Annotated in this window: 54 protein-coding genes (2 of these 54 running past the window's edge); 12 read left to right on the plus strand and 42 right to left on the minus strand. The window is 45.7% G+C overall.

The genetic code is table 11. The features are described 5' to 3' along the window. Window positions 1–502 carry the 3' portion of a phosphatase PAP2 family protein gene (locus AOB49_RS06620; protein WP_062309148.1) on the plus strand. The gene continues 296 nt to the left of window position 1, outside the view, so only the last 502 of its 798 coding nucleotides appear in the window; its start codon lies off the left edge, out of view; its stop codon occupies window positions 500–502. 2 nt (window positions 503–504) lie between these two features. Then, window positions 505–1,371, plus strand: coding sequence for a 23S rRNA (adenine(2030)-N(6))-methyltransferase RlmJ (locus AOB49_RS06625; protein WP_062309150.1), 867 nt, complete (start codon window positions 505–507; stop codon window positions 1,369–1,371). Between the two features lie 27 nt (window positions 1,372–1,398). On the opposite strand, the gene AOB49_RS06630 is transcribed toward AOB49_RS06625, so the two are convergent. The 11 genes from AOB49_RS06630 to AOB49_RS06675 all read right to left on the minus strand — a co-directional run bounded on the left by AOB49_RS06630 (window position 1,399) and on the right by AOB49_RS06675 (window position 9,385). Further along, a complete protein-coding gene (locus tag AOB49_RS06630) occupies window positions 1,399–1,986 on the minus strand; it encodes an SOUL family heme-binding protein (RefSeq protein WP_062309393.1) in 588 nt (195 codons plus the stop codon). Between the two features lie 73 nt (window positions 1,987–2,059). Further along, the gene (locus AOB49_RS06635) at window positions 2,060–3,001 is read right to left on the minus strand and encodes an LD-carboxypeptidase (RefSeq protein ID WP_062309151.1); all 942 of its coding nucleotides are present in this window, start codon (window positions 2,999–3,001) and stop codon (window positions 2,060–2,062) included. Next, complete coding sequence (gene tadA, locus AOB49_RS06640) at window positions 2,998–3,453, minus strand: tRNA adenosine(34) deaminase TadA (protein WP_062309153.1); 456 nt, start codon at window positions 3,451–3,453, stop codon at window positions 2,998–3,000. The genes AOB49_RS06635 and tadA overlap by 4 nt, the downstream gene beginning before the upstream one ends. An 18-nt stretch (window positions 3,454–3,471) precedes the next feature. Beyond that, window positions 3,472–3,936, minus strand: a complete 465-nt coding sequence (gene queD, locus AOB49_RS06645) for a 6-carboxytetrahydropterin synthase QueD (RefSeq protein ID WP_062309155.1) — start codon at window positions 3,934–3,936, stop codon at window positions 3,472–3,474. 41 nt (window positions 3,937–3,977) lie between these two features. Further along, the gene (queE, locus tag AOB49_RS06650; protein ID WP_062309156.1) at window positions 3,978–4,631 is read right to left on the minus strand and encodes a 7-carboxy-7-deazaguanine synthase; all 654 of its coding nucleotides are present in this window, start codon (window positions 4,629–4,631) and stop codon (window positions 3,978–3,980) included. Window positions 4,632–4,659: 28 nt separating this feature from the next. Continuing rightward, entirely contained in the window at window positions 4,660–5,388 is a 729-nt protein-coding gene (locus AOB49_RS06655) for a hypothetical protein (protein ID WP_245640631.1), read from the minus strand. Beyond that, the gene (locus AOB49_RS06660; protein WP_062309158.1) at window positions 5,364–6,062 is read right to left on the minus strand and encodes a hypothetical protein; all 699 of its coding nucleotides are present in this window, start codon (window positions 6,060–6,062) and stop codon (window positions 5,364–5,366) included. Before AOB49_RS06660 ends, AOB49_RS06655 begins: the two co-directional genes overlap by 25 nt. A 27-nt stretch (window positions 6,063–6,089) precedes the next feature. Then, window positions 6,090–7,985 (minus strand): B12-binding domain-containing radical SAM protein, encoded by a 1,896-nt coding sequence (locus AOB49_RS06665; protein WP_156471362.1) that lies wholly within the window; start codon window positions 7,983–7,985, stop codon window positions 6,090–6,092. Between the two features lie 367 nt (window positions 7,986–8,352). Continuing rightward, complete coding sequence (locus AOB49_RS06670; protein ID WP_062309160.1) at window positions 8,353–8,724, minus strand: DUF6876 family protein; 372 nt, start codon at window positions 8,722–8,724, stop codon at window positions 8,353–8,355. Beyond that, window positions 8,721–8,876 (minus strand): hypothetical protein, encoded by a 156-nt coding sequence (locus AOB49_RS12030; RefSeq protein WP_156471348.1) that lies wholly within the window; start codon window positions 8,874–8,876, stop codon window positions 8,721–8,723. The genes AOB49_RS06670 and AOB49_RS12030 overlap by 4 nt, the downstream gene beginning before the upstream one ends. Window positions 8,877–8,947: 71 nt before the next feature. Continuing rightward, window positions 8,948–9,385, minus strand: coding sequence for a DUF6641 family protein (locus tag AOB49_RS06675; RefSeq protein WP_062309162.1), 438 nt, complete (start codon window positions 9,383–9,385; stop codon window positions 8,948–8,950). Window positions 9,386–10,163: 778 nt separating this feature from the next. On the opposite strand from AOB49_RS06675, the gene AOB49_RS06680 reads away from it, so the two are divergent. Then, window positions 10,164–10,880, plus strand: coding sequence for a hypothetical protein (locus tag AOB49_RS06680; protein WP_062309163.1), 717 nt, complete (start codon window positions 10,164–10,166; stop codon window positions 10,878–10,880). On the opposite strand, the gene AOB49_RS06685 is transcribed toward AOB49_RS06680, so the two are convergent. From AOB49_RS06685 to AOB49_RS06705, 5 genes are read right to left on the minus strand one after another with little or no spacing between them, the layout of a single operon-like run. Beyond that, a complete protein-coding gene (locus AOB49_RS06685) occupies window positions 10,877–13,909 on the minus strand; it encodes a type III restriction-modification system endonuclease (protein ID WP_062309165.1) in 3,033 nt (1,010 codons plus the stop codon). The genes AOB49_RS06680 and AOB49_RS06685 overlap by 4 nt on opposite strands. A 9-nt stretch (window positions 13,910–13,918) precedes the next feature. After that, the gene (locus AOB49_RS06690; protein WP_245640632.1) at window positions 13,919–15,814 is read right to left on the minus strand and encodes a site-specific DNA-methyltransferase; all 1,896 of its coding nucleotides are present in this window, start codon (window positions 15,812–15,814) and stop codon (window positions 13,919–13,921) included. Window positions 15,815–15,831: 17 nt separating this feature from the next. Beyond that, window positions 15,832–16,497, minus strand: a complete 666-nt coding sequence (locus AOB49_RS06695; protein ID WP_062309167.1) for a DUF4391 domain-containing protein — start codon at window positions 16,495–16,497, stop codon at window positions 15,832–15,834. Next, the gene (locus AOB49_RS06700; RefSeq protein WP_062309169.1) at window positions 16,497–19,766 is read right to left on the minus strand and encodes a helicase-related protein; all 3,270 of its coding nucleotides are present in this window, start codon (window positions 19,764–19,766) and stop codon (window positions 16,497–16,499) included. Before AOB49_RS06700 ends, AOB49_RS06695 begins: the two co-directional genes overlap by 1 nt. Window positions 19,767–19,769: 3 nt before the next feature. Next, window positions 19,770–19,955 (minus strand): hypothetical protein, encoded by a 186-nt coding sequence (locus tag AOB49_RS06705; RefSeq protein WP_062309170.1) that lies wholly within the window; start codon window positions 19,953–19,955, stop codon window positions 19,770–19,772. Window positions 19,956–20,454: 499 nt separating this feature from the next. Between AOB49_RS06705 and AOB49_RS06710 the strand changes: the two genes are divergently transcribed. Beyond that, complete coding sequence (locus AOB49_RS06710) at window positions 20,455–21,024, plus strand: tyrosine-type recombinase/integrase (RefSeq protein WP_062309172.1); 570 nt, start codon at window positions 20,455–20,457, stop codon at window positions 21,022–21,024. Window positions 21,025–21,028: 4 nt separating this feature from the next. Here the strand turns inward: AOB49_RS06710 and AOB49_RS06715 are convergent, their stop codons facing one another. The 5 genes from AOB49_RS06715 to AOB49_RS06735 form a co-directional block, all read right to left on the minus strand. Next, complete coding sequence (locus tag AOB49_RS06715) at window positions 21,029–22,315, minus strand: tyrosine-type recombinase/integrase (RefSeq protein ID WP_062309174.1); 1,287 nt, start codon at window positions 22,313–22,315, stop codon at window positions 21,029–21,031. A 161-nt stretch (window positions 22,316–22,476) separates the two neighbouring features. Further along, on the minus strand, window positions 22,477–24,084 hold the full coding sequence (guaA, locus tag AOB49_RS06720; protein ID WP_062309175.1) for a glutamine-hydrolyzing GMP synthase: 1,608 nt from the start codon (window positions 24,082–24,084) through the stop codon (window positions 22,477–22,479). A gap of 49 nt (window positions 24,085–24,133) precedes the next feature. Beyond that, a complete protein-coding gene (guaB, locus tag AOB49_RS06725; RefSeq protein ID WP_062309177.1) occupies window positions 24,134–25,600 on the minus strand; it encodes an IMP dehydrogenase in 1,467 nt (488 codons plus the stop codon). 26 nt (window positions 25,601–25,626) lie between these two features. After that, complete coding sequence (locus tag AOB49_RS06730; protein ID WP_062309179.1) at window positions 25,627–25,977, minus strand: RnfH family protein; 351 nt, start codon at window positions 25,975–25,977, stop codon at window positions 25,627–25,629. Further along, a complete protein-coding gene (locus tag AOB49_RS06735) occupies window positions 25,967–26,401 on the minus strand; it encodes a type II toxin-antitoxin system RatA family toxin (RefSeq protein ID WP_062309181.1) in 435 nt (144 codons plus the stop codon). The genes AOB49_RS06730 and AOB49_RS06735 overlap by 11 nt, the downstream gene beginning before the upstream one ends. Window positions 26,402–26,427: 26 nt before the next feature. On the opposite strand from AOB49_RS06735, the gene smpB reads away from it, so the two are divergent. From smpB to AOB49_RS06760, 5 genes are all read left to right on the plus strand, one after another. Continuing rightward, window positions 26,428–26,880, plus strand: coding sequence for an SsrA-binding protein SmpB (gene smpB / locus AOB49_RS06740; protein ID WP_062309183.1), 453 nt, complete (start codon window positions 26,428–26,430; stop codon window positions 26,878–26,880). 109 nt (window positions 26,881–26,989) lie between these two features. Continuing rightward, a complete protein-coding gene (locus tag AOB49_RS06745) occupies window positions 26,990–28,402 on the plus strand; it encodes a circularly permuted type 2 ATP-grasp protein (protein WP_062309186.1) in 1,413 nt (470 codons plus the stop codon). 14 nt (window positions 28,403–28,416) lie between these two features. Continuing rightward, window positions 28,417–29,397 (plus strand): alpha-E domain-containing protein, encoded by a 981-nt coding sequence (locus tag AOB49_RS06750; RefSeq protein ID WP_062309188.1) that lies wholly within the window; start codon window positions 28,417–28,419, stop codon window positions 29,395–29,397. 8 nt (window positions 29,398–29,405) lie between these two features. Continuing rightward, the gene (locus AOB49_RS06755) at window positions 29,406–30,203 is read left to right on the plus strand and encodes a transglutaminase family protein (protein WP_062309190.1); all 798 of its coding nucleotides are present in this window, start codon (window positions 29,406–29,408) and stop codon (window positions 30,201–30,203) included. 62 nt (window positions 30,204–30,265) lie between these two features. Further along, complete coding sequence (locus AOB49_RS06760; protein ID WP_062309191.1) at window positions 30,266–31,117, plus strand: proteasome-type protease; 852 nt, start codon at window positions 30,266–30,268, stop codon at window positions 31,115–31,117. A 45-nt stretch (window positions 31,118–31,162) separates the two neighbouring features. Here the strand turns inward: AOB49_RS06760 and ppsA are convergent, their stop codons facing one another. Then, window positions 31,163–33,565, minus strand: a complete 2,403-nt coding sequence (gene ppsA / locus AOB49_RS06765) for a phosphoenolpyruvate synthase (protein WP_062309193.1) — start codon at window positions 33,563–33,565, stop codon at window positions 31,163–31,165. Between the two features lie 106 nt (window positions 33,566–33,671). Between ppsA and ppsR the strand changes: the two genes are divergently transcribed. Continuing rightward, window positions 33,672–34,499 carry a posphoenolpyruvate synthetase regulatory kinase/phosphorylase PpsR gene (gene ppsR, locus AOB49_RS06770; RefSeq protein WP_062309195.1) on the plus strand — a complete coding sequence of 276 codons (828 nt, stop codon included), beginning with the start codon at window positions 33,672–33,674 and terminating at the stop codon, window positions 34,497–34,499. 9 nt (window positions 34,500–34,508) lie between these two features. Here ppsR and AOB49_RS06775 read toward each other — a convergent pair whose 3' ends face one another. From AOB49_RS06775 to rpsB, 16 genes are all read right to left on the minus strand, one after another. Further along, window positions 34,509–35,336 (minus strand): TrmH family RNA methyltransferase, encoded by an 828-nt coding sequence (locus AOB49_RS06775; protein WP_062309197.1) that lies wholly within the window; start codon window positions 35,334–35,336, stop codon window positions 34,509–34,511. Window positions 35,337–35,344: 8 nt separating this feature from the next. After that, window positions 35,345–35,938 carry a ribonuclease HII gene (rnhB, locus tag AOB49_RS06780; RefSeq protein ID WP_156471349.1) on the minus strand — a complete coding sequence of 198 codons (594 nt, stop codon included), beginning with the start codon at window positions 35,936–35,938 and terminating at the stop codon, window positions 35,345–35,347. After that, window positions 35,935–37,137, minus strand: a complete 1,203-nt coding sequence (lpxB, locus tag AOB49_RS06785) for a lipid-A-disaccharide synthase (RefSeq protein ID WP_062309200.1) — start codon at window positions 37,135–37,137, stop codon at window positions 35,935–35,937. The genes rnhB and lpxB overlap by 4 nt, the downstream gene beginning before the upstream one ends. A 12-nt stretch (window positions 37,138–37,149) precedes the next feature. Beyond that, window positions 37,150–37,947, minus strand: a complete 798-nt coding sequence (lpxA, locus tag AOB49_RS06790; RefSeq protein ID WP_062309202.1) for an acyl-ACP--UDP-N-acetylglucosamine O-acyltransferase — start codon at window positions 37,945–37,947, stop codon at window positions 37,150–37,152. Then, a complete protein-coding gene (fabZ, locus tag AOB49_RS06795) occupies window positions 37,947–38,396 on the minus strand; it encodes a 3-hydroxyacyl-ACP dehydratase FabZ (RefSeq protein ID WP_015421422.1) in 450 nt (149 codons plus the stop codon). The genes lpxA and fabZ overlap by 1 nt, the downstream gene beginning before the upstream one ends. A 69-nt stretch (window positions 38,397–38,465) precedes the next feature. Next, entirely contained in the window at window positions 38,466–39,533 is a 1,068-nt protein-coding gene (lpxD, locus tag AOB49_RS06800; RefSeq protein ID WP_082784077.1) for a UDP-3-O-(3-hydroxymyristoyl)glucosamine N-acyltransferase, read from the minus strand. Window positions 39,534–39,538: 5 nt separating this feature from the next. After that, a complete protein-coding gene (locus AOB49_RS06805) occupies window positions 39,539–40,066 on the minus strand; it encodes an OmpH family outer membrane protein (RefSeq protein WP_062309205.1) in 528 nt (175 codons plus the stop codon). Window positions 40,067–40,084: 18 nt separating this feature from the next. Continuing rightward, on the minus strand, window positions 40,085–42,433 hold the full coding sequence (bamA, locus tag AOB49_RS06810) for an outer membrane protein assembly factor BamA (protein ID WP_062309207.1): 2,349 nt from the start codon (window positions 42,431–42,433) through the stop codon (window positions 40,085–40,087). Beyond that, a complete protein-coding gene (locus tag AOB49_RS06815; protein WP_245640633.1) occupies window positions 42,430–43,551 on the minus strand; it encodes a M50 family metallopeptidase in 1,122 nt (373 codons plus the stop codon). The genes bamA and AOB49_RS06815 overlap by 4 nt, the downstream gene beginning before the upstream one ends. Before the next feature lie 29 nt (window positions 43,552–43,580). After that, window positions 43,581–44,768 carry a 1-deoxy-D-xylulose-5-phosphate reductoisomerase gene (ispC, locus tag AOB49_RS06820; RefSeq protein WP_062309210.1) on the minus strand — a complete coding sequence of 396 codons (1,188 nt, stop codon included), beginning with the start codon at window positions 44,766–44,768 and terminating at the stop codon, window positions 43,581–43,583. Beyond that, complete coding sequence (locus AOB49_RS06825; protein WP_062309212.1) at window positions 44,768–45,595, minus strand: phosphatidate cytidylyltransferase; 828 nt, start codon at window positions 45,593–45,595, stop codon at window positions 44,768–44,770. The genes ispC and AOB49_RS06825 overlap by 1 nt, the downstream gene beginning before the upstream one ends. Window positions 45,596–45,616: 21 nt before the next feature. Continuing rightward, a complete protein-coding gene (gene uppS, locus AOB49_RS06830; protein WP_062309214.1) occupies window positions 45,617–46,390 on the minus strand; it encodes a polyprenyl diphosphate synthase in 774 nt (257 codons plus the stop codon). Between the two features lie 46 nt (window positions 46,391–46,436). Then, a complete protein-coding gene (gene frr, locus AOB49_RS06835) occupies window positions 46,437–46,997 on the minus strand; it encodes a ribosome recycling factor (RefSeq protein ID WP_062309216.1) in 561 nt (186 codons plus the stop codon). Between the two features lie 11 nt (window positions 46,998–47,008). Further along, on the minus strand, window positions 47,009–47,719 hold the full coding sequence (pyrH, locus tag AOB49_RS06840; RefSeq protein ID WP_062309217.1) for a UMP kinase: 711 nt from the start codon (window positions 47,717–47,719) through the stop codon (window positions 47,009–47,011). Between the two features lie 188 nt (window positions 47,720–47,907). Beyond that, window positions 47,908–48,789, minus strand: coding sequence for a translation elongation factor Ts (tsf, locus tag AOB49_RS06845; protein WP_062309219.1), 882 nt, complete (start codon window positions 48,787–48,789; stop codon window positions 47,908–47,910). Further along, the gene (gene rpsB / locus AOB49_RS06850; RefSeq protein WP_062309220.1) at window positions 48,789–49,538 is read right to left on the minus strand and encodes a 30S ribosomal protein S2; all 750 of its coding nucleotides are present in this window, start codon (window positions 49,536–49,538) and stop codon (window positions 48,789–48,791) included. The genes tsf and rpsB overlap by 1 nt, the downstream gene beginning before the upstream one ends. A 195-nt stretch (window positions 49,539–49,733) precedes the next feature. Between rpsB and map the strand changes: the two genes are divergently transcribed. Together map and AOB49_RS06860 are read left to right on the plus strand one after the other, a co-directional pair. Beyond that, a complete protein-coding gene (gene map / locus AOB49_RS06855) occupies window positions 49,734–50,630 on the plus strand; it encodes a type I methionyl aminopeptidase (RefSeq protein ID WP_281177817.1) in 897 nt (298 codons plus the stop codon). A gap of 4 nt (window positions 50,631–50,634) precedes the next feature. Beyond that, on the plus strand, window positions 50,635–53,238 hold the full coding sequence (locus tag AOB49_RS06860; RefSeq protein ID WP_062309227.1) for a [protein-PII] uridylyltransferase: 2,604 nt from the start codon (window positions 50,635–50,637) through the stop codon (window positions 53,236–53,238). A 7-nt stretch (window positions 53,239–53,245) separates the two neighbouring features. Here AOB49_RS06860 and AOB49_RS12440 read toward each other — a convergent pair whose 3' ends face one another. The 4 genes from AOB49_RS12440 to ligA all read right to left on the minus strand — a co-directional run. Continuing rightward, entirely contained in the window at window positions 53,246–53,497 is a 252-nt protein-coding gene (locus AOB49_RS12440) for an NUDIX hydrolase (protein ID WP_216634692.1), read from the minus strand. Between the two features lie 208 nt (window positions 53,498–53,705). Next, window positions 53,706–54,920 carry a multidrug effflux MFS transporter gene (locus AOB49_RS06870; protein WP_062309230.1) on the minus strand — a complete coding sequence of 405 codons (1,215 nt, stop codon included), beginning with the start codon at window positions 54,918–54,920 and terminating at the stop codon, window positions 53,706–53,708. Further along, entirely contained in the window at window positions 54,910–56,562 is a 1,653-nt protein-coding gene (locus AOB49_RS06875; RefSeq protein ID WP_062309232.1) for an FAD/NAD(P)-binding protein, read from the minus strand. Before AOB49_RS06875 ends, AOB49_RS06870 begins: the two co-directional genes overlap by 11 nt. 73 nt (window positions 56,563–56,635) lie before the next feature. After that, window positions 56,636–57,671, minus strand: partial view of an NAD-dependent DNA ligase LigA gene (gene ligA, locus AOB49_RS06880; protein WP_062309234.1) — the 3' portion only. The gene runs 980 nt beyond the window's last position; the window shows 1,036 of its 2,016 coding nt (coding positions 981–2,016); its start codon lies beyond the right edge, outside the window; it ends in the stop codon at window positions 56,636–56,638.

Consider the following 57,671-nt stretch of genomic DNA (forward strand, 5'->3'; position numbering starts at 1 on the left):
GAAGCCCTTCTTAGCCCTTCCGCGACCCGCCGCTGTTTTACCCTTAGAAGATTTTTATCGCATTGGCGAACCGCTACTAAATAGAGCTATGCCATCTGGTCACACCTTGACTGCTTTTGCGGTTGCGGCCGGCCTTTACTTTGCGAGCGATAAAGAAAAGCGCTCCTCCATGTGGTGGGTATTTATATTGGCATTGCTCGCAGGAATCTCGCGCAATGCTCTGGGTGCCCATTGGCTTACAGATGTGTTGGCTGGCTGCGCGATTGGTTTATGGTCAGGCATGCTTGGTGCTATTCTTGCAAGTTATATTCCAGAGACTCAGTTGGCAGCAAATAAAACGATTCCACGCGTATTGTCACTTGGTGGAATTGGAACAATCTACACGCTACTGACACAAACCCTAGATTCAGATTTAAATCAATCCTTGCAATATGCCTGTGTCGCCCTAGTGAGCATTACCCTCATCTTTTTTATTAAAGCGCAAAAGGTAAGGGCTGACTAAATATGTTTAGTTATCGCCATGCTTTCCATGCTGGTAGTCATGCAGACATCCTCAAGCATCTCACTCTCATCCATCTAGTAGAGTACCTTCAAGAAAAACCGGTGGCGCTCACTATGGTAGATACCCATGCTGGCGCAGGAATTTATAGCCTCACCGATGGTTTTGCAACAGTGAGTAAAGAAGCTGATAACGGCATCTATCGCCTTGCAAAGTATGCCGCTGAATATCCAGTTAGCGCCGGTATCGAGAATTACCTCAGTCACATCCAAGCAGAAAATATCGATGGAGAGATCCATGCCTACCCGGGCTCACCATTTATTTTGGCTCGCTTACTCAGGCCACAGGATCGTCTCAAGTTATTTGAGCTACACCCTAAAGAAATTGATATCTTGCGACACAATATCGGCGAACTAAAACAAGCTAAGCAAATCGATATTTACAAAGAAGATAGTTTTACTAGGCTCAAGGGTCTGCTACCCCCGCCGAGTAGACGTGGACTGGTGTTGATTGACCCCTCGTACGAGGATAAACAAGACTATCGCTATCTTGAAACCGCTATCGAAGAAGCCATGCAACGCTTCCCGACGGGATGCTATGCCATCTGGTATCCGGTTCTCTCCAGAAGAGAATCCGCCGCATTACCTGATCGCATGAAAAAGATTGCTGCTAGCCATAAGCGTTCTTGGCTGCATACAGAGTTACGCGTAGAAAACGCCCCCAAAGAGCGGCGCCTTCAAGCAAGTGGTATGTTCATCATCAACCCACCATGGACTTTAGAAAAACAATTGGCGGAAAGTTTACCGATTCTGATCAAGGCCTTGAGCCAAGGTCATGGTGCACAATTTTTACTCAAGAGCTTTGAGGCTTAAATCTTAAATGCTAAAACTCAGAAAGCCTTAATCACGCACCCGAATCATCACCTCGTTGCGGCGCATAAATGGGAGCGTCCAAGGCGGGTTATAACGAGCAAATTGCGCTGAGCCAATAGCCTGCCAATTCTTTGACTGAATCCAGGCCTCAAGCAAGCGCGTTTTTTCAAGAACCTTCTCCTCGTTATAAAAGCCAGAGAAAGTAATGACTGCCCTCTTCTCAGCAGGAACTTCCCTAATTTTCACTTGCGTGTTTAAAGGTTTAGGTAGGGTTTCGAGGGTAAATTCAGATGGCATGACAAACGATACAGTCCATTGACTTCCAGCGCCGCCCTCAAATGCATTCGCTTCAATGCTGACGGGGGCAGTCATTGCAATCTTGGCGCTTTTTCGCTCCGCGCCTGACTCGATAACCACTGGAGCAGTCATTGCTATTTTTTCACTAACCTGATTTTGACCAAAAATATATCCAGCAATAAGACGAAAACCTTGATTGGAGGCACTATCTAAATCGCCATTCACCGTAACCTCAGCCAAGATCTGCGGAGCATAGGCACGCAGCTCAAACGGCTCTGATTTTTCTAACAGAGAAAATCTAGGTTCTTCAGTAGCCATGACTCCACTCGCAAATAAAACAACCGCTAGAAAGAAAAATCTCTTTAAGAGGGATGCTTGGGCCGTGAATACCTTACCAGGAGGCATGAATATTAAAACCCGCAGCATCATACTGAATCTGGGCTTGCGCGCCTACCGGCAAAGTGAGCTTCTCAGCATGATGTCCAAAAGGCAAGCCAGTCAAGATGGGAATATGGCTTGGAAGACGCTTGCGTATTGCATCAATAGCGCTATCTAAGCTATAACCTCGATCGTTATCGTAGAGACGATAAGCTGAAAATCCACCCAAAAGAATTGCGCCTTGATTGGTTAGAACTCCCGCATCAAGCAACTGCATCAACATACGCTCAATGCGATAAGGATGCTCATTAACATCCTCTAAGAACAAAATACCGCCTCTGGTTTTTTCCTGACTTGGCAAATATGGCGTTCCCACCAAACCTGCCAACACAGTCAGGTTGCCTCCCCAAAGCATTCCCGTTACTTGGCCTTTTGCTTGCTTGAGATACTGCTGAGGGACCTCAATTGCACATTGCACTTGACGCTCAGTAATCGCCTTTTGGAAATGCTTCCACATGAAAGTATTTGGCTCAACGCCCTTATCCTGCTCGCCTTGGCAGGCGAAGTCATAATTGAGCATGGGGCCTGCAAGTGTAATAGCCCCTGTTTTAGCAAGGAGGCCTAGCTCAAATGCGGTGAAATCACTATGCCCACAAATTTGCAAACCATTTTGAATGGCCCTAGCAATTCCAGCCCAATCAATATCAGCCAGCAAACGATGCAAGCCATATCCGCCACGCATTGCCACTACGACCGCATCAGATGGGAGATTGGCAAGTTGATTGATTTCAGCGAGGCGCTGGGCATCTGTACCGGCAAAACGCTGATCTACTCGAGTAACGCAATCGGTATTGAACACTTCAACACCTTGCTGCTTTAGCCAATCAATGCCAGCCTTGGGGCTACTTAAGTCTAAGCTTGCCCCCGATGGAGCAATCAAATGAATTTTCTTCAACGCCGCTCCTTAAAAAATTGCTTGAGCACATGACCACACTCCTCACTCAGAATGCCACCCTCGACTTGAGTCTGGTGGTTAATCTGTTTTTCTGAGAATACATTAAGAACACTGCCAGCAGCGCCCGTTTTAGGATCACTCGCACCAAATACTACCCGGTCCACCCTGGCATGCAACATAGCGCCAGCGCACATCGTACAAGGCTCTAAGGTGACATAGAGAGTTGTGCCAGGCAGGCGATAATTGGATGCATCCTGCGCTGCGGCACGTAAGGCGAGCATCTCAGCATGAGCACTGGGATCGCTAGTGGTAATAGGTTTATTAAACCCTGTTGAAATCACCCGACCATCTCTAACTAGCACTGCCCCAACAGGAACCTCACCAGCAGCGGCGGCAAGCTTGGCCTGCTCTAAGGCTTGCTGCATAAACTGTTGATCAAGCTCAGCTTGCATAATTAGATTATTAAGTCACTATGAATGCGAAACATCTGCCCAACAATTGGGAGTTTCATAAAGTCGAATTGAGGACAACTTCAGTCGACCATCAAATGCCTTTTCAAATACGGGCTGCAGCAATCCAAATGCAGCACTGGCTAGATTTTCAACAGTAGGCACATGATCCATCACCACCGTCTTGTGGTCAGGAATGGATTTCAAATACTCAACCAAACCAACATCTTCTTTAGCCACTAAAAATGCATGATCCCAGGGCTGAACAACATACTGATTAGTGAGGCGCTTGATATCGCCAAAATCCAAGACCATGCCATCATCAGCCTTTCCGGGATGATCGGCCACCACACCAGTCAGCGTGACCTCAATAGCATAGCGATGACCATGCAAATGACGGCACTGGCCATCGTGATTCGGAATGCGATGACCAGAGTCAAATTCAAGTCTACGTGTGATGGATATCGCTTCTTGCTTAGTGGTCATTTTCTTTTTCTAAAATCTCTCAAAATCGCTAATCGCTAGCTCTAGCGGATACCAATTATCTTATGAGTCTGCACACTCAATCGCCATAAAGGCCTCTTTTGACACAAACGAACTGCTAATGCCATATTTTCCTGCAAGTTAGGGCCATCCATCGGCTGCAAGAAACGATTGCGGTAATCCATTTTCTCAAAGCGAGCCAATAACGTCTCTATAGAAGTGTGTCCCACCTGAGGAATCACCACCTTGATTTCATCGGCCTGTAACACCACTAATTCAGAGCCTGCTTTGGGACTGACACATACCCAGTCAACGCCTTTCGGCACCTTGATAGTTCCATTGGTTTCAATCGCGATCATAAAACCCTTGGCATGTAATGCATCAATTAAAGCGACATCCAATTGAAGCAAAGGTTCGCCGCCGGTAAAGACAACATAGCGCTGCTGCGGTCCGGCAGAGGTGCTACACCACGCCTCCTCAATGACATCCGCAAGTTCAGAGGCGGCCTCAAATTTTCCTCCACCAGCTCCATCGCTACCCACAAAGTCTGTATCGCAAAATTGACAAATGGCGGTCGATCGATCTTCCTCGCGTCCACTCCATAGGTTGCAGCCAGCAAAGCGACAAAATACTGCAGCGCGGCCAGCGTGGGCGCCCTCACCCTGAAGGGTTGGGAAGAGTTCTTTTACGGTATACATAGCTAAGTACTGATTTTAAGCTGTTTGCTTACTTCCAGGACGCAAGCTCCCACTCTAGATAATCTTCCCAATATGCAGCATTCCAATAGACTCCGCTGGTAATGTAGCGGCCAAAGCCCCTACGGATAGTCCAGCGCCCAATTTCCGGGGAAAACCACATGTCCTCCTGGCGATAACTGGCCATACGGAAGATATCGTTACTCTGAAAGTAAGGGGCCTCGTTTTGGTACTTGAGAACCACAAACTGACCTGCTGGAACGGAAATCATCTCCCATTGCTGCGCAGACATACTCAAGCCCCAGTAGTAATTAGCATCGGGATATCCAGGCACCTGGTAATTGGTACGGTAAAAGCTAGACCACCCCGGGATCAATTGTTCTGGCCACAAAGGAATTGCCTGTTGAAACTTCTGAGGAGGACTCCAATGTGGATCCAGAATCACATAACCCCATGGACCCTGAATTTCATCTGGAAGCGGGCCTGCTTTAAGGCCGCTGCGCGCAATCCTGATTTGGGGACCGATTGATACTACCGTTTCAGTAACAATATCTACCAACTCTTGATTAAAGACATTGCGAACGTTGTAAACCCATTGTTGACCAACTTGCGGCGCTCTCACTTTCGGAGGGTTCATGGGCTGTGCTACAGGAATACCAGTCGGATAGGGTTGCGAAGAGATGCACCCCGTTAAGAGCGCTAATAGAAAGGGTAAAACCCAGTTTCTCAATAAATTCATTTGTATGAGCTGAGTTGCCACTGATAACTACCTTCACGAATCACTGCACCAATTTGCCCTTGAATCTGATATGAGCCAGAAGTCTCCCTAGCAACCCACCGACCAATTTCAGGTGCGAACCAAACAGTCTCTTTGCGAATGCAATCGACTTTATTGGCATCTTCATTTTCATAGTTAATTAAATTCTGAAAACGCAGAGCAATAAATTCACCAGCGGGAACGATAATCTTTTCCCACCCTTGAGCACTCATATATTGCTGCCAGTTCATTTTTCCGTCAGAGTAACCGGCTACGCTGTACTTGACAATAAACTGCTTAGCCCAGGTACTGGATAACTGCTCCGGCCACAAGGGCAAAGATGGACTGAAATTGAGCAAGCGCGGCCACTGTGGATCGGTGCTGACCATGCCCCATGAGGTCTGTATCTCGCTTGGGAGTTGTCTGCCATCAGTTGTAGAGCGCTCAATAGTAATTGTCGATCCCACATTAGCTACGCACTCATTGATAACATCCAACGTTTTGCCATCAAAAATATCTTTCTTAATGTAAGTCCATTCTTGACCAATCTTGGGAGGACGAATCGCCGGCAAAGGCTTAGGCTGAGAAACGGGTATACCGTGCTCATAAGAAAGACTGCCGCAAGCTATGGGTGCTAGCGCAGCAGATGCAATAAATGTTCGACGAGATAAGTTCATATCAGAATCCCAATGAATATGATGAGTTTATACATAGCCTAAAATTTTGGCTATTTTGTTGCGTGATATTGAGGACTTAGGAATTCCAGGCATTTCAAACCAAGTATGCGTCTGTTGATCAAATCCAATACCATGCATAAAGTTATAAATCGCCTTTTTGAGACCCACTCCAAGAGCATCATGATCTACACCAGTAGGATCAAAAAATGCGATATCGTTCTTGGCAAAAGTAATTTCAGGCAAGTTCACTAAAGTAATGCCATATGCCTGTGGATCCTGACCTACTGGCGAATGCACTGTACAAGTGAAGCGATGAAAGAACCCACTTTGGATACAGCCGTTTTCAAACAACTGGCGAACATACTCCAAAGCGTCTACCGTCTCTTGCACTGTCTGCGTAGGAAAACCATACATCAAGTAAGCATGCACCAAGATTCCCGCATCCGAAAATCCTTTAGTGACTTGTGCAACCTGCTCTACTGAGACCCCTTTTTTCATAAGATCTAGCAAACGATCAGAGGCCACCTCCAACCCACCAGACATGGCAATGCATCCACTCTGGGCTAGCAATTCACAAAGCTCAGGAGTAAAGGTTTTTTCAAAGCGAATGTTCCCCCACCATGAAATCATCACCTTGCGACGAATCAATTCCTGTGCCAGCGCCTTCAATATCTTGGGTGGAGCTGCCTCGTCCACAAAATGAAAGCCGGTTTGACCAGTCTCAGAAACAATCGATTCAATTCGATCGACCAATAAACTCGCTGAGGCAGTCTCATATCGTGAGATGTAATCGAGACTGACATCGCAGAAGCTACACTTTTTCCAATAGCAACCATGGGCAACAGTCAGCTTATTCCAGCGCCCATCACTCCAAAGACGATGCATAGGATTGAGCATATCCAATAAGGATAGATAAGAATCCAATGGCAGACCATCCCAGGTCGCTGTGCCGACATCTTCAAATGGAATATCTAATTCTGGCCAATTGATGTATTGAACTTGATTAGCATCATTTCGAGTAAAGGTGCGCACCAGCCTGTCAAAGGAGCGTTTCCCGCTCAAATACTCAATCAGGCAGAGCAATGGGCGCTCTCCAGAGTCTAGGGTAATGTAATCAACAAAATCAAAGATGCGGGGATCTTTGAGCTCACGCAACTCTGTATTGACATAACCACCCCCTAAACCAATTTTGACGTCTGGGTACTTTTCCTTAATGGTTTGGGCAATACGAAGTGCGGCATACACCGCTCCAGGAAATGGCACAGATAACAGCACCAAACTTGGCTGATGTTTTTCCATTGCAGCATGAGTCAGCCGTTGCAAATGCAAGTCCATTAGTGTGGGTTCAACCACTAATGCTTGCGCTAAGGGTGTAAATGTAGGCTGACTACTCGCCAAAGATTCTGCATAGCGGACGAACTCAAAACGATCATCTATCGCATCGCGCAAGACGTCCGATAAATCGTTGAGATACAGCGTCGCTAAATGCCGTGCCCTATCCTGCGAACCCAGCGCTCCAAAGGCCCAGGATAATGAATCGCCCGCCTCCTCTTCATCATAGGCCTCCAAAGAAGCGAACCTCGGACCCTCGGGTAAGAATGTCCGACTGTTAATGCGGTGACTTAAGGTGCTATCACGACCCTGAAGAAATCGAATGACTAGATCAATCGTGCCTTGATAATCTGAAAAATAATCGAGAAAGAAATTAACGCTGGAACTGCGCCTTTCCTCTGGAAGCTTCAAAGCTTCTGTATGAATTTCTTGCAAGCCCTTGGCGGTGAAGAACCCCAACACTAATGCAAGCGCAAGATCCTCTTGAACTGCATCAATACTGCGTGATCGTAAAAATCCTGTAAGGTAGGCCGTAGACGGATACGGCGTATTGAGCTGGGTCATTGGCGGAATGAGGCTTAAAACTTTCATACTCATTCACCCAAAGTGAAGGATACAAGCAAGGCTATTGCCCTACTTATTCCCACTCAATAGTAACGTAAGTATTTTCTTGTTTATTTTCAAACACTTACGACTCCCTAAGTAGTGACGTGTAACTTTTGTGCAAGTTACTTCGGCTTATACGTTTTTTGAAAAAATAAAAACGCTGTTCAGAATCAACATTTTACACTTTGGGCAGTTACACGGTGTGTAGGCACTCAAAAGTTAATGTCGCATCATAGCTGCACTTCAACCATTTAAGCTACATCTCATCAACCTGTGCAACGATGACGCTCGATTAACTTCAACGAACCAAAACCATGCGATTTTGACTCGTTTGGTGGAGTTTCGACAAGCACTAGTATTCACTAGTCAGCATCACAATCCACATACTTCCATCCCATACGCCATAGAGCGTAATACTGGCAAGTGGAAAGTCCGTGTACTCAACTTGCTGAAGTGCCAACTGATTGCCGTTGCCATCTTCGATCACGACCCTTGCACCTACACCCACCCGAGTTAGCTTTAGTACGGTGAAGCTCTCCTGTTCACCATGAACGCCAATCAAGTGCGAAGCATAAAGATCAAGCAGCCAAAAGCATTTAGCTTCATCGGCAAGGAACTTAACGCCGTCCGTAACAACTAGATTGCCGTTCGTTCTGTAATAGTGTTCCGAGCCAGTGAACTGACGCAGTGCTGTTTCAAGCTCGGTAAATGCATCGTTTGTCATGGTTGTGCCATCACCTGAGCGAGACGTTGTTGATAGTTTCTAAGTTTGAGTCGCAAAGCCGCCTCTTTTGCACGTTTTTGTGCCGCCTTAGCTTGTTGCTTCATTGCTGCCACATTCTGTTGTGCAGTGTTCGTAAATTCGATAGCTCGCATAGCAAGTCCTCCTTGTTTATTTATGGACATGGCAAGCTGACAGTTTTGACAGTGCCAGCTTGCACAGCTTTTCACTTAACAAACAAACTACGGATTTGCCCTGACACAGCCTCAATCTGAGTGTCCAGCTCTCCTGCTAGAACGGCAGCATTCACAGTTTCCAGTGCTTCGATCAATCCTGACGGACTAGTTACTTCGATTGCTGTTTTGCCTTTACTCAATTCGATGACTTTTGCACCATATCGAATGGCAATGCAGACCTTGCCGTTTTCGCCAACAAACCACCAAGGCTTGATGCGTTTTGGCTGTGTCACAACAACACGTTCACCGTCGGCGTTCGTGACAGTCTTCGTTCGTGTCGGAGCGTATGTGCCGCCTTCGCTTTGTGCAGTAGCAAGCTGGATTTGCTCAAAAAGCTTGCTGCTGAGTTTGTTGCGGCGATGTACAACAGGCGGTTGATTTGTGGGTTTTTTAGCTGCTACAAGTTTGAGTGATGCAAGCGTTGCCATTGTGTTTCCTTTCGTTGTTTACAGGGCAACGCAACTTTATTTTCAGACTGCCAGCATGGACAACCGAAAAGATAGGCTTTGAATAGATCAGATTCAGAAATAAAGCGTATTCATATCAGCGAGACTAAATAAAAGTACAAGCAAGGTTAAGGTTGGCACGCCGATTGTCATAGTGCCGCGTAATCCGTTCTGATGTGTGACGGTAAGCAAACGAACTTCTTGCTGTTCGCCTCATCGCACTACCCAGCTGATGGCTGGTTGCCTTAAACGACGCTCCTCTGTAGCAGTCTCGTTTGCGATGTTGGAATGGTTGGTAATGCAGCAATGCATGAATGTAGGCTTATAAATTTAGGCTGAAAGTGAGTGGGAACGCCAATGAAATAAACCCATAAGCCATCTGCAATGGTTCCTGATATAGACCGCAGAATGGCTGTGTAAGACGGCACGTAATAGGAGATAGCAATACCTGCCTTCCTTGTAATCAAGGTTGTGTGTTATCAGTTGTTCGAAAGACCTCGGTGAAAGGTTGAACATGAGTCAAGCCCTGTAACAGGGCTTGGCTTGTACTTCCTAGTGAAAGAAGAAAAAAACGGGATGTATTTCGATGCGAACGCAAGTGAGTGTGAGAAATACAGATCGTTGATTGCACGAAGTGCGATCATTAAAGTGCCGTGACACATGACACGACGGACAAGTGAACAGTGACACGCTTAAGCGTATAAATTACGTGCATAATTGAAAAAATGCACGATTTTTTTACAGCTAGTGAAAGATCCCAATGAATGCCAAAAGCAAGCCAAAAACGCTTAGCGACATAAGAAAAGCCATAGCTAAAGCAGGCAAACAGGGAAAGCTTCGTAAGCTATCAGCAGCCGAAAGCAAAACAGCCGAAAAGCTCAAAACAATGATCGCCTCCCTAAAGACGGGAAAAAATGTTCAAAACAGGCAGTTAAAGACTTGGCTAACTGCCGCTCAGTATCAACATCTGATCGACAACTGGGAAGCTCAAATAGCTCTACGCCTAGATTCAAAGCAAAAACCCGAACCAATCAACAAATATCAAGATTTACTGCGTGTTGCCATCTTCACCTACAACAAAGCCGATTCATTTAGTAATCGCGGCAAACATGACACAGCATCAAAACTATTCAATCAAGCAGACGGTCACTTTGAACGTGCCTTAGAACATTTACAAGAAACAATCGAACATGACCCGTCCTTGCAAACTTGGTTCGACAGACCAATTAGCTTTGACCACAAAAGTGACCTAGGACTTGATTTTGACAGCATGCCTCGTGTCATCGTGTCACGAAGTCACTTCGGTCAGTCGACTAAATCGTCCGTGCTTTCATTTCAAAGCAAGCAAGATGTAAAGCTTCAATCTGTAGAAGCGGCCTTGCAGGAGCTGCTGTACGAAACGCCCGATATAGACGTTTCGAAAAGCTCAAAACTATCCAAGCTACTTAAGCAGCTCGACGAGCAAGATGATGATTAGCCAACAATCTCCATCAGCTTGCCGTAGCTATCAACCACGTCATATTTGACCTTGGAAACGTCGACTGTCTTGTTAATTTCTTCAAAAAACTTACGGGCACAGTTGATCTTGGATTTTTCAATCTCGCTAAGCTGCATGGTCGACATAGAGCCTTTAGTCTCGGCCACAAAGTAAATGTGCTTGACGCTACCCTGCTTGAACGAAATAGCCCAATCAGGGTTGTACGAACCTACAGGCGTAGGAATAAAAAATCCCCTCGGCAGCTTCGCATAGACCACAACTTCATCGCTTGTATCTAGTTCAGTTACAAAACGACGCTCAACATCAGAATCTGTGACAACGTAGTCATAGATGTGCCGCTTGAGCTGTGCCCCAGCTTTTGAAAAGTCCTGCTTACTCTGTGAACTAGTGAAAATATCAATGTCATGCGTCTCGGCAATCGGGTCGTATGTCAGATGCTCAATGATGCATGTTGCCTTTTGCTCATTGATTAGACGACTAGCTTCAGCAATAAAGTGCTCGGGATTAGTCTTGAACTGTGCGAAGACAGCTACAGAAATGCCCTTGAGAATATTGGCAATGGTAGATCGCGTAAGCTGCGTCGATTCTGCAATTTTCCCAACCAGATCGTACTTAACCGACGAATGCACTGAAACTCGTTCTGTAGCTGTTTCAGTCTCAGTCAGCTTAAATGCATCCCCTCGCTTCACATCGTCATAGGTTGCTACAGCTTCCTGTTCGCCACGATGAACGGTGTACTGCAATGGAGCGACTCGAAGCTCTGTATCAAGCGTAGCAACACTCTTGGAAACTAGTTCGGTACTGTCAAAGTGAACGCTGTAAGCAGCTTTACGATTGATCCTGTTCCAAAGCTCTTTAAATTCCTTCTTCTCAAAGTTTGCATTTAAAGGGTTTGTTTTAGCTCCCCTGTCGTTTTCAGGCAGAGGAATTTGAGCCTCGTTGAACACGCTGTCGATCAATGCAAATACCTGCTCGGCATACGGCTTTAGTTCATCAGGCAACGCAGCAACAGTCCCATTACGCTTGTCTGCATGGTACTTCTCAGCAACACGATCCACATCATCCGTATAGTCGTTCTTCAGAAGGTACTTATAGATTTGCTTGGCAATCTGTGGCGTTACTTCAACATCACCACTTTCAAGCTTAAGCACCTTGCCCGTGAAATACGTCTCACTAGCAACACGAGGACGCTCGGACAGAGAATCGCTAATGTCACGCTGTAAAGCAGTTACAAAGTCTTTGTAGCTTTCGCTGGCAACAACCGTAAGCACGTTTACTTGGTGAACGGTTGCAGGATTGTCCATACGGTCGCCGTGCTGGTTTACAGACAAACGCAGCCCTCGACCTACTTCCTGACGACGTGAGATTGTGTTGTCGCTGTGCTTCAAAGTACAGATAACAAAGACATTGGGATTGTCCCAACCTTCACGCAGTGCAGAATGAGAGAAGATAAAACGCACTGGCTCCGCAAACGACAAAAGACGCTCTTTGTCTTTAAGAATCAAGTCATACGCATCAACGTCGTCTGCTTCAGTCGATTTCTTGCTTGTCTCAGGATCAACAAGCCGCTTGGTCTTTTTATCAATCGAAAAATAGCCGCTGTGTGTCTGGTCTGTATGAATGCCCTTAAGGTATGCGTTGTAAGCAGTGTCCTCTAGCGTCAAAATCTCATTTAAAGCTAGGTTGTACTCTTCTTCAAAAATGCGGGCGTAGTCGCCCTTTTCATCGTCTTGGCTGTAGTCACGGTACTTCACAACCTCGTCGATAAAGAACAAGCTCAAAACTTTAATGCCTTGATGGAAGAGCACCTGCTCCTTCTCAAAGTGAGCTTTGATAGCCTCACGTATCTGAATGCGACGTAAAGAAGACTCGCTTACATCACCAACAGCCTCGCCTGCCAACAGCTCAACACCGTTCGTAAAGCTCACAGTGTCAGTGTTCGCATTTATGTCGGAAATTACATAGCCGTCACGGTATTGGTCCAGTCCGTTCGATTCATCGAAAAGATTTTGCCCCTTAGTCAGTTTTCGAACGACACGCTTAATGCCGTTGTTCTGCTTTACTTCAAATTCAATACGAGCTTCGGGCGGCTTGCTTGCACTTACCTGAATGCTTTCAAGGTATAGGTAGCTGTTTGTTCCCGACAAGCCTTTTACTGAAATGCCACGTACCGCAATTTTCTTAACTAGTTTTTGGTTGTACGCATCCAGTGCATCTAGACGATGAATCTTGTTATGCGTTGTTTTGTGTGTCGCAGAGTAGCGAAGCAGCATCAAGGGATTAAATTCTTTCAAAGAATCTAGAGTCTTAGCACCCTCCATCTTCTGCGGCTCATCCAATATCATGATCGGCCTATTACCTTTGATCACATCAATTGGTCTCCGTGACTGAAATTCATCTAGCTCTTCGTAAATCCTACGAGCATCCTTGCCTGTTGCATTGAAGGCTTGAACGTTGATGACCATTACGTTAATCCCTGCATCAGACGAATAGCTCTCAAGGTTGTGAAGCTGCTTAGAGTTGTAGATAAAGAAACGTGCCTTCTTGCCGTAGCTTTCTAAGAAATGGTCTGCTGTAATTTGAAGAGACTTGTACACACCTTCACGAATCGCAATGCTCGGCACAACAATGATGAACTTACTCCATCCGTAGAGCTTGTTTAGCTCAAAAATTGTCTTGATGTAGCAATAGGTCTTGCCAGTACCCGTCTCCATCTCAATATCCAAATTGATTGGACAGACCTTAGTTGTCGCAAGATTAGGAGAAATTGCAAGATTCTGACCACGCTGCACCTGCGTGATGTTTTCCAAGACCTTACTTTGGGGAATGGACAGTTCAGCATTCTTAAAGCCCATCTCAAAGAGCTTGGCCTGCTCTGTGCCAGCAACAGCTTGACCCGGATCGACACGGTACTGAACGCCGCTTCCATTGGATTGACCTGCAAAGCAATCTACAACGGACTGCACTGCTTGCGTTTGATACGCCTGTACTTTGAATTTAAGCTTCATCGTCAGGCCTTAGATGCACTTAACTTCTGTACTTGGAGAAAGCAGCTTAAAGATTTGCTCTACGTTAATCTTCACGCTATCGGACTTAAAGCCAGCATCACGGAATACAACACGTAAAGGTTGACGCTTAGCAAGCTCCTTAACAAAGTCCTCATCAACGCCGCCCTGCTTGTCGAAACAAGCCACAAGTGCATTTTGATCCACAAAAAAAACCGATTTTTCTTGAATCATTTCATTGGAAATTGGCAAAGAAAGATCGACGCCCCAGTCAAGCAGCACTTGGAAAAGCAAGTCTTCAGCCGTTCTATCGCTACGTACGTTGTCCTCTTGTTCACTTAACAAGTCCTGCGAAATAGCATCAGGGTTGTAGTACACCTCAGACATATTAGAGCTATCAACCTTCAAAACTCTAAAACCAGCATCAAAATATGCCAGTCCTCCAATCCTCTCTTTTATAGACGAAGAAACTCTTCTAATTCGCTCTCGACCAATTTGAGGAATAGTTTTATAACCAGCCTTGTATGCCTCACTTAATGAATCACAATCTTCTGTCACTTGAATCATGATGAACCGCCGATTACCACCGTCCTTGGCATTTAAATTCATGATGGCATGTGCAGTTGTAGCGGACCCCGAAAAGAAATCGAGGACTATATCGCCATCCCCTACAAGACACTGAGATGCAAGCGACTCAACCAATCTTGTTGATTTTGGGTGTGGAAATATCTTTGCATCAAAAATATCTTGCAACTCTCGTGTTCCCTGTGTGTTTGCAGGTGCAACTAAAGAATTTGAAATTCGATCTTCTTCTCTTTGCACCATCCATGTCGAGACAGGAACAGTTTCAAATTTAGCCTCATTCTTGAAGCGTTTTAGCATTGGACGACCGCTAACTTTAGCTGGGAAAATAATTCGACCGTCAGCTATTTTTTCGGCCATAGTCTTACGACTGTACGGCCAATAACGCCCCTCAGGAGGCAGAAAAGAATTACCTGTCAATGGGTCTTGAATTGGATAGTGAACGTCACCGCCAGATTTTCCGGCACTTAAATTATCCGCTTTCCATGGCCCTCTAGGATCGTTATCAGGATTGCTGTATCCCTCATAGGTTCTACCAATACCAGCCAATTTAGATTTTTGTTTACCGTAACACAGGACATACTCATGATCTGAGCTTGTGTTATCAACCGAATCCATCGCACCACTTCTGCGTTTCCATACAAAGGTGCAGTAAAAGTTATGCTCCCCAAAAAGCTCATCGCAAAGTTTTTTTAAATTTGCGTATTCGCAGTCATCAATTGATATAAAGATTACACCGTCATCGGACAACAAATTTCGTGCAAGCTTTAATCGAGGATAAATCATACTCAACCAACTTGAATGGAAACGACCATTTGATTCATTGTTTGCCACTAACTTATTTCCAGAAGCATCAACTTGATTAGACCGCATTAGATAATCTTGAGAGTCTTCCGAAAAATCATCTTCATATATAAAATCGCTGCCAGTGTTGTAAGGAGGATCGATATAAATCATCTTTACTTTATTAAGGTAAGTTTCCTGAAGCAACTTAAGTGCCTCTAGATTATCCCCTTCGATATATAAGTTTTTAGTTGAGTCAAAATCAACACTTTCTTCTCTTGAAGGCCGTAAAACTTTCGCAATAGGCGAATTAGCTGAAATTAAAGCCTCACGTTTGCCAGCCCAATTTAACTGGTAACGCTCTTGCCCAAGATCAACAGCATCCTTTGATAACTCTTGTTTCAAAAGATCGAAGTTTACAGTGCGGACTATAGATCCATCAGATGCAATTACCTCACTTGTACATTCAGGGAAAATTTCAAGTATTTTTTGCACATTAACATCTACTTGATCAAGCGAATGCATTTTCATTTTTTTCATCATCAAACTCTCAATATTGATTAAGCAGTTAACTGCTCAACGTCACTCTTAACATTACGCAGACGCGTATTCAATTCAACTTTTTTATTAAACTGTTTTTCGGTTTTTAATTTATTTTCTATTTTTTTTAATTCGCTCATTTTTTTCTTCACAAGATCATCTCTTTCGAAATATTCATGAAGACTCTCGGTTGGACGAGCTTTTAATTGAGTCAAAGATTTTAGTATCTGTTCATATATCGAGCCAAGATTTAAAGAGTAATGCAACTCAGCCCTTTCGGAATTAATATCCAACCAGTCAGTTTTTCCATACTCATTCAGTACCCATTGGTTCGAATTTGCTTCATTACGTCTTTTAAATGCAGCAATCATCTTCACTTTACTATAGGAAAACACCTCGAAGACTATTGGGAACATGACGGCCTGATCTATGCACCGAAGCACTTCTTCGCTAATCTCTTCGCCTTTTAGAATAATTTTGAATATTTGAAGCTCGGGGACACCACTTGTTGATGATAAATTTACTGTTTCCGGAGCAAGCTTGTACTCCCAGATAATTTCATCGACTTGTTTTATAAAAAGGTCTTTTTGCTTTGATGTAACCGACCCATGTTCATAGAATTTAGATTTTGGAATGGTTCTTCCAAAAAACGCAGACTTAGGGAAATTGAATAACATATTTGCCATCAACCCGCCTGCACAACGATGAACGAAATAAGTTCAAATTCATCAAGCCCTGCAATTGTGTTGACTAGGGCTGTTGTCTTTCCACTTGAAAACAAGCTATCCAAGTCCTTCTCTTCCTTCACATCAATCATCGACTTGATGGCTTTACTTAGAAGTTCAGAGTGCCCTTGCATCTTCCGACCATCGGCCGTCTCATCATTAAATCGTCTGCAAGCATCTAGAACGGGCTCAGCCTGCCCTTTGCAGCTACTCCTTACTAGGTCAAGTAACGGCTTTACTTCCGTATGGTTAGCGACAATGTTGCCGTCCTTGCCTACGTAAACAAGATAGTAAGGATGCAAACGATTGTGCTGATTGATATTGACGCTTTCGTTGCGATTGCGGAGCGTAAAAATCGCTCCAGCAGGCAGACCTTGCTCTGGCTTTGCGGCAATGACGGCGTGCATGCCGTTTGGTAAGCCCGCCAAGTCACCATTCGTTTTGACGTAGTTCAACAAGTCCATGCGAAAGTCATTCAACCCCAAATCGGTGATTGACACACCCGTCTTTAGGTCTTCAAGCTCAATCACTTCTTCTTGAAGCTTTCTCAGCTGCTCTTTTCTGTAGGCAACGTCGTTAGCTTGTGAACTGAGAACGTTGTCGTCACCTGTGGCTGTCACGTCAGCAATCATCATGCGACTCTCAACACGCTCCTTCAAGTTGATGTACTCATCAAGAGATATGTCAGGCCAGTAGTTAGCAAGTTGGATGCTGTCATTTTGCGATCCAATTCGATCAACTCGACCAAAGCGTTGGATGATTCGAACAGGATTCCAGTGAATGTCATAGTTCACTAAAAAATCGCAGTCCTGAAGGTTTTGACCTTCTGATATGCAGTCAGTACCTACAAGTATGTCAATGTCTGCTGGCTCGTTCGGCAGGACAGACATTTTCTCCTTGGATCGCGGGGAGAACAAGGTAAGCAGCTCTTGAAAGTCGTAGCTCTTTTTCAGCGTGGACTTTGGTGCATCCTTACCAGTAACGCGAGCACTGTTCAAGCCCTTTTCGCTAAGCAGCACAGGAGCAAGCTGCTCATAAAGATAGTTCGCCGTGTCCGCGAAAGCTGTGAAGATCAAAACTTTTTTGTTGCCAGCATTTATCGGGTTTTCAATTTTCTTAAAAATCAGGTCTTTGAGATGCTGCAACTTAGCGTCATCGGCAGGTGTTATTTTTCGCATTGAAGTTAACAGAGCGTCAATGATCTGCATGTCAACTTCAAGATCGTGCTTCCACGATGGCAAGTCCATGTCCGCAAGATTGATCTTCACCTTGCTGCCAATTTCATCATCACTTAAAAGAGGAACATCATCCTCGTCAACTTCAAGCGTTTCAACCTTATCAGTCCAATCACTTACTGAAGCAGTTGTGCTGCCTTGATCGAACGCAGCAATCTTTTGCAGAGTACTGCTGTGGTTGTTCTTAAGACTTTGAAGGGTTAATCTGAATGACTCGACGGAACTTTCTAAACGCTTGAGCAAGTTAACCGTCATCAAAGCTTGCAGACTCTTCTCACGGTCCAGCTGCCTTAACTTTCCTCGGTTGCCTTCAACCTGCGTGTCATACATGTCCTCGTACTTCTTAAGACGACTTGGCAGGATGTAGCTAACAGGTGCGTACACAGACAACTTCAAGAGGCTAAGCTGTTCAAAAATCTCATTGAAGCTCATCACATCTGTTCTGTGTGTGAGCTTGCAATTAAATGAAAGCGGCTTACGACGCTCAGGGAACTTGCCAATGTCCGTCGTATCGTAGAACGTCTGTATGTGCTTTCTAGAACGTGCAATGGTAACGCTATCTAGTAGTTCAAAAAAATCAAAGTCGAGTGAATCGAGGATCGCTCTGGCCGTACGCTCTTCAGGGGGAAGCTTTGCCCAACGATTGAATGCAAGTTGAGCATTGCGGAAAATATCTTCTACAGACTTTCCTGTTCGCAAGCGTTTGGTTAGATTTTCAGAGTCACCTTCATACGCTAATGCCAGCTGATTACGCAAATCAGTGAAACGATTGTTCACTGGCGTTGCTGACAGCATCAAAACCTTGGTCTTTACGCCTTGGCGAATGACTTGATTCATCAGCTTTTGATAGCGTGTCTCTTTGTCCTTGTAAGCGTCGTTGTTACGGAAGTTGTGTGACTCGTCGATCACCACAAGATCGTAGTTGCCCCAGTTAATTCGATTGAGCGGCGTACCAAAAGACTCACCCGAAGTTCTGCTCAAATCAGTGTGAGCAAGAACATCGTAGTTAAAGCGGTCTTGTGAAAAGATGTTTGTCTTAAGGTTGCGGTTATAGTTCAGCCAGTTGTCAGCCAACTTCTTAGGACATAAGACGAGTACAGACTTGTTCCGAAGCTCGTAATACTTAACGACAGCTAATGCCGTGAACGTTTTACCAAGACCAACGCTGTCCGCAAGAATGCAGCCGTTGTACGTCTCTAGCTTGTTAATAATGCCTGTTGCAGCATCCTTCTGAAAGTTGAACAACTTCTTCCATATCTGCGTCTCTTGGTAGCCTGTTCGATCATTAGGCAACACGTCTTCATCAAGGTCTTCAAGAAATTCGTTGAAAATGTTGTAGAGCATCAGAAAGTAGATACGTTCAGGGGAGTTTTCTTGATACACGGATGCAATGTGATCGCAAATCTGCGTTGTCACATCCTGAAGCTTGTCCGTGTCATTCCAAATCTGCTCAAACAACGTCAAGTAGGTGCTTGTAAAGGCCTTGTCGTCCATCTTGTTTACTAGATTTGAAACAGCATTGCCTTGCTGATAGCCAAGGTCAACAGCTGTAAAACCGTGCAGAGGCATATAGGCAGTGTCTAAACCTTCAGACTGCACACATGCGAACTGCTGCATGGGTGCTCTAGATTTGTTTGACTTAAATGTAGCCTTGCGACGCAACCATTCTGCACATTCCTTAGCTATTGCTCTCTGTGTCAGTTTGTTACGAAGCTGTATCTCAAACTCTGTACCGTAAAGACTCTTCTCGCGGTCAAGCTTGGGTATGTGAAATTCCCGACGCTCCTTGGTCACCTTGTCGGTAACTTCATCGGCTGTAAACGTTGGGGCAGTAAAGATGAATTGAAGTGAGTCGATCTTTTCAAGCTCAGTCTTCAAAGCTTCGTATGCATAGATCGAGAAGCACGAAGCTGCGACCTTGAGACGGGATGCGGGCTTGAGTGTGCCTTTAAGGTCGTCACCTAGCAGGTGATTGATGTTGTCTAGAAGCTCCATGGCTTAGCCCTGAGCTTTCGACTTTTTTTGGAGCTTCTTAGGGCTTTGTGCCGTGTCCACATGCTTCACAAAGTCCTTCATAAACTCTCGAAGCACTTGAGCAGCTGGAACGTCCTTCTGATGACATGCTGACATGAACGCATCCCGCAGCTCTGGCTCTAGACGAATACGCATTCCAGCATCTTTCATGACATTCTCTCGGTTACACAATGTGTATCCAATGTAACCGAAGTGGCGTAGTTATGGAAAGTATTTTTTATCAAACTGAGCTGCAAACCGTCAAAGCTGCTATCCATGGTGGTCAGGGGTTAAAAATCACCATCTTGAAAGCATAAGTACTGCCCTTCAACTTTTTACGCAGCTAAATTTTTTGAATTGCACAGCCCTTTTTTAGTGTGCTGCACTGCTTTTAAAGCCCTACAAGCGGCGTATTGCCACACAGAGCTACATGCACCAGCACTTTTGCTTAAAACGCTGTGCAGGGCTTGTACGCAAATCTACGTCTAGCCGTGGCATTTGTGCCACGAAACACAGCTAAATAGCACTGAGCATAAATTACACAAAACATGCTCAGTGCAGCTAAGTCGTTGATTTTATTGAGGCACAAAAAGACAAAAAAGAGGTAGGAATTTTGAACATACGAAAACATACTAATAGCACTGTTTCAATATCAAAGCGAAAAAGACAAATGACCAAGCAAGCCAAAACACTTAACGAACGCGAACTGCAACGTTTACTGGATTTTGTAACCAAAACAAAAAACGCAAAACGTAATCGGGTGATCCTGCTGCTTACGCACTTGGCAGGAATGCGGATTGGTGAAGTTGCTGCTGTGCGTGTTTGCGATGTGCTTGCGAGCGATGGCACTGTGCGTGACGAAATTAACCTTACAGCTGCTCAAACAAAGGGCAACCGCAGTCGCAGCGTATTGCTTAACGAACGTATGCAGGCTGAAATTGCAAGCTACATCAGCACAGTTCGTGTTCGTGATCCAAAGCAAGCCCTTTTTGCTACGCAACGCAGTGCAGCGTTTACAGCCAACTCACTCACCCAAGTTGTTAACGGAATTTATAAGCAAGCTGGAATGGATGGCTGTAGCAGCCACAGCGGTCGTAGAGGCTTTCTTACAAACCTAGCTGAAAAAGGCGTGAGCGTTCGCGTAATGATGGCACTTGCAGGACATGCAAACATGGCGACAACACAACGCTATATTGATTTGCGTCCAGGTGTGTTGCGTAACGCTGTTGAACTAGTTTAAAAGCTTACTGCTTCGACACATACATACCATCTTGAACAGTGTAGTCAGCCAATGCATTACTGACCATTTTTTCATCCGTAGTGTGATAGTAAGTCCGTTCAATTTGGGCAATACTTGTACCGCACATCTCGGCAATCGCAGTAATAGGCACGTTACTGTTAACTCGCTTAGTAATAAAGTAATGTCTACAGCTATAAGGTACCAAATCTCGGTCTTGTCTGTTTACTTTAGCAAGTCCTAGAATTTTATCGAAATGATAGCCAATGGTTCGGGCTGAAATTTTGCTAGTACCGTCATTGCTAAAAACTAGATAGCCAGCCAACATTACTTTTGCCTCGCTGTCATTTGCATTTTTAAAATGTAGCTTATGTGCAAGTTTGAAAAGTCTTTCCAAATACCTTTCTGAATCTTTAACAGCAAATCTTCTGGTCTTTCGTGTTTTACTGGTAACACCCCGAACAGTTATTTTTACAAGATCAAATTCTTTGCTTCTAGCCCGTTTATGCTCCATGTCTACAACGTCACCCCATGTGAGCTGCATCTGCTCACCACGACGCATACCTGACAATAAAGAAACTCCTAGGTAATAGCCGCCAATAGCTTTAGTAAGGTTATCTTCATTACTTAGATCTTTTTCCGCTTCAGCTATGTAAGCCCTCAATGCAATTGTTATTGCATCAAACTCGTAATCTGTAAATGTATTTCTGCGGTTAGCTTCATCACCTGTGTCTATACGTGGAAGTTTCTTAAAGTCAAAGCTGTCGATATATGTTTCACCACGTTTGTATAGCCACTTCATCATTGCATTGATTGTGGACTGTTCGTTTGCAATCGTAGTTGTACTTACTTGTAATTTCTTTTTGCCCTTTGTGCGATTAACTAGGTAATCCTCACCGTCCGTCCGCTCAAGTTCTTTTAGCTTTACATCGCGACCAATAAAATTTAGCCAATGCTCAAGATGCGTCTTAATAGTTCCATAGCGACCTTTAACAATGCCATTGGGCTGCCCTATTTCTTTCTCACGGTTTTCAAGGTACTTTTCTACGCCGATTTTAGTTGTGAGTGAAAAATACTTTTTCCCAGCAAGCTCACCAGCTTTAAGCTCGTGATAGTGCAGCTTAGCTTTATCGATTGCCGTGCTTTTATTTCTGGTTTTTAAACTAAATCGGGCGTATTTGTGCTCTTTGACAAGCCACATACGGAATTGCCAATACTCTCCACGCTTGTAAATTACAGCGTCATCAAATATCGGCTCTTCACCTTCTTCAAATGTTTTTTTCTTAAGCGTCATTTAGGGCTGCGGGTTGCTACGATTTTGAATAGCTGCAACGATGTGCAGCATTACGTGCAACTTTAAGCTCAGTGCTTAATAAAATCAAGAACTTATTTTGGCGTGTGTCACTTATGTGTAACTTGTAAATCGTTATAAATCAACAACTTACAGTAGGAAAACTACTCCCACTCTATTGTTGCTGGCGGTTTTCCACTGATGTCGTATACAACACGATTGATGCCGCGCACTTCATTAATAATGCGATTGGACACTTTACCGAGTAAGTCATGAGGCAAGTGCGCCCAATGTGCAGTCATAAAGTCTTGAGTCTGTACGGCTCGCAAAGCAACAACATATTCGTAAGTTCTACCGTCGCCCATCACACCTACCGATTTAACCGGCAAGAATACTGCGAAGGCCTGACTAGTAAGGTCATACCAAGATTTTTGACTGACTTCATCAATCGTATTGCGTAGCTCTTCAATAAAGATCGCATCCGCACGTTGCAGCAAACTGGCAAATTCCGCTTTAACTTCACCCAAGATGCGAACACCAAGGCCGGGGCCTGGGAATGGATGGCGATACACCATCTCTCGCGGTAATCCCAGGGCCACCCCTAACTCACGAACCTCATCTTTAAACAACTCACGCAAAGGCTCCAATAACTTCAGGTGCATGTCCTCAGGCAAACCGCCAACGTTGTGGTGACTCTTAATTGTGTGCGCACCTTTTTTTCCTTTACCAGCAGACTCAATCACATCTGGATAGATCGTTCCTTGAGCAAGCCATTTGGCATTTTGAATCTTTCCTGATTCTGTCTGGAAAATTTCTACAAACTCTTTGCCAATAATCTTACGCTTTGCCTCGGGATCGGAAACGCCAGCCAACTCACCCATAAAGGTATCTTTGGCATCTACTCGTATTACCTTCACACCAAGGTTGCGAGCAAACATCTCCATCACCATGTCGCCTTCGTTTAAACGAAGCAGGCCATGATCAACAAATACACAGGTGAGCTGATCACCGATAGCGCGATGAATCAACGCAGCGGCAACACTAGAATCAACTCCACCCGACAAACCTAAGATAACTTCCTCATCACCGACTTGCTGGCGAATGTTTTCCACCGCCTCGGCAATGTAATCGCCCATGACCCAATCTGGCTTACATGAGCAAATCTGATGCACAAAGCGTCCCAGAATAGCCTCACCTTGTAGCGTGTGAGTCACTTCTGGGTGAAACTGGAAAGCATAAAAGCGACGCTCTTCGTCAGCCATACCGGCAATCGGGCAAGACTCCGTTGAAGCCATCAGCTTAAAAGATGGTGGCAAAGTCGTGACTGAATCACCGTGACTCATCCACACCTTCAGGATGCCATGGCCTTCGCTAGTAGACAAGTCTTGAATCCCTTTAAGTAAGTTGGTGTGGCCATGAGCACGCACCTCTGAATAACCAAACTCGCGAGCTTTACCTAGTGACTCGGCTGAGGCGACGGCACCACCTAACTGGGTTGCCATCGTCTGCATGCCATAACAAATTCCAAGAACAGGCACACCCAATTCAAAAACGATTTGAGGTGCACGAGGACTTCCTTCCTCTGTCACGGAGCTTGGGCCGCCCGAGAGAATAATTCCCTTGCAACCCTGCTCTTCTACAAACTTTCGAATGAATTCTGGATCACAATCGTATGGGTGGATTTCTGAATAGACGCGTGCATCACGCACACGTCTTGCTATCAATTGGGTGACTTGTGAACCAAAGTCGAGAATCAGTATTTTGTCGTGCACGAAAGAACCAGTCTTTAATTCAGCTTCAATTTCAGCTTTTGTTTATTTGTTAATCAATATGGTAATTCGGTGCTTCCTTAGTGATCTTCACATCATGAACATGTGACTCGCGCACACCTGCTGAAGTGATTTCCACAAAATTTGCTTTCTCATGAAGCTCTGCAATTGTCTTGCAGCCAAGATAACCCATTGAGGAACGAATACCACCAGTGAGTTGATGCAAGATTGCGAGCACGCTGCCTTTGTAAGGCACTTGACCCTCAATGCCTTCGGGCACAAGCTTTTCTGCATTGGCTGCACTGATATCACTCTGGAAATAACGATCGGCTGAACCATCAGCCATCGCGCCTAAGGAACCCATACCGCGATAACTCTTATAGGATCGCCCTTGGTATAAGAAAACTTCACCAGGCGCCTCTTCAGTGCCGGCAAACATACCGCCCATCATGACAGCGCTCGCACCTGCAGCTAGAGCCTTAGCAACGTCACCCGAGTAACGTACACCACCGTCAGCAATCAGTGGAATACCAGTGCCTTTGAGTGCGGCAGCCACATTCACAATCGCCGTAATTTGTGGCACACCCACACCAGCAACAATACGAGTAGTACAAATTGAGCCAGGGCCAATGCCAACTTTCACACCATCAGCGCCATGGTCAGCCAAAGCTTTAGCGGCATCACCCGTGGCAATGTTTCCACCAATGACCTGAACATGGGGGTAATTTTTCTTAACCCACTTCACTCGATCTAATACGCCCTGGCTATGACCATGGGCAGTGTCTACCACAATCACATCTACGCCAGCGCGGACCAAGAGCTCAATACGCTCATCGTTATCCGGACCAACACCAACAGCGGCACCAACGCGCAACTTTCCTTCCCCATCTTTGCAAGCATTGGGATGCTCAGTTGCCTTCAAAATATCTTTAACAGTAATCAGACCGCGCAACTCAAACTTGTCGTTCACCACAAGCACACGTTCGAGACGATGTTGACTCATGAGGCGCTTAGCCTCCTCTAATGAGCAACCTTCTTTCACCGTAATTAAGCGCTCACGTGGTGTCATCTTGGTTTTGACTGGAGCATCAAGGTCTTCCTCAAAACGCAAGTCGCGATTAGTAATAATTCCAACAACCTCTTTACCGACAAGCACAGGAAAACCAGAAAAACCATGTTCACGTGAGAGTTGAATCACTTGGCGTAGCGTGACATCCGGAGCGATCGTGATTGGATCACGTAGAACACCAGACTCATAGCGCTTCACCTTAGCCACCTCACGAGCCTGTTCGGCGGGCTTCAAGTTTTTATGAATAATGCCAATACCACCTTCACTGGCCATGGCGATCGCCAATCGACCTTCCGTGACCGTGTCCATAGCAGCGGACACCAGCGGTGTATTAAGTGAAATATCTCGAGTTAACTTACTTGCCAAGCTGGCATCCCGAGGAAGTACCGATGAATAGGCCGGTACGAGGAGCACATCGTCAAAAGTGAGTGCTTTTTGAATGAGTCGCATGCAAAACCCCTAGTCGCAAAAACCGATTATAGCCTCCTAGCCTTTCTTTTAGCTGCGGCGGCCTGGAATTTGGCATCCTGGTTCTGATTCGCTTTCTTACGGCGGATAGCCTTGGGGTCTGCCAGTAGCGGTGCATAAAGCTCCAGTCGATCCCCAGAATAAATAGGGCTATCCCACTCCTTACGCTTACCAAACACCCCAAAACAGCCTTTTCTGGCCAAGATAGGATCGGTTGGACCTAATGCAATACCGGCCTGCACCAGGGCTAAACCAACCGTAGGGTGCTCATCTGGGGCTAGTTTCAGGGTAAAAGGGCTTAATTTGGGTTCACCCTGCCTAGCATCGCAAATCAGAATATCCAAGGATTTACTGACCATAGAGGTCTTCAGCCCGCTTTACAAAGCAATCGACAAAGGTCCCGGCAATGTGTCCAAATACTGGGCCAATAATCTTATCTAGGATGACACTCTTGAACTCCCAATGGAGCTTGAACTCCACTTTACAAGCATCTTCCTTCAGGGGGATAAAGTTCCATTGACCTGAAAAATGCTTAAATGGACCATCCACAAAGACCATATCAATGGTTTCAGGGCGATGGTTGATGTTGCGGGTATGAAAATACTGATTAATACCCTTAAAGTGGATATTGATTTTGGCATCCAAAACCGTCTCGGTTTGTTCGAATATTTCCACGCCACCACACCAAGGAAGGAACTCTGGGTAACGCGCCACATCCGTCACCAAGCCATACATTCGGTCGGCGGATTGGGCAATTAAAACGGTCTTGTAGACGTCTGCCATAATCGATCCTGAGAAGCTAAATAAATATGAGTATCGTCGATAACAAAAAAGCCTTCTTCGATTATTTTATCGAGGAACGGTTCGAAGCAGGGCTCGTTCTAGAGGGGTGGGAAGTTAAAGCCATCCGTGCGGGTCGCGTGCACATTAAAGAAGCGTATGTTGTCATCCGTAAGGCGGAGCTATTCCTGATCGGCTGTCACATTACCCCCCTACTCTCAGCTTCCACTCACATTGTCCCAGACAGTACCCGCACCCGAAAATTACTACTCAACGCCATTGAGATTCGCAAACTGATCGGAAAGGTAGAGCAAAAAGGTTATACCCTAGTCCCCTTAAATCTTCATTTCTCAAAAGGCAATGTGAAATGCGAGATTGGTCTTGCGCGAGGCAAGAAGCAGCACGATAAGCGCGCAGCAACCAAAGAGCGCGAATGGGAAGCTCAGAAGGGTCGCATTGCCAGGGGCGACTTGAACGCCTGAGCGGACGATGCATTCAAAACTGAGCACCGTGCCCTATTAAGGTGCAAAAGGGCACCAAGGCGTTACATCACAAAATTTTGCAGTTCCTCACAGGCATTAGTTTGTAACTATGAAATTGCCTTTTGACGAAATGCTCGACGCCAGCGGAAAACCGCGACCCCATTACCAAATTTTTCACCGTTGGCTGAAACAGCAAAGCGATACCCTCATGGGACTTAAACGTGCTGAGGCCGATCTGATCTTTCGCAGGGTTGGCATCACTTTCGCAGTCTATGGGGATGATCTGGGATCAGAGAGAACTATTCCATTCGACCAAGTCCCCCGAATTTTTAGTGCATCCGAATGGGGGCAACTTGAAGCGGGCTTACGTCAACGCGTGAAAGCACTCAATCGGTTTATCTATGATGTTTATCACGAAGAAGAAATCATTAAGGCAGGAATTATTCCCGCAGAACAAATCTTTAATAATGCGCAATATCGACCAGAAATGCGCAATGTGAGTGTGCCGCGAGATATTTATGCGCAGATCGCCGGAATCGATATTGTGCGTGCTGGCGAAGGTGAGTTTTATGTACTAGAGGACAACTTGCGCGTGCCATCTGGGGTCTCTTACATGGTGGAAGACCGCAAAATGATGATGCGACTATTTCCGGATCTTTTTCAGAAGTATCGAATCGCCCCTGTCGAACACTACCCCGATTTTTTACTGGAGTGCCTGAAATCAGTAAAGCCTGATGATGTGAAAAAGCCGAATGTTGTGGTCTTAACTCCCGGCATGTATAACTCAGCATACTTTGAGCATAGCTACTTAGCCCAACAGATGGGTGTTGAATTAGTAGAGGGAAAAGATTTGTTTGTGAAAAATGAACAGGTCTTTATGCGCACTACCCAAGGGCCTGAAAGGGTTGATGTTATTTATCGCCGGGTAGATGATGACTTTTTAGATCCACTCGCATTCCGCTCTGATTCCACCCTCGGAGTCGCGGGATTACTCTCGGCACACCGAGCCGGCAATGTAACCCTAGCAAATGCAATTGGAACTGGCATTGCTGATGACAAGTCCATCTATCCATATGTACCAGACATGATTGAGTTCTACTTAGGTGAAAAGCCTATCCTCAATAACGTTCCGACATTCCAATGTCGGAAACCCGATGATCTGGCTTACACCCTAGCAAATCTGGACAAGCTAGTAGTCAAGCTAACGCATGGCGCTGGGGGTTATGGCATGCTCGTTGGCCCAGCATCTAGCAAGGCAGAGATTGAAGAATTTAGAAAGCATCTCGTTGCCAATCCGGACAAATATATTGCGCAACCAACCCTAGCGCTTTCAACTTGCCCTACCTTTGTTGAATCAGGGGTAGCTCCACGCCACATTGATTTAAGACCCTTTGTGCTCTCAGGAAAAACTATCAAGATGGTGCCCGGTGGTCTCACTAGGGTTGCCCTCAAGGAAGGCTCTTTAGTCGTCAACTCCTCACAGGGTGGTGGCACTAAGGACACCTGGGTCTTGGAAGAATAAGCAATGGAAATCCTATGTTAAGTCGCACTGCTGATTGTCTCTATTGGATGGCGCGCTATACCGAGCGCGCAGAAAATACCGCACGAATGTTAGATGTTAATCATCAAACATCCCTATTGCCACAGCCAGAAGAATTTCTTGAGCAAAGCTGGAAAAAGTTACTGACTATTTCCAAGTTAGAGGAGATCTTTTTAAATCACTACAAGGTAATTAATCGTGAAAATGTTTTGGATTTCATGATCTATGAAACCAGCAATCCCTCAAGCATTGTCTCTTGTTTATATTCCGCTAGGGAAAATGCACGGGTAATTCGAGGAAAGATTACCTCTGAAGTTTGGGAGACTCAAAATACGACGTGGCTAGAGCTCCAGAGGATATTAGAAGCAAGAAATCAAGCAGATCCAAGTAGGCTACTAGATTGGGTAAAGCACCGCTGTCACTTATTTAGAGGCGTAATGCACGGCACTATGCTGAAAAATGAAGCCTTTTACTTTATGAATGTCGGCACTCTATTGGAACGCGCCGACAACACCGCCCGCATCTTGGAAACCAAATATGAAAATCCTGCGTCCTTAAAGGTATTGCGCTCCGACAGCAAAGCCGAGGCTGAAGGCACCGATGGTGACTTCTTTGACTTCTATCACTGGGCAGCCCTACTTCGCTCCGTCTCTGCCTTTGAAATCTATCGCCAAATCTACTCCGATCAGGTAAGCCCAAAACAGGTGGCACAACTCCTGATATTTAACAAACAAATGCCCCGCTCTCTCATCTGCTGCGTAAATGAGTTAATCCCGTTGGTATCGGAAGTTAAAAATCAACAATCAAAAGAGATCGAGCGCCTACTTGGCAAACTCAAAGCAAATCTAGATTACTCGGATATTGATGAAGTTTTCTCGCAAGGACTAGAGGAATTTATCGAGGAGTTTTTAGAACGTATCAACCATATCGCCGACGAATTCAGCAACGCCTACCTCATACCATTGGCTGTAGCCTAAAGATTATCATGCACCTAAAGATTCGCCACCGCACCGAGTACCGATATGAAACGCCAGTTCGATACTCCATTCAAGAGCTCCGTCTTACCCCGCCAAATGTTGCCGGACAAACCGTAGAGAAATGGAAGGTCAGCACACCAATTAAGGCCAATAATTCCTTGGATGTATTTGGGAATGTCTGCAGCGTCTTTGTTCAAGAAAGCTCTTATACCTCAATGATGATTGAGGCAGATGGCGAGGTTCACACACAAGATGCTTTTGAATTTATCGATGAGAGCAATGCGGTATCGCCATATCATCTACTTCAGCAAACCCACCTTACAGAACCAACAAACGCGATGCTTGAGTATTTTTCAGGCTCTCTTCCCAAGAAAAACTCGATTGATGAGGTTTTAGGATTGGCCAAGGCCGTTCAGGAAAATATTCTTTACTTTCCAGGGCAAACCAATTTTGCCACCACAGCCGCCCAATCGTTCGTAATGAAATCAGGCGTATGCCAGGATCATGCTCATATTATGTTGGGTCTTTGCCGAGCTTCCAATATTCCAGCGCGTTATGTTAGCGGGTATTTCTTCGCGGAAGAATCTCCTAATTTAGCCAGTCATGCATGGATCGATTTCTGCAGCGATATCGATAGAGGAATTTGGATTAGCGTTGATATTACGCATGCCTGCCTTATTGACGCCCGTCATATTCGACTTGCTATCGGCAGGGACTATTACTCGGCAGCCCCGGTGAAAGGGGTGCGTTCTGGCGGCGGCGGCGAGGAACTCAGTGCCAGCATCTCCATATCTCAAATCAACTAAGATTCGCCCTGACTGAAGATAAGTAAGGGATAATTTCAAGAAATGAATGAAGGGTCTGTAGGATGACGTATTGTGTTGGGCTTTGCCTCAAAGATGGTTTAGTTTTCTTATCCGACACCCGCACTAATGCAGGTGTTGATCAAATTGGCACCTTCCGAAAGATGTCATTATTTCAAAAAGATCAAGATCGATTTTTTACCCTGATGAGTGCAGGCAATCTAGCCATTACTCAAGCAGTAAAAGAAATTCTTCTTCAAGGCCAGCTACTGAATGGCAAAAACCTGTGGAATGTTGATAACTCACATGATGCCGCAGCAGTCATTGGGGATGCGATTAAGCAAGTCTACGATAGGGATCATAAGGCCCTAGAGAAAGCTGGGATTGATTTCAATTGCAACCTCATCTTTGGTGGTCAGGTTAAAGGTGAGCGTCCTAGATTATTTAATATCTACTCTGCAGGCAACTTTATTGAAGCCACTCCAGAAACTTGCTACTTTCAAATTGGTGAATCTAAATATGGAAAACCCATCTTAGATAGAGTCATTACTTTTGACACTCCACTGAATTTAGCAACCAAGTGCGCCCTTATCTCAATGGACTCAACACTAAATAGCAATATCTCCGTAGGCCTGCCCTTAGATTTACTGGTGTACGAAAAAAATTCTCTGCAAGCTAGCAAACTAGTTACCCTAGATGAATCCAATCCATATTTCCAGATGATTCATGAGCTTTGGGGAGAAAAATTACGCGCTGCTTTTAATTCGATTGCCGAACCAAGCTGGTCTGGAGCAACGCCCTCAAGATCGATCGCTTCTCCAGCTAAGAAAATGGGTGCAGTCCCTATCTATCGCGCTAAAAAGACTATTAAACCAAATACTAAGACACCTAAGACACCGGCAAAGAAAAAGGCCTAGACTCGCATCCAGGCCTTTTGTGTTTTAGGGTAACTCGCTTCTAGTTCAGACCTCTTTCTTACCCAGCATTTCCCAGGTTGCGACTACGCTATCTGGATTGAGTGAGATTGAAGTAATACCTTTAGCAACCAACCAACGCGCAAAGTCTGGATGATCTGAAGGGCCCTGGCCACAGATACCAACATACTTATTTTGCTTACGGCAGGCATCAATTGAGCGCGCAATCATGAATTCAACTGCAGGATCACGTTCATCAAAATCAATTGCTAGCAACTCCATTCCGGAGTCACGATCCAAACCGAGTGTCAGTTGAGTCATGTCATTAGAGCCGATAGAAAATCCATCGAAGTGCTCCAAGAACTGATCAGCCAAGATCGCATTGGATGGGATCTCGCACATCATGATGAGGCGCAGACCGTTCTCGCCACGCTTGAGCCCAAACTTCGCCATCATATCGATCACGCGCTCAGCTTGCTTAATCGTTCTGACAAACGGCACCATAATCTCGACGTTATCAAGACCCATATCTTCGCGAACACGCTTCATTGCTGCGCACTCTAAAGCAAAGGCCTCGCCAAAATCCGCGGATACATAGCGAGATGCACCACGGAAACCAAGCATTGGGTTCTCTTCGTCTGGCTCATAGCGAGATCCGCCAATCAGCTTTTTATATTCATTCGATTTAAAGTCAGACAAACGCACGATTACAGGCTTTGGATAGAAAGCGGCCGCAATAGTTGCAACACCTTCGACCAACTTATCTTCGTAGAATTGTCTAGGGCTCGCATAACCGCGAGCGACACTCTCTACCGCACGCTTGAGATCGGGATCAATATTTGGATACTCCAAGACTGCGCGTGGATGTACGCCAATATAGTTATTGATAATGAACTCAAGACGAGCCAAGCCAACACCGGCATTCGGGATTTGGCAGAAATCAAATGCCAGCTGAGGATTACCAATATTCATGGTGATCTTTACTGGAATTTCTGGCAAGACACCACGAGAAACTTCTGTTACCTCGGTTTCAATTAAGCCATCATAAATATGACCTTCATCGCCCTCAGCACAGGACACAGTAACCATCATGCCATCCTGCAAATGCTCAGTAGCATCACCACAACCCACCACTGCGGGAACACCTAACTCACGAGCAATAATCGCCGCGTGACATGTACGACCACCACGATTAGTGATAATCGCAGAAGCACGTTTCATCACTGGCTCCCAGTTTGGATCAGTCATGTCGGCAACCAAGACGTCGCCAGGTTGCACACGATCCATTTCGCTTGGATCACGAATTACACGTACTGGACCTGCACCAATTTTCTGACCAATCGCACGGCCCTTAGCCAATACCTTGGAGCTGCCTTTTAATTTGTAACGCATCTCCACTTGACCGGCAGCCTGACTCTTCACGGTCTCTGGGCGAGCCTGCAAAATGTAGATAAGGCCGTCTTTACCATCTTTACCCCACTCAATGTCCATGGGGCGACCATAGTGCTTCTCAATGATGACCGCGTACTTAGCTAACTCAGTGATATCTGCATCTTCTAGAGAAAAACGATTACGCTTTTCTGGGGTAACGTCAACAGTCACCACTTTTTCAGTCGAGCCAGCTGGAGCAAATTGCATCTGGATTAACTTAGAGCCTAAGGAGCGGCGGATGATCGCCTTCTTACCCTGCGCTAGCGTGGGCTTGAAGACATAAAACTCATCAGGATTCACCGCGCCCTGCACTACTGTTTCACCTAAGCCATAGCTAGAGGTAATAAACACCACATCCTCAAAGCCAGATTCAGTATCAATCGTGAACATCACACCAGAAGCACCGAGATCCGAGCGCACCATACGCTGAATACCAGCAGATAGAGCCACTTCCTCATGAGCAAATCCCTTATGCACACGATAAGAAATCGCACGATCGTTATATAAAGAAGCGAATACTTCACGAATCTTCTTTAGAACGTCATCAATACCTTCTACGTTCAAAAATGTTTCTTGCTGACCAGCAAAAGAGGCGTCTGGTAAATCTTCCGCAGTTGCAGAAGAGCGAACCGCGAAAGAGCCTTTGCCAGAATCATCTAGCTTCTTAAATGCAGTACGAATCTCTTCGTCAAGGCGAGGCTGAAATGGAGCAGTCTCAATCCACTCTCGAATTTCTTTACCCGCTTCAGCCAACGCACGAACATCATCGATATTCAAATTTTCCAAGCGCTTCTGAATTCGCTCGGTCAAATTATTGTGCGCCAAAAAATCCCTAAATGCCAAAGCAGTTGTCGCAAAACCAGTTGGAACACGCACACCAGTAGAGGACAACTGAGAAATCATTTCACCTAATGAAGCATTTTTACCCCCGACTGATTCAACATCAGTCATTCGGAGTTGCTCAAAAGGCAAAACATAGGCATTTGCTACATTGCTATTTTGTTGCTGTTGGTTGGACATAAAATACTCTCTAAAGATAAGGAAACCGGTCGAGCGGCCACACAAAATGCGGCATACTTCATTAACTACATATTGTAGTGCTGACTACGACTTTTAGGCCAACATCATGTCTACCCAAACCCGCATTGTTTTTATTGTTTCTGATGGCACCGGAATTACCGCCGAGAACTTCAGCCAATCGATTTTGGCTCAATTTGAGGCCACTTTTAAGCATATTCGAGTCCCTTTTGTAGATAGCCTCGACAAAGCTCATGAAGCCGTCTCCAGCATTAATCAAGCTGCCGTTAAATACGGCGTTCAACCCATTGTTTTCACTACCCTAGTCAATCCTGAACTCAATGCAATCGTTGGGAAAGCCAATGGCTTGATTCTGGATATGTTCCAGACCTTCGTAGCCCCACTAGAGCAGGCCCTAGGAATTAAATCAACCCATGCGATGAACCGCCTACACCACAATGCGGATACTGAGGCTTACAAGAACCGTATTGAGGCGATTAATTATTCCCTGGCACACGACGACGGCCAATCCAATAAAAACCTGGCTGAAGCTGACGTCATTTTGGTTGGAATCTCCCGGGTTGGCAAAACACCAACCAGCCTTTATCTTGCAATGCAATACGGGATGAAGGCGGCTAATTACCCACTCATTCCTGAAGATTTTGAGCGCGGACAACTGCCTAAGGATTTGGTTCCCTACCGTCATAAAATCTTTGGGCTAATGATCGACGCCGAACGATTATCTGAAATTCGTAATGAACGTCGCCCAGGCAGCAACTACGCCAAATTAGAAAACTGCCGCTACGAAATTAACGAGGCGACCGCCATGATGAAAAAGGAATCGATTCCTTGGGTGGTAACTACCAGTAAGTCGATTGAAGAGATCGCCACTACCGTTCTACAGTCCATTAAGTCGGATAAAACGATTTTGGGCTAAACCTCGTACTTAAGAGTTGCGGCGAACGCGTACCGTTTCAAATAAACAAATTGCTGCTGCAGTAGAAACGTTGAGCGACTCCACACGGGGATCAATTGGAATTGCGACCCCTTTGGCTTGATCCATCAGATCTTCAGAGACTCCTTGGCCCTCGCTTCCCATTACCCAAGCTACAGGATGAATCAATACCTTGGGCATATTGAATAAGTCTAACTCACCATCGGCTGTAGCAGCCAACAAAGGCGCAGTAACCGCACTCAAAACCTGTTGATTTGACCAGCCTTCGTACAGATCAAGTAAGCGATGAGCCCCCATACCAGCGCGCAATACCTTGCTTGACCACAAATGTGCACAGCCAGCCAGAGCTATCACCCGAGTAAAACCCGCTGCCGCTGCAGTACGTAAGATAGCTCCAACATTACCAGCATCCTGAATGCGATCCAAAATGATCACGTCGCCACTCATTGTGGCGACCGAATTTTGCGGATTGAATACGGTTTGAGGAAGATCCAATAATCCCGCAATCTGAGGAGCGTTTACTAAGTCACTGAGCAAATCCCATAAGCCTTTATCCAATTGATAGACGCGAGTTTCGGGACAAATCTCCACATGGTCGTATACGGCTTGTGCAATCTCCGGATTTTGCAAACCTAACTCTGAAGTAATTAGTGTTTTCAAGGTCGGACTACCAACCCAGGTTTGCACCAGATGAATTCCCTCAAGCAAGGCCTGGCCACACGCGAGTCTCGCCTTTTGCCCTTTTGAGCCAGTTGCCTGCAAGAGACGGATCTCCTTAAAAAGGGTGTTTTCTTTTGAGGAGATGAATTCAATTTTCATAGCGTGGATTATCGACTATGAAGGGCTAAGACATTGCGCACGGGCGAGAAGCTACGGCGATGCTCGGAGCACGCACCAAACTCCTGTAAGGCGGCAAAATGCGCTTCCGTTGGATATCCCATATGCTGGGCAAAGCCATACTGTGGATACAGCTCATGCAAAGCCATCATCTGACGGTCTCGAGTGACCTTAGCCAAAATAGAGGCAGCAGAAATTGCCGGCTCCTTTGCATCACCCTTCACTATCGCCTCGGCAGATATAGGCAACTCTGGACAGCGATTACCGTCAATCAGCGCTTTATCAGGCCACCCCCCTAAACGCGAAGTAAGATCTTCGATTGCCCTGCGCATTGCTAGCATGGTTGCTTGCAAGATATTGATCTCGTCAATCTCTACGGAACTTGCCTCGCCAATGCCCCAGGCCTTTGCCTTGCGTTGAATTTGTTCGAATAAAAATTCACGCCGAGCAGCAGATAGCTTTTTGGAGTCTTTTAGCCCCTCGATAGGGCTATTGGGATCTAGTACTACTGCACCAGCTACCACTGAACCCGCCAATGGCCCCCGACCTGCTTCATCAACACCGCAGACCCAAATCACACTCACGCATTAACCCTATTTTTAACGGAAGTGATAGTTTGCGCTACAGCCTGAGCCACTAACAGACCTGTTGGGCGACGCAAGGTCTCATGCATTTGAGCAAAACGTGTCTTCAACTGACTAACCTTACTGGGATTATTTAGCCATCCTAATACTGCATCGGCTAGCTTGCTAGGAGTAGCGTCATCTTGAAGTAACTCGGGAACAACAAACTCGCCGCACAAAATATTAGGCAGCCCTACGTAAGGCAAATAACCTTGACGCTTCATAATTTGCGCCGTTAACCAGGGCACCTTATAGGAAATCACCATGGGTTTTTTCCAAAGCGCAGCTTGTAAAGTAGCGGTGCCACTAGCAATCAATACAACATCAGCAGCCTCCAGCACCGCATCGGCTTCACCATCAATCAAATGAATATCTAGCGTTGGAGATTTCTCTTGAGTAGCTTTCAGCAAGCTCTCCAGGGGAGCACGTAAACGCGGTGTCGCGACCGGAATTACAAAATGTAGAATCTGGCCTGGCATGCGCCTAGAAAGCTCGACCATGGTTTCAAAAAAGACTGGTGCAATGAGTTCAATCTCCGACCCACGACTGCCTGGCAGTACGGAGATAACAATTCCACTCAAAGCATTGGCAGGAAGACTGAGGGATTTCTCAATTCTTTGTTTGGCAGACGCGGCATTTGGCTCAAGCGGTATCTCACTTGCCAAGGGGTGCCCTACATATGTTGCCTTGATGCCCGCCCGCTCATAGATTTCGGTTTCAAAGGGAAAGATGCAAAGCATACGCTCTACCGCCTGTTTGATCTTAGTAATGCGACCCGCTCGCCAAGCCCAAATAGATGGGGAAACAAAGTGCAAGGTAGGGATTCCAGCCTTACGTAGGGCAAGCTCTACCCCCAAATTAAAGTCAGGAGCATCAATACCCAGATACACATCTGGCCGACCCTCACCCAACAAATTAGCAATCAGTTCTTTGCGAAGTTTGAGAATGGCAGGAAGTTGCTTGATTGCTTCAACATAACCACGAACACTCAAAGTCTCCATCGGCCAATCTGAGCGCAGACCTTCAGCCTGCATGCGTGGCCCGCCAATGCCATACACCTCTAGATTGGAAGTGTCCGGAATTTGTCTAAGAGCACTCAATACTGGCGCAGCCAGTAGATCGCCTGAAGGCTCACCAGCAACACAAGCAAGTTTGGCCACTAGAGCTTTTCTTTAACGAATAATACCGCGTGTTGAGGCGGCGATAAAGTCGTGAAACTCGGTCAGCTTTTCCGCAGTCGCAGTATCGGATGAGCTAGCAATAACCATCTTCTGAATTTCCGTCTTTGCCTCTTCAAAACTCAGACCATCTTTATAAAGAACCTTGTACGCCTGACGCAAAGCAGAAATCGTTTCACTTGAGAAACCGCGACGCTTCAGGCCCTCAACGTTAATGCCATGAGGAGAGGCTTTATCACCCGCCGCAATCACAAATGGCGGAATATCTTGCACCAAGGCAGAAGCACCACCAAGCATCGCGTGTTGACCAATACGAACAAACTGATGAACGCCCGACATGCCACCCATGATTGCCCAATCACTCACCTTCACATGACCTGCAATTTGCGCATTGCTCGAGAAAATCGTGTGATTACCAATTTGGCAATCGTGCGCAATATGTACATAAGCCATAATCCAATTGTCATTACCAATACGAGTAATGCCTTCATCCTGAGATGTGCCTGTATGGATAGTTGTGAACTCACGAATCGTATTGCGATCGCCAATAATGAGCTGGGTCGGCTCTCCACGGTACTTCATATCTTGCGGTGCGCCACCAATCGCCGCGAAATGGGCAAAGTGATTCTCTTTGCCAATCGTAGTGTGCCCCTCGATTACAGTATGCGAACCCACCTTGCTACCAGCGCCAATTTTGACATTGGGGCCAATAACAGAATAAGGGCCAACCTCAACATCATTAGCGAGTTCGGCCTTGCTATCAACAATGGCAGAAGTATGAATTCGGGTCATCAAGCGCCTTTCGTACGTACCGCACAAGTAATGTTGGCTTCAGCGGCCAGCTCTCCATCTACAGTAGCTTGCACTTGAAACTTATAAATTCCAGCACGCTCACGCTCTAACTTTGCAGTCATGATGAGCTGGTCTCCAGGCAATACAGGCTTTTTGAAGCGGGCGCCGTCAATACCGGCAAAATAATAAATCGCATTTTCTTCCCTGACTTCAGAGAAAGTGAGCAAGGCAGCAGTTTGGGCCAATGCTTCAATAATTAACACCCCTGGCATCACTGGAAAATCTGGAAAATGCCCTTGAAAGAAAGGCTCATTCATCGTCACATTTTTCAGTGCCGTAATACTTTGGCGAGGCTCAATCTCTAAAACACGGTCTACCAATAAAAAAGGATAACGATGCGGCAATAACTTCAAGATCTGATTGATATCGATGGCGATGGGTTTGCTCATGTATTTACCTACTGATTAAAGTTTCTAGACTAAAGTTGCAAATGAATATGGGTGGTGATCTAAATAAATTTAAGACTCAGAACTCTTAGACTTATCTAATAGGCGTAAGCGTTGACGTATTTTATCTAGCCCACGCAGAATAGCCGCATTTTTCTCCCAAGCGCTATGCAACATTGACGGGTACACACCCGTGAAATGCTGACCAGGCTCAGTAATTGAGCGAATAATTGAGGTGTTTCCAGAAACCGTTGTTCTATCAGCAATGGTGAGATGGCCTGCAAAGTTAGCGGCACCACCAATGATGCAGAAGTTTCCGATTTTGGTGCTTCCAGAGATTGCAGCGCAACCCGCAATGACACAGCAACTTCCCACCATCACGTTATGCGCGATTTGCACCTGGTTATCGATCTTCGTGCCCGCACCAATCACCGTATCAGTCATAGCGCCACGATCAATAGTGGTGGATGCGCCAATCTCTACATCATTACCAATACTGACACCGCCCGTTTGAGGGATCTTGACCCACTCACCGCCAGTAGAAGAAAAATCAGGGGCAAATCCAAAGCCATCCGCACCAATGACTGCACCACTATGGATGATGCATCGTTCGCCGATTTTTGAATCTGAATAGATCGACACATTGGGATAAATTAAAGAATCACCACCAACGATGGAATTTCTAGCAATAGCGGTATTGCCTAGCACTACCACCCTCTCCCCTAAATTCACGCCTGGACCTATTTGAACGAATGGACCAATATGACATGAAGCTGGAACCACTGCAGAGGCATCTATAGCAGCGCTTGGATGAATTCCAGGCGCATGAATAGGGGCAGAAGCTTTAGCAAAAAATTGCGCCATTCTTGCAAAGGTGGCATATGGATTTTTAGCTACAAAGTAAATCCTTTGGGTAGAATTTTTACCGGGATTTGCCTGCAGAAACTCCAAATCAGCTTTGCTCACAATCAAGGCGCCAGCAGCGCTATCACTAGCCTGTTGGCGATAGAGCGGATTGGAGAGAAATGAGATTTCACTTGCTTGAGCTCGCTCGAGAGGAGCGAGACCCAAAAGCGCAAGGGAGTCATCCCCCACCAAGCTTACTTCAAACTGTTCGGCCAGCTCGATGGCGGTTGGCATAAAACTTATTTAAGGCTATTTAAGGCCTTGATGACATCATCAGTGACATCCACCTTAGGATTTGCGTAGGCTGGATCCTGAATAATGACATCAATCTTTCTTTGATCGGCAATTTGCTTCAGAGCCTGATTTGCTTTTTCAGCAATCTTGGCGCGCTCCTCAAAGTTCCTCTGATTTAAGTCTTCAGTGTACTCACGTTGCTTGCGTTGCAGTTCGCGATCCTGGTCAGACAACTCGCGTTGACGTCGAACACGCTCGGCTTCTGACATGACAGCTGAGTCACGATCAAGCTTTTCAGCAGCAGATTTAATTTTTTGAGCGCTGTCACGAATTTCATTTTGACGCTTCATGAACTCATTCTGCAATTTTGTCTGGCTAGCTTTAGCCATATTAGATTCGTTGAAAACCTTTTCAACGTTCACTGCTGCCACTCTAGTACCAGCATCTTGGGCAAAAGACTGTGGCAGAGTAATAGCTGAAATTAGGGCCATTAAGCCGAACTGAATCCATTTAGAAGATTGACGAAGCTTCATAAAACTTTCCTTAAACAATTAAAACGCTGTACCCACTTGGAACTGCAAACGCTGGATATTATCCGTTGGTAATGATTTGATCGGGATACCATAACTGAATTTTAGCGGGCCCAATGGTGATATCCATGATAAACCTAAGCCATAAGAATATCGCAGGACCAAATTGATATTCTCTCCGTAGACATTACCACCGTCCACGAATCCGAATACTCTCAGGGTTTTGTCTATGCCAGAGCCAGGAACAGGGACGGTGTACTCTACGTTGGTGACAATCTTGGACTGCCCGCCGGTAGGCTGGTTTAAACCAGTATAAGTATTGAGGTATGTTGGCCCCAAAGATCCTGGCGCATAGCCCCGAACCGATCCAATACCACCCACATAGTAGTTTTTGGTAATCGGGAAAGGATATTTACCATAAGCCTCACCATAACCAACCTCTCCATTAAAGGACAAGATATTACCTTTTGAGAATGAATGGTATTTTTGGTACTGACCAAAAAGACGATAGAACATCATATTACCCACCGGAGTACCCACTTCGGCATTTAATTGCTGCAGCGATCCTGTAGATGGTATTAATGCACTGTCTCTTCCGTCGCGCGACCAACCAACGGTAATTGGAACGTTATAAGTATTCAATGTCGCTGGATAGCCGGGAGAAGCAGCCCCGTAGTCGATCATGTAATTCAAATATGGCTGTGGCGTATTTTGGGTTGACTTAATCTGAAACACCTCAATACCCGTTCCAAAGAACACGCGATCAACTTCTGTGTACGGCACACCAAATTTAATATTTGAGCCAATCGACTTAATTTGATAATCTGGATCACCGGTGTAATACAAGGGCTTAGAAGAGCGGTAGAACAAATCGGTGTAGCGACTAATCCCCTCTTCGGTAAAGTAAGGATCGTAGTTGGATAAAGCCAAGCTTTGGTTGATCTTACCAAGTGACATATTTAGACCAACCGCGGTTCCCGTACCAAAAGCATTGTCTTGATTAATACCGGCAGACAAAATTAACTTTTCCGTTGATGAAAAGCCTGCACCAACGGTAATTGCACCTGTTGGTTTTTCTGTGACTTTCACATTCACGTCAACCTGATCGGGAGATCCAGGGACATCCTGCGTTGATACATCGGTCTCGGTAAAGTAACCCAAGCGACCTAAGCGCTTTTTAGATAAATCAATCTTTTCACTATCGAACCAAGAACTCTCAAACTGACGCATCTCGCGACGAATCACCATATCCCGAGTCTTAGCATTGCCAGTGACATTAACCTGCCGAACGTAGACACGGCGACCTGGATCAATAACAAGCGTTAGATCGACCTCGCTGAGATCACGGCGAATATCAGGCTGAGGATTAATGGTGGCGAATGCGTAGCCGTATGAACCTAAAATTTCTGCAATCGACTTGGTGCTCTCAGTCAACTTCGCCGATGAGAATGTATCGCCGGGCTTTAGCGTCACCAATTGCATTAGCTCTGCGTCTTTGCCCAGTAATTCACCAGCAAGACGCACATCCTTAACGGTGAACTTGTTGCCCTCCTGTATGCTGATCGTGAGGTAAATCCCTTTTTTGTCTGGAGTAATCGAGACTTGTGTCGACTCAATTACAAACTCCAAATAACCACGATTAAGGTAGTAAGAGCGAATATTCTCCAGGTCAGCAGTCAGCTTCTGTTTTGAATATAAATTGTCTTTGCTATACCAAGATAGCCAGCCACCCGTCTTTAACTGCATCTCACTCCTAAGAGTGCTTTCACTAAAGACCTTATTACCGATGAAATTAATTTCTTCGATTTTTGCTACCGGACCTTCATCAATATTGAAATAGACGGCAACTTGATTACGTTCAACGGGGGTCACAGTGGCAACAATTTCAGCTGCATAGAGACCTTTACCGACATAGGCACGCTTGAGTTCTTGCTCCGCCTTATCGATCAAAGCCTTGTCGTAGAAGCGCGCCTCAGCAACACCAACAGCCTTTAGAGATTTTCGAATAGTTTCTTGATCAAACTCTTTCATCCCAGTAAATTCGATTCGAGAGATGGTTGGTCGCTCTTCAACAATCACAATCAATACATTACCTTGCGCTTGTATCTGAACATCTCGAAAGAATCCAGTGCTATAGAGCGCTTTAATCGCTTCAGCACCCTTCTCTTGCGTAAAGGTATCCCCCACTTGAACTGGGAGGTAACTAAATACCGTACCAGGCTCTACGCGCTGCAGACCCTCAATACGAATATCTTTAATGGCAAAGGAATCAGCGGCTTGGGCGTGAAGACTGAGGCCAGCAGCAATAATTAGGGCAGCCTGAGCAAGCAATCGGATTGCCGCACGAAAAGAGAGTTTCAAAAAATTCAAGGCGAAAAGTAGCGTTGCAAATCGTTAAACAAGGCCAGCAAGGACAGGGAGATTAATAGCAAAAAACCCACTTTTTGGAGCTTTTCCTGCATTAAAACCGAAATTCGCTTACCAGCAACCAACTCCCATGCATCATACAGGAGCTGACCCCCATCTAGCATTGGTAACGGGAGTAAATTTAAGAGGCCAATACTAATACTCATCAAAGCTAAAAAGGCTAAAAATGGCTGCCAGCCAACCTGGGCAGACTTCCCCGCCATATCCGCAATACTTAAGGGTCCACCCAGCTGTTTTAGGGTTGTTTTTCCCGTAAATAAACCCAACATCAGGCGCATTGAGACTCTGGTAATGAGATATACCCGCTGGCTTGCATAGGCAATAGCATCGCCGGGGCCCAATTTGAGCTCTTTCCACTCTAGGGGCTGACCGACTTGTGGGAGCAAGCCCAGAGCTTGAAATGGATCTGATTCCGGGGCAATTTGAGGTAAATCGTCCTGCCTAAAGGATTGAATATGGCGCCCTCCAGAGGCATCCTCTATCTCTAGAGCAAAACCCCTCTCCCCGGTAACCGCATCCAAAAGGAGCCAGCGCAAGGCATTCCAACTTGGGACGGGATCAAACTCATCAAAAATTGGAGCGCCATTAGGCTCTGATGGCAATGATTGCCAACCAATCACCCGATCACCCGCAGCCACCCCCAATTTTGCGGCAATCGATTGCTCTGGCGGGGCCTGCAGTCGAGCAGGCAACTGAGGTACACCCGAGATATAAATTACCGAAAATAAAATAACAGCCAGCAGGAAATTTGCGAATGGGCCAGCAGCTACGATTAAAGATCGCTGCCAAAGCGGCTTTGTATCGAAAGATTGAGGGCGATCCTCTGCTCGAATAATTTGCTGACTGTCACGGCCGTCCAATAATTTGACATAGCCACCAAGAGGAATTGAAGCTATCACCCATTCGGTGCCATTGCTAGCTCGAAAAGTAAACAGTGGTTTTCCGAAACCCAAGGCAAACCGAAGAACCTTTACGCCGCATAAGCGTGCTGCCAAAAAATGGCCATACTCGTGAAAGCTCACCAGCAAACCTAACGTAACCAAAAACGCAGCAAGTGTCATCAAAGCCTGCATCAAATATTACCCATCAATTACTTCAAGCCTTCAATGACATGACGCGCCACTTGACGCGCTTGAGCATCCACAGACAGAATAAGCTCAATAGAATCCGCGGCAACTGACGGCAATGCACTCAAAGTGCGCTCAACCACTTCAGAAATTCGTAAATACGGCAAGCCCTCATCCAAAAATGCACCGACTGCAATTTCATTGGCGGCATTCAATATAGTAGGTGAAGTGCCCCCTGCCCTCGCTGCAGCAAAAGCCAAACCAAGACAGGGAAATTGAGTCAAATTTGGCTCAGAAAAACTTAAGTTAGCAAGTTGAGCAAGGCCAAGCGGTGCTACGCCGGCATGAATACGTTCAGGCCACGCTAAGCCATAGGCAATCGGCGTGCGCATGTCAGGTTGACCCATCTGGGCCAGCACTGAACCATCACGGTATCGCACCATAGAGTGCACTACGCTTTGCGGGTGAATCAAGATCTTAATTTTCTCGAGCGCAAGACCAAAAAGCCAGAAGGCCTCGATCACTTCGAGACCTTTATTCATCATCGTCGCTGAATCAACGGAGATTTTCCTTCCCATGACCCAATTGGGATGAGCACATGCCTGCTCAGGGGTAATCGATGCCAAATCCCCAATGGACACATCTCTAAATGGTCCGCCAGATGCGGTTAACCAAAGCTCTTCAACTCCAAAGTGATCTGAGGGTGACTTCGTAAAGCGCTCAGGCAGACATTGAAAAATGGCATTGTGCTCACTATCAATCGGAAGCAACTCCCCGCCACCCTGCTTCATGGCCTGCATAAATAAATCGCCTGACATTACTAGAGCTTCTTTATTGGCAAGTAATACACGCTTACCAGCATGAGCTGCAGCCAAGGTTGGCACCAGGCCTGCAGCACCCACAATCGCCGCCATGACGGTATCGCAACCTGATTCGGTCACGGCAGTTACCAAAGCATCAGACCCGTAGAGCACGTGAGTGGAAATATTTTTGTCGCGTAAAAGTTGACTTAGTTCAGCCGCCCCTTCAGCACTAGCCACTACTGCAATGGCAGGCTTAAATTCAATACATTGCTCGGCCAATCTGTCAATCTGCTTGGCCGCAGTCAGTGCCGTAACCTTAAAGCGATCAGGATGCACGCGAATCACATCTAAAGTATTCACGCCGATAGATCCCGTAGACCCAAGAATAGCAACCTGCCTTAGAGACATTAGATCAATCCAGCAAGAAGAGCGGCAATTGGCATCGTTGGCAACAAAGCATCTACACGATCAAGCACACCGCCATGACCTGGCAGTAAATGGCTACTATCTTTTACCCCAGCCAAGCGCTTTAGTTGGGATTCAAATAAATCTCCAAAGACACTAAACGCAGTCAAGGTCGTTACCATTAAGAACATTGGGACCCACCCAAAGCGAATCGCCCACGCACCAAACAAGGTGTCACCCAAAGGCAAATAGACGACACATAAAAAAGCATATAGATAGCACAGCAATAAACCACCTACCGCACCCTCGATAGATTTCCCCGGGCTAATTTGCACAGCCAGTTTATGTTTTCCAAGTGCCTTACCAACAAAATACGCGCCAATATCTGCAACCCAAACCAATGCCATGCTGCTCAATAAGAACACTAAGCCAAGTTCGCGCAGAAAGACCAGCGCAAACCAAGTTGCAGGCAGAATAATCAAACCAAGAATGCTGTAGAAAGGCCTGAGTTTTTGCAAAGATAAATTCATACCCTTTGCGAGAATAAAAGGAGCAACCAAGAACCAAAATAAAACCGACATCATGAGCAAAGAAAATTGCCATGAGATCGCCTGCATGCCCAATAAAAACAAAATAATGGCAAGACAAAATGCGGCATAAAGCCACGCAGCCACCCTTGCATCCGGCGCAATAATACGACTCCACTCCCAGGCAGCAGCAATCAGCGCTATCAAGAAAAATGCGCCCAAATAAAATGCTGGCAGCAAAAAGAGGATGGGGAGCAATACCGCCAAGAGAATGGAGGCGGTAATAATTCGGGTTTTTAGCATAAGAAAGTTTGGTTTGAGCGCTTAAACAGCATCACTCATTGGCTCGGACGCCAGTTGCGCACTGGTGCGACCAAAACGACGCTCGCGCTGACTAAACCAATCAAACGCCTTATGAAGCTCAGCCGCATCAAAATCAGGCCAAAGCGTGTCAGTGAAGTACAACTCGGTATAGGCCAACTGCCACAATAAAAAATTACTTACGCGCTGCTCACCACCAGTGCGAATAAAAAGATCGGGCTCTGGAGCGTAAGCCATAGAAAAATAAGGTTGGAGCAACTCCTCGGTAACCTCTTCAGACTTTAAGCCTGGATTGGCAGCCAGGCATTTACGCATGGCCTCCAAAATATCCCAGCGCCCTCCATAGTTTGCAGCAATGGTAAAAGTAAGACCTTTGCAAGTAGCAGTTTTTTCTTCAGAAAATTTCACCATCTCTTGAATGGCAGAATCAAAGCGACTCAAATCACCAATCAGACGCAAAGAAATATCGTTATCGGCCAAACGCGATACCTCGCTCTTCAATGACTTCAGAAACAGCTTCATCAAAAACCCCACTTCTTCTGGTGGGCGACGCCAATTTTCAGAGCTAAAAGCAAATACCGTTAAATACTCAACGCCGAGACGGCGACACTCCTGAACAATCTTACGAACCGCGCCCAAACCCTCTGAATGCCCAGCCACCCGAGGCATAAAACGCTTACTAGCCCAACGACCATTGCCATCCATAATGATGGCAACATGTCGAGGAATAGCACTCACCTGCGGAACTACCAAGGTTGAGCTAGTGTGCTGAGTCATTATTGAATGAGTAATCAGGGTAAGTGAATGAAAATGAATCGGACGATTAAACCGTCATGATCTCTTTTTCTTTTTCCGCAACGATCTTGTCAACCTCAACTACTGCGCGATCAGTCATTTTCTGAATCTCATCAGTGGCACGACGCTCTTCATCCTCAGAAATTTCTTTATCTTTAGTCAGTCGCTTTAAGTGCTCATTTGCATCGCGACGTAAATTGCGGACGGCAATCTTGGTATCTTCGCCCTCATTCTTAACTACTTTAGTTAAGTCGCGACGACGCTCTTCAGTGAGCGCAGGCATTGGTACGCGAATAACGGTACCTTGCGATGCGGGATTCAAACCTAAATCAGAATCACGAATCGCTTTTTCAACAACTGCAACCATGGTCTTTTCAAATGGCTGCACATTAATTGTTCTTGCATCTGCCAAACCCAAGTTAGCCACTTGACTCAAAGGAGTGGGATTGCCGTAATAATCAACTTGAATATGCTCCAAAATCCCAGGGTTAGCGCGACCGGAACGAATCTTCGCCAAGTTCGCCTTCAAAGCCTCAAGAGACTTCTGCATCTTTTGGTCGGTAGTGGTTTTAATTTCTGCTGCGGACATCAAGCCTCCTATTAAACGTGTACTAAGGTACCTTCAGACTCCCCCTGAACCACACGCATTAATGCGCCTGGCTTGAGAATTGAAAACACTTTGATTGGTAATTTACGATCGCGACACAATGCAAATGCAGTTGCATCCATGACCTGCAAGTTTTTGATGATTGCCTCATCAAAAGTAATCGTTTTATATAAAGTTGCCGAAGGATCTTTCACTGGGTCAGCGCTGTAGATGCCGTCAACCTTGGTAGCCTTGAGCACAATCTCAGCACCCATTTCCGCTCCGCGCAATGCGGCGGCAGTATCAGTAGTGAAGAAGGGGTTACCAGTTCCAGCTGCAAAAATCACTACCTTGCCTTCACTCAAGGCGCGAATCGCGCGAGGTCGAATATAAGGCTCAACTACTTGATCCATTCTTAAAGCAGACTGCACTCGTGCTTCAACACCTTTCTGGCGTAAAGCATCTTGCAGGGCCAAAGAATTCATCATTGTTGCCAGCATACCCATGTAGTCCGCAGTAGCGCGATCCATGCCTGCTGCTCCACCTGCGACCCCACGGAAAATATTTCCGCCACCAATCACGATCGCCAGCTCAACACCGTTATTCACGACATCAGCAATTTCCTTGACCATGGAATCAATGGTGACTGGATTAATGCCAAAAGCATCATCGCCCATCAAGGCTTCACCAGAGAGTTTTAAGAGAACACGTTTGTAGGCTGGCATCGTTTTATTTTCCGTAATTTGCCAAGCAACTTTCTCGCTTAGCTTATTGATCTCAAAGTACTTTTAATTTCTAACCCAAATTATAAAGGGCTTAGCTCAGATCAAACAAAAGGGCATAGAAACCGAGGTTTCTATGCCCTTTTGAGTATTACAGCCTAACTGGGCAAACCCAGCGCTTTAGAGGCTAATTAGGCGGCACCTTTAGCGGCAGCGACTTGGGCGGCTACTTCAGCCGCAAAGTCGTCCTGACGCTTCTCAATACCCTCGCCTACAACGTACATGGTGAAACCTTTGATTGTTGTATTTGCGGCCTTAAGCATTTGTTCAACAGTTTGCTTATCGTTTTTAACGAAAGTTTGGTTCAACAAAGAAACCTCTTTGAGGTACTTTTGAATAGAACCTTCAACCATCTTCTCAACGATTTCTGGTGGTTTACCAGACTCAGCAGCCTTTTGAACGGCAACACTGCGCTCAACGGCGATCGCTTCAGCAGGAACGTCTGCCATAGACAAAGCCACAGGCTTCATTGCAGCGATATGCATCGCTACATCCTTAGCAGCTGTTTCGTCACCTTCGAACTCAACCATGACGCCGATACGAGTACCGTGGAGGTAAGAAACTAACTTATTGCTACCAGCAAAACGCTTGAAGCGACGCGGCATGATGTTCTCGCCGATCTTACCGATCAACGCGCTACGAACCTCATCTACTGTTTGGCCGTTAAGTGGCAATGCGAGCAATGCAGCTACATCAGCTGGATTCTTTTCTGCAACCAACTTCGCACATTCATTAGTAAATGCCAAGAAGTCATCATTCTTAGAAACGAAATCGGTTTCGCAGTTCACTTCCAACAAAGCACCAGTAGTGCCATTGATAGATGAAGCAACAATTCCTTCAGCCGTTACGCGTGAAGCAGCTTTACCAGCCTTGCTACCAAGTTTTACACGCAGAATCTCTTCCGCACGAGCCATATCACCATCAGCCTCGGTCAAAGCTTTTTTGCACTCCATCATCGGAGCATCAGTTTTGGCGCGTAAATCGCCAACCATTGCAGCGGTAATAGCGGCCATTATTCAGCTTTCCCTTCTTCTACAAACTCTTCTTCGCCTTCTTTAACAGCGGTCAAGATTTCTTGAACAGAATTTGCCTTGCCTTCGAGGATAGCGTCAGCAATGCCACGTGCATAAAGGGTAACAGCCTTGCTAGAGTCATCATTACCAGGAATGATGTAATCAACACCTTCTGGTGAGTGGTTGGTATCAACGACAGCGATCACAGGAATACCAAGCTTATTAGCTTCAGTAATAGCAATCTTGTGATAGCCAACGTCCACTACGAAAATCGCATCAGGAACACCATTTAAATCTTGAATGCCGCCAAGCGCTTTTTGCAACTTGTCGAGATCACGATCATTAGTTAAGGCCTCTTTCTTAGAAAGCTTTTCCCAATCGCCAGCTTCTTTAGCAACTGCCATGTCCTTCAAACGTTTGAGGGAACCTTTAACAGTTTTAAAGTTGGTAAGCGTACCGCCCAACCAACGGCTGTCGATGTAAGGCATGCCGGCACGAGCAGCTTCTTCAGCGATGATCTCGCGTGATTGACGCTTTGTACCAACAAACAAGATGGTTCCACGATTAGCAGCAACTTGTTTTGCAAATTTCAGGGCATCCTGAAACATTGGCAATGTTTTTTCCAAGTTGATGATGTGAATTTTGTTGCGATGACCGAAAATGTAAGGGGCCATCTTTGGGGACCAGAAGCGTGTTTGGTGACCAAAATGGCAACCGGCTTCCAGCATTTGACGCATAGTTACTGACATAACTTCTCCTAAGGGTTGGTTCTGAGATTGAGTCCTAGCTGCGCTAAAAAGCGCCACCCTGGAAGGCTCAACCCGCGATTTCAAGTCCAAAATAGACCTGAGACCAAAATTATAGCTTAAATATCAATGGTCTAGACACTTGACCTTCGATAGCCAAACAAGTCATTCACCTAAAAACACGTAAACAAGGCTCAAATCTACTGTCATTGCCTATTTTTTGAGCATGCAGCTCCTGCTAAAAACCTCCAAGTCGTTGATAATCCAAGCATGAATAGTGTATTTACCGCCGAAAAAGACATCCAAGGGATGCGCGAAGCTGGCCGCTTAGCCAGCGAAGTTTTGGATCATGTTGCCCCCCACGTTAAAGCGGGTGTTAGCACTGGAGAGTTAGATCGCATTTGCCATGAATACATGCGCGATGTCCAAAAGACGATTCCAGCGCCCTTGAACTATCAACCACCTGGCTACCCACCCTTTCCCGCCTCCATCTGCACTTCAGTCAATGATGTGATTTGCCACGGCATTCCTGGCGAGAAGATTTTGAAAACTGGTGACGTGGTCAATCTCGACATCACTGTAATTACGCCAGATGGCTACTATGGTGACACCAGTCGTATGTTTACGATTGGCGAAGTTTCAGTGCTTGCCAAACGGCTTACTCAAATCACTTTTGAATGCATGTGGCTTGGCATCGCACAAGTTAAACCTGGTGCCACGCTTGGCGATATTGGTTACGCAATCCAAATCCATGCTGAAAAAGCAGGTTACTCCATTGTGCGTGAATATTGCGGACATGGCATTGGTAAAGCATTCCACCAAGATCCGCAAATTCTTCACTATGGTCGACCAGGCACTGGTGAAAAATTAGTCAAAGGAATGACTTTCACGATTGAGCCAATGATCAATGCAGGTCGTCGCGAGATTCGCACCATGCCTGATCAGTGGACAGTAAAGACAAAAGATCGCAGCCTTTCTGCACAGTGGGAGCATACGCTCTTAGTGACGGAAACTGGCGTGGAAGTACTGACCTGGTCAGAGGGGACCAATCCACCACCCGATTGCGTCAAAGGCCTCTCGTTTAGACCGAGCTAAAGCAATGACAATCGCTCACGCCAGCATTAAGCCGATCGCGGACCCCGCCAGCTTAAGAGCAGCGCGTGAATTAGCCTATGCGGATTTTCGTGAGCATCAGGTTGTTGGCAGACTCACAAAACAACTCAGCAAACTCAGCGATGAGTTGCTAGCCAATCTTTGGAATTCTTGCGATCTAAAATCTGATGCCGCCCTCATTGCAGTTGGTGGCTACGGTCGAGGGGCTCTCTTTCCGTATTCCGATATTGATATTCTGATACTTCTACCAGCGGACAAGCAGTTCTTTGAGGAAGTGCTGGCCGGTAAGATTGAAAAGTTTGTGGCGCAATGTTGGGATACCGGTCTAGAAATTGGCTCCTCAGTAAGAACCGTTGCTGAATGCGTATCTGAGGCAGAGCAAGACATCACGGTACGCACCTCCTTGCTGGAGTCTCGTCTAATCTGTGGCAAGAAATCACTCTTCAAAGATTTTGAATCCACCTATGAAAAGACCTTGGATCCAAAGTCTTTTTTTCAGGCGAAGTTAGCGGAGCAAATTCAGCGCCACTATAAGTATCAGGACACACCCTACTCTCTTGAGCCTAACTGCAAAGAAAGCCCTGGGGGGTTACGTGACTTACAAATCATCTCTTGGGTTAGTAAAGCCGCCCACCTTGGGAGCACCTTCAAAGATCTAAATCTAGCTGGCCTTGTAACCCAGCGCGAACTAACCGAACTCAATCGCAATCAACGCTTCCTAGAGACCTTACGTGCTAATTTGCACTTGCTAGCTGGCCGCAGGCAAGATGTGCTTGCATTTGATTTACAGGCACCTCTAGCAGCATCCATGGGCCTCAAGGAAGATTCCTCACGCCTAGCCAGTGAGGCTATTATGCGTCGCTATTATTGGGCAGCCAAAGCGGTAAACCAACTAAACGATGTGCTCTTACAAAATATCGAAGCGCTGCTATTTCCGCAAGAATCCAAAACCACTCACTCCATTCCTGGCGAGGGCAATGAGTACTTTATTGAGCGACAAGGTGTTTTGGATATTACGGATCCCCAGCTGTTTCAGAAGCACCCAGAGCAGATTCTGCGCACCTTCTTGGTTTTTGCACAAACGGCCAACGTGAAGAGTCTATCGGCAACCATTTTTAGAGCGCTCTATAACGCTCGCCAAAAGATGGATGGTGAGTGGCGCAAGAATCCAGTAAATCGCGCATTATTTATACAGATTCTCAAAGAGCCTGAAGGGGTTAGTCGCGCGTTCCAACTCATGAATCGCACCAGCGTTCTTGGTCGCTATCTACCGGCCTTCAGAAAAATTGTTGGCCAGATGCAGCATGATTTATTCCATGTCTATACCGTTGATCAACACATCTTGATGGTACTCAGAAATATCCGTCGCTTTATGATTGTTGAACATACCCATGAGTTTCCATTTTGCAGCAGCCTAATTGCCCATTTCGAAAAGCCTTGGCTACTTGTCATTGCCGCACTATTTCATGACATTGCCAAAGGACGTGGTGGTGACCACTCCGAACTTGGTAAAGCAGATACTCGCAAGTTCGCCAAAGATCATGGTTTAGATAAAGCAGATACTGAGCTTTTAGTTTGGTTGGTCGCAGAACACCTCAAGATGAGTCAGGTAGCTCAAAAGCAAGATATCACCGATCCTGATGTAGTCCAAGCCTTTGCCAAGAAAGTGGGTGATGAACGTCATCTCACTGCACTCTACCTACTCACAGTTGCGGATGTGCGCGGCACCAGCCCTAAGGTATGGAATGCCTGGAAAGGCAAGCTGCTAGAGGATCTCTATCGAGCAACTCTTCGCGTCTTGGGAGGCGCAAAACCAGACGCTTCTTCTGAGCTCGCGCAACACCAAGAAGAATCTCGAGCCAAACTCCGTCTTTACGCGATCGAAGATTCTGCCTATGAGAGCCTCTGGAAGCAGTTGGATGTTGCCTTTTTCCTACGTCAGGATGCTGCTGATATTGCCTGGCTCACTCGCCACTTATTTAACAAGGTTGATAGTGAAACGCCGGTTGTCAGAGCTCGCCTCTCGCCAGTAGGTGAAGGCCTGCAGATTGCAGTCTACGTTAAAGACCAGGAAGACTTATTCTCTAGAATATGCGCCTACTTTGAGCGTCATGGCTTCTCAATTTGGGATGCCCGCATTCATACAACACGACATGGCTACGCGCTTGATACCTTCCAAATCTCAGGCAGTAATTTAGTGGATGAAGGTGGAAGCTACCGTGACCTGATCCAATTAGTTGAATACGAACTCACAGCTGCCTTACAAAATAATGATCCACTGCCACCACCCAGCATAGGTCGACTCTCAAGACAATCTCGAACATTCCCTATTCAGCCGCGAGTTCATATGACTCCAGATGAACGCGGGCATTACTATGCACTCTCCCTCTCCGCCAGTGATCGCACGGGCTTACTCTACGCAATCTCAAGGGTGCTAGCAAAGCATCAAGTCTCGCTTCACACTGCACGCATCAATACTTTAGGCGAACGAGTAGAAGACGTTTTTCTGCTTGATGCTGCCAACTTGAGTAAAAATCCAAAGCTTCAGATCTTGCTAGAAACTGATTTACTGGAAGCATTGGGGGCTTAAGCTAGCCCTACAGCTTTTGTAATGCACGCAGAATACGGGGGCTGCTAATTTGATCAAAAGGCACCCATGCCTTTTTAATCTTTTCAAGAGGCTCCCCCTCCTTAAGCACTCTCAGTACAAACAAGAGATCAATGTGCAAATGCACACCCTCAGCCTTCTTTGGATTTGCGGGAATTTCGTGCAGATCAATATCAATTGGATTTGATTGACCCTTAATAGATTCGCAAATAATTCCGGTCTCCTCATGAACTTCTCTAATTGCAGCCTCATAGGTATCTCATCCTCATCAATGTGGCCGCCTGGCTGCATCCACTCCTTAATAAAGGGGTGGTAGATTAATAGCACAAAGCCATCTTTAATTACAAGCCCGCTAGCAGTAATGTGGCCCATCTGATTGGTTCTTGAGAATGGATTTCCTGAGGCCAATATTTCCCGCGAGAGTGCGGCAAGGGGTGAGTGGGAGCTTGTCACAAAATCCTTTTTATATGGCGAAGCGTGAACCTGAAGCTTGAAAACCGGTCTATGCAAGTTAGAGCAACAATCATGACAGCACTGCACAGCATAAGCAAAGAGGTAGATGTCCACGAGGCACTAGAAAATATCGAAAGAATAAAGCTTGCAAATGCACCAAACATCATCTCAATAGAGTAAAACAATCCTGAAATTAATCCAATATCTGTTTTGAATGACCTCGTCACACCTGCTTGAGTAGCAGGAAAAATTACACCGACCCCAAATAATGAAAGAAAAATACAAGGTAACAACAGAAAGAGTGAGTCTATATCTAACAAAGAGAAGATCGCCAGAAAAGAGGTTGAAATAAAGATAATTAATCCCGAAAAGTAAATTAAGTATTTGAGGTCCATTCGATCAATATTGCGGCGAATAAAAATTGTTCCGAAGATATACCCGCTAATTGATAGTGAGAAAAGATAGCTATATTCTAAGGGGCTTAGTTTGTAGATTCTTTGGAGCAACCCCGGAGAGGAGGATGTAAATGAAAAGTACACAGTCCAAGCAAAGCTAATAATTAAGGTGTGGAAAAGAAATTCATAGTGGGTTAGCAGTTTTAAATACTTCTTGAGAATATTACTGACGGGCAAGTTACCGCCAAGCTCTATCGGCTTAGACTCTTTCATAAAAACACAAAGAAGTCCAAACGAAATAAATGAAAAAAATGAAAGGGCATAAAAGATTGATCTCCAGCCATAGTGCACAGTCAGGTGCGCCCCAATAATTGGCCCCAAAATTGGAGATGCAATTAGACCTGCTGCTAAATAACTTAAAACTCGCACTTGAGATTTGAAATCATACAAATCCCTGACAATTACTCTAGCTAAAAGAGTGCTACATCCTCCACCTAAGGCCTGAAAAAATCGACACCAGGTTAACTGGTCTACTGAAGTTACAAAACAGCTCACAAGGCTAGCCAAGGCAAATATGAAGATCCCGCACAGAACGATGATCCTTCGACCATATACATCTGAAAGGACACCTGAGCTCAGTAGGCTAATAGAGTAGCCAGCCATGTTAGAGGTCAAGGTCAACATTATCGCGGAGTGGCTGGCAATAAGATCTTCACCCATGAATGAAATAGCGGGTAAATATATGTCTGTTGCTAACATGGGGATAACAACTAAAATCGTCAAAAGTGGCAATAAAAATGAATTTCTAGCTTGCATTTACAACTCCAAATTGCTTTTCACAAATAGACTCCACGGGGGTTTTTGGCTGCCGAGAGGAATTAACTACATCACGAGCCACCCTCTTAGCTCCCATTGAAACCATATCTAGGGAGCTGACAAAGTAGTAGGTGCCTGAAGTAATGTGCCCAATAGCGTAAAAGTTTTCAACGTTTTTCCCACCTCTTTTAACCATCGAAGTTGCATAGTCAAGCTGAATGCCTCCAAATGGATTTGCCTCAATTAATCCAGATCTCATAAGCTTATTTAATAGCGGGGATCCGCAATTGCTATCAATAGAGCGAGCTGGTCCAGTTGCATTAATAATCCAGTCGCATTCAATTTCAACTGGCTTTTTTGAACTATCAGCTTTTGAGATTAAGGCAACAAACTTGTTGGAAGTTTTCACTTCAATACCGAGCAATGGCGTTTGATGATTTAGGATTCCTGCCTTTATCAGGGAATATATTTTTAAATAAGTATGCACTGGGAGCGGGACCCTTTTACACATCCACAGCCGGTGATATTTCTTCATAAAAATTCTCTTACTGGAAGCGGATAAGGCGTCCCAATAGCTAGCAATAACAGCATCGCTCGCAACAGCAAAATGCTGCCATTCTGCATACATATGCCCTTTAGAAAATAGGTGGCCAATCCAATCCCCATAGGAGTGCTCGACTGGATTAAAAAACTTATTCCACTTAACTCCAGCCCTTATAAAATCTTTTCTAGCAAGTCTTAATGCCTGCCTCAATGAAATTTCTCCAAACTGTCTGGACTTTATAACTTCTAAATTTTCAAGGTTGAAATGTATCAGCTCGAATTTTTCTCTAGCGCATCTCACTAAAGGGTGATTTGATCCTCTGGTAAAAAAATAAATTGGTCCAACATGTCCTTGCTGAGCTAGCACCACAGCTATGTCAGCCGCGGTAAGCTGACCACCAATAATGCCAACAGTATCAGCCTTTCCAATCCCCATGGCATAGTGATTAGTTGGATATGGGTTATTAACATACCTGCTGTTTCCCTTCAATTTAAATATGTCATGTGGCTCAACGTTTCCGACACATAAAATTGCATAATCAAACCGATTTACATGCTCAGCACAATCAATCACCTCAAAGTATTGATTCCTACACCTAATATCAATCACTTCATGATTTACCAACTCAACCGACACATTGATTTTTTTTGCATCAGAGATTGCATCATGAAGACGATCATTTAGATATAAGCCAAAGAATTGTCGTGAGATATAAGCATCTGGCGAAACTCCAGACCTAGACATGACTTGGCCTGAGCCGATCTGATGACCCCTATCAACCACCCACTCCCAAAAATCAGTCTCTCGATTTGCAAATATGGACGTGGTAGAGCTAACCATATTCATCAATAAATCATCGCTATCGTGCTGATACGCCAGTCCCGATCCAAAGTTTGAATTTTTCTCAAAAATACTTATCTTATATTTTTGATAATCTGAGTTTCTTATGGATTCAATTAGGCCTGCTAAAGTTGCAACAGCCGAGGCTCCGCATCCAATTATTGCAATGCTAGTAAGAGATTGACTTGAATATAAATTGCCCTCTACCGTCAAACAATCCGAGATCTCCAAGAGCCTTCTTGCTGTATTTTGATGCATGATTCCCTCTCAAAGCCTTAAGCTTATCGACGAGAAACAAAAATGCCTACCTGATGTTTGTGTAGGAAATGGCCTACTTAAGGAGATCCACCATAGCAGCCTCATCAATTACCGGAACGCCTAGCTCTTCTGCTTTGGTGAGCTTGCTACCTGCATCTGATCCTGCGACTACGTAGTCGGTTTTCTTGGAGACTGAACCAGCGACTTTAGCGCCAGCTTTTTCGAGAAGATCTTTTGCTTCATCTCTTGTCATCGTTGGAAATGTGCCTGTGAGTACAAAGGTTTTACCCGCGACCACTGCGCTGATGATCTTTTCTTCAACAGAAAGCCGCATACCTGAGGCAAGCAATTGCTCTATTACTTCACGGTTATGCGCTTCTTCCATAAAACTGATGATAGAGTTTGCTACTACTGGACCAACATCCTTGACAGTGAGCAAGTCTTCAATGCTCGCGTCCATTAAGGCATGCACGGATTGGTAGTGATTGGCCAAGTCCTTAGCGGTGGTCTCACCTACATGCCGAATACCCAAAGCAAAGATAAATCTTGCTAGTGTCGTGTTTCTAGATTGATTAATTGCCGCAATGAGGTTATCGGCCGACTTTTCACCCATACGCTCTAGATTTGCTAAAGCGGTAAATCCAAGACGGTACAGATCAGCCGGTGTTCTCACTAAATTCTGATCCACCAATTGGTCAACAATCTTCTCCCCCAAGCCTTCGATATCAAGAGCCCTTCTATGGGCAAAATGAATTAACGCCTGCTTACGCTGGGCGCCACAGAAAAGGCCGCCGCTACAACGTGCAACGGCCTCATCAGCCAATCGCTCGATATGTGAATCACATACGGGGCAATTAGTCGGCATTAAAAATTCTGTTGCGTTTTCTGGACGACGCTCTTTAATTACCGATACGACTTCCGGAATGACATCCCCTGCTCTTCTGACGGAAACGGTATCACCAATCCGAACATCCTTACGCCTGACTTCATCTTCGTTATGCAAAGTCGCATTTGTTACGGTGACACCACCTACCTCTACTGGAGCCAATCTCGCAACAGGTGTGATGGCGCCAGTGCGCCCCACTTGGACATCAATTCCGAGGACCGTG

Source organism: Polynucleobacter sinensis (assembly GCF_001595985.1).
In the GTDB taxonomy this organism is placed as follows: Bacteria; Pseudomonadota; Gammaproteobacteria; order Burkholderiales; family Burkholderiaceae; genus Polynucleobacter; species Polynucleobacter sinensis.

Bases quoted from the DNA above. Each gene is read 5' to 3' on its own strand.
- AOB49_RS06625 (WP_062309150.1), top strand. From the start codon at position 505: ATGTTTAGTTATCGCCATGCTTTCCATGCTGGTAGTCATGCAGACATC.
- AOB49_RS06630 (WP_062309393.1), bottom strand. From the start codon at position 1,986: ATGGCTACTGAAGAACCTAGATTTTCTCTGTTAGAAAAATCAGAGCCG.
- tadA (WP_062309153.1), bottom strand. From the start codon at position 3,453: ATGCAAGCTGAGCTTGATCAACAGTTTATGCAGCAAGCCTTAGAGCAG.
- queD (WP_062309155.1), bottom strand. From the start codon at position 3,936: ATGACCACTAAGCAAGAAGCGATATCCATCACACGTAGACTTGAATTT.
- queE (WP_062309156.1), bottom strand. From the start codon at position 4,631: ATGTATACCGTAAAAGAACTCTTCCCAACCCTTCAGGGTGAGGGCGCC.
- AOB49_RS06660 (WP_062309158.1), bottom strand. From the start codon at position 6,062: ATGAACTTATCTCGTCGAACATTTATTGCATCTGCTGCGCTAGCACCC.
- AOB49_RS06665 (WP_156471362.1), bottom strand. From the start codon at position 7,985: ATGAAAGTTTTAAGCCTCATTCCGCCAATGACCCAGCTCAATACGCCG.
- AOB49_RS06670 (WP_062309160.1), bottom strand. From the start codon at position 8,724: ATGACAAACGATGCATTTACCGAGCTTGAAACAGCACTGCGTCAGTTC.
- AOB49_RS12030 (WP_156471348.1), bottom strand. From the start codon at position 8,876: ATGCGAGCTATCGAATTTACGAACACTGCACAACAGAATGTGGCAGCA.
- AOB49_RS06675 (WP_062309162.1), bottom strand. From the start codon at position 9,385: ATGGCAACGCTTGCATCACTCAAACTTGTAGCAGCTAAAAAACCCACA.
- AOB49_RS06680 (WP_062309163.1), top strand. From the start codon at position 10,164: ATGAATGCCAAAAGCAAGCCAAAAACGCTTAGCGACATAAGAAAAGCC.
- AOB49_RS06685 (WP_062309165.1), bottom strand. From the start codon at position 13,909: ATGAAGCTTAAATTCAAAGTACAGGCGTATCAAACGCAAGCAGTGCAG.
- AOB49_RS06690 (WP_245640632.1), bottom strand. From the start codon at position 15,814: ATGATGAAAAAAATGAAAATGCATTCGCTTGATCAAGTAGATGTTAAT.
- AOB49_RS06695 (WP_062309167.1), bottom strand. From the start codon at position 16,497: ATGGCAAATATGTTATTCAATTTCCCTAAGTCTGCGTTTTTTGGAAGA.
- AOB49_RS06700 (WP_062309169.1), bottom strand. From the start codon at position 19,766: ATGGAGCTTCTAGACAACATCAATCACCTGCTAGGTGACGACCTTAAA.
- AOB49_RS06705 (WP_062309170.1), bottom strand. From the start codon at position 19,955: ATGAAAGATGCTGGAATGCGTATTCGTCTAGAGCCAGAGCTGCGGGAT.
- AOB49_RS06710 (WP_062309172.1), top strand. From the start codon at position 20,455: ATGACCAAGCAAGCCAAAACACTTAACGAACGCGAACTGCAACGTTTA.
- AOB49_RS06715 (WP_062309174.1), bottom strand. From the start codon at position 22,315: ATGACGCTTAAGAAAAAAACATTTGAAGAAGGTGAAGAGCCGATATTT.
- guaB (WP_062309177.1), bottom strand. From the start codon at position 25,600: ATGCGACTCATTCAAAAAGCACTCACTTTTGACGATGTGCTCCTCGTA.
- AOB49_RS06730 (WP_062309179.1), bottom strand. From the start codon at position 25,977: ATGGTCAGTAAATCCTTGGATATTCTGATTTGCGATGCTAGGCAGGGT.
- AOB49_RS06735 (WP_062309181.1), bottom strand. From the start codon at position 26,401: ATGGCAGACGTCTACAAGACCGTTTTAATTGCCCAATCCGCCGACCGA.
- smpB (WP_062309183.1), top strand. From the start codon at position 26,428: ATGAGTATCGTCGATAACAAAAAAGCCTTCTTCGATTATTTTATCGAG.
- AOB49_RS06745 (WP_062309186.1), top strand. From the start codon at position 26,990: ATGAAATTGCCTTTTGACGAAATGCTCGACGCCAGCGGAAAACCGCGA.
- AOB49_RS06750 (WP_062309188.1), top strand. From the start codon at position 28,417: ATGTTAAGTCGCACTGCTGATTGTCTCTATTGGATGGCGCGCTATACC.
- AOB49_RS06755 (WP_062309190.1), top strand. From the start codon at position 29,406: ATGCACCTAAAGATTCGCCACCGCACCGAGTACCGATATGAAACGCCA.
- AOB49_RS06760 (WP_062309191.1), top strand. From the start codon at position 30,266: ATGACGTATTGTGTTGGGCTTTGCCTCAAAGATGGTTTAGTTTTCTTA.
- ppsA (WP_062309193.1), bottom strand. From the start codon at position 33,565: ATGTCCAACCAACAGCAACAAAATAGCAATGTAGCAAATGCCTATGTT.
- ppsR (WP_062309195.1), top strand. From the start codon at position 33,672: ATGTCTACCCAAACCCGCATTGTTTTTATTGTTTCTGATGGCACCGGA.
- AOB49_RS06775 (WP_062309197.1), bottom strand. From the start codon at position 35,336: ATGAAAATTGAATTCATCTCCTCAAAAGAAAACACCCTTTTTAAGGAG.
- lpxA (WP_062309202.1), bottom strand. From the start codon at position 37,947: ATGACCCGAATTCATACTTCTGCCATTGTTGATAGCAAGGCCGAACTC.
- fabZ (WP_015421422.1), bottom strand. From the start codon at position 38,396: ATGAGCAAACCCATCGCCATCGATATCAATCAGATCTTGAAGTTATTG.
- lpxD (WP_082784077.1), bottom strand. From the start codon at position 39,533: ATGCCAACCGCCATCGAGCTGGCCGAACAGTTTGAAGTAAGCTTGGTG.
- AOB49_RS06805 (WP_062309205.1), bottom strand. From the start codon at position 40,066: ATGAAGCTTCGTCAATCTTCTAAATGGATTCAGTTCGGCTTAATGGCC.
- AOB49_RS06815 (WP_245640633.1), bottom strand. From the start codon at position 43,551: ATGACACTTGCTGCGTTTTTGGTTACGTTAGGTTTGCTGGTGAGCTTT.
- ispC (WP_062309210.1), bottom strand. From the start codon at position 44,768: ATGTCTCTAAGGCAGGTTGCTATTCTTGGGTCTACGGGATCTATCGGC.
- AOB49_RS06825 (WP_062309212.1), bottom strand. From the start codon at position 45,595: ATGCTAAAAACCCGAATTATTACCGCCTCCATTCTCTTGGCGGTATTG.
- uppS (WP_062309214.1), bottom strand. From the start codon at position 46,390: ATGACTCAGCACACTAGCTCAACCTTGGTAGTTCCGCAGGTGAGTGCT.
- frr (WP_062309216.1), bottom strand. From the start codon at position 46,997: ATGTCCGCAGCAGAAATTAAAACCACTACCGACCAAAAGATGCAGAAG.
- pyrH (WP_062309217.1), bottom strand. From the start codon at position 47,719: ATGCCAGCCTACAAACGTGTTCTCTTAAAACTCTCTGGTGAAGCCTTG.
- tsf (WP_062309219.1), bottom strand. From the start codon at position 48,789: ATGGCCGCTATTACCGCTGCAATGGTTGGCGATTTACGCGCCAAAACT.
- rpsB (WP_062309220.1), bottom strand. From the start codon at position 49,538: ATGTCAGTAACTATGCGTCAAATGCTGGAAGCCGGTTGCCATTTTGGT.
- AOB49_RS06860 (WP_062309227.1), top strand. From the start codon at position 50,635: ATGACAATCGCTCACGCCAGCATTAAGCCGATCGCGGACCCCGCCAGC.
- AOB49_RS06870 (WP_062309230.1), bottom strand. From the start codon at position 54,920: ATGCAAGCTAGAAATTCATTTTTATTGCCACTTTTGACGATTTTAGTT.
- AOB49_RS06875 (WP_062309232.1), bottom strand. From the start codon at position 56,562: ATGCATCAAAATACAGCAAGAAGGCTCTTGGAGATCTCGGATTGTTTG.